The organism is Echinicola sediminis (genome assembly GCF_054777495.1).
The window spans coordinates 1-57,671 of record NZ_BAAHAP010000032.1 but is presented as its reverse complement, the minus strand read 5'-3'; the positions used below and the strand labels follow the sequence as shown (position 1 = coordinate 57,671).

The window sequence follows — 57,671 nt, the reverse complement described above, 5'->3', positions numbered from 1 at the left end:
CCTCTATGCCAGAACACCATTTCAGCAAACTGGAGGCCAGGCAGATTTCAATATGGGGCTGATGGCAGGGATGGGAGCAGAAAGCCGTCCTTTTGGAGCTTGGCAGACCCCTTATTCAGCCGCGATTAAAGTTTATGATGAAACGGGGGCCGGGGCATTGAATTACTGGCCTTACGATGAAATCCGTATTGCCAATCAAATGATCGAGGATATTACGGTGTCTGATTTCGATCAGGAATACAAAGACCAACGAATAGCAGAAATCCGTTTTTTAAGAGCGGTGATGTATTTTAAGATGGCCAAGCGGTTCGGGGGAGTTCCGTTGGTGGTGGATGTACAGGATGTGAACGCTCCTCTTGAAGACCTTTGGGTGGCTAGAAATTCAGAAAAGGAAATTTACGACTTTGTTTTGGCAGAGCTTCAGGGGGCTTCGCAGGTGTTGCCTGAAAGCTACGAGGCAGCAGATAATGGTAGGCCAACCAAATGGGCAGCAACGGCCCTAAGAAGTAGAGTGGCCTTGTATGCGGCCAGTATTGCGCGGTTTGGGACCGTTCAGTTAGATGGTTTGCTGGGAATCCCAAGCGGAGAGCAGCAACAATACTATACCATAGCCAAATCGGAAGCAGAAGCAGTGATCAATTCAGGGCAGTTTGCACTGTACAATAAATTCCCGGATGACCCGGCCCAAAACTTCCATCAGTTGTTTATCGATGAAAACAACAATCCAGAGCCTATATTCTCTGAAAGATGGGATTTTGCGCTGAACCGGGGGCATAGTTGGGATAACCTTTGTACTCCAGCAGGTTTCAATTCTTCCTGGAATTCCAACTTTAATGTATTTGTAGATCTGGTGGAGATGTTTGATTTCGTAGATGGCAGGTCAGGAGCAATTGACAGAAGCTTGTATACGGCGGACAATTCTTGGGATATTGATGACTTTTTTGGAAACAGAGATCCGCGGTTCCAGGCATCCTTCTTTATCCCGGAAACGGAATGGCAGGGAAAGCTGGCCTATTTTCATACCGGAACTTTTGCTACCATTGACGGGGAGCGGCAGTACCTTACCAGTGGGAATATTGGAGAATGGCCTGCGGCGGCAGAAAGAAGAAACCGTATCCGAACGGGTGTTTATATTAAAAAACGCGTGGACGAGTCATTTGTGGAGGTAGCCGGAGGGCAATCCAGTACAGATTTCCATTACCTGAGGTTGGCAGAAATGTATTTGAACCTGGCTGAGGCGAGTTTTTACTTAAATGAGCCGGTTGATGGACTTTTGGCCATCAATAAAATTCGTGAAAGGGCTGGAATGCCACTATTGGTTACGCTAAGTGAAGATGCTATCCGCCAGGAAAGAGCGGTGGAGTTTGCTTTGGAGGAGCACCGTTATTGGGATTTGAGAAGATGGAGAATTGCGGATGACTACTTGGATGGGCGAAGGCTACAAGGCTTTGATTATAAGTATGACTACGACACAGAGGAATACTATATTACTTTGACCAATGCGGAAGCTCAAGCAAGGGTGTTCCAAGAGAGGCACTATTACTTTGCTTTGGGTAGGGGCAAATTGGCTGAGAACCCGAATTTGGTCGAAAACCCAGGGTATTAATTGCCCCTTATTGAATTAAACAAAAAGGCCGGTTCATTTGACCGGCCTTTTTATGGATGGTACAGCAATCTTTGATCTTTGATTGTATCTTCACGAAAAATTATCATAATGAATTGAAATATGAGTAGAAGTTATTTGATTGGTTTTTGCTTGCTTTTTTTTATGGTTTCTTGCGCCAAGAAGTCCACAGAGAGCAATAGAAGTAAGGCAAAGCAGGACAAACCCAATGTCCTGTTGATTTACACGGATGATGTGGGGTATGGGGATATCGCCACCTATGGGGGGAATATCCCTACGCCCAATATTGATAAGTTGGCGGAGCAGGGCATGCTGTTTACCAATGCCTATGCTACGGCGGCTACTTGCACGCCATCGAGGTATTCCCTCTTGACCGGTGAATATGCATGGAGGGCTAAAGGCAGAGGGGTAGCTCCTGGGGATGCTTCTGCGCTGATCCGTCCAGGGGTAGAGACCTTGCCTGCAGTGATGCAGCGGGGAGGCTATCGTACCGCGGTGATCGGAAAGTGGCACTTGGGCTTGGGAGGAGATGAAGGGCCTGATTGGAATGGAACACTTAAGCCGGGGCCACTGGAAATCGGTTTTGATTATTCCTTCATCATTCCGGCAACAGGAGACCGTGTCCCTACGGTCTTTGTGGAGGATCATCACGTGGTCAATTTGGATCCCAATGATCCGATCGAGGTCAGCTATAGAAAAAAAGTAGGGGACAGGCCCACGGGAAAAGAGCATCCCGAAAAACTGAAGATGATGTGGTCCCACGGACACAACCATACGATTGTCAATGGCGTCAGCCGGATCGGTTATATGGCAGGTGGCGAGTCTGCCCTTTGGAGGGATGAGGATTTTGCCCAGACCTTTGTGGACAAGGCCGCCGATTTTATTTCAGCTACATCAGAAAAGCCGTTTTTTATGTATTTCTCCACCCATGATATCCATGTGCCGAGAATTGCCCACGAGCGTTTTCAGGGAAGCACCGGTTTTGGTCCTAGGGGAGACGTAATAGCCCAATTGGACTGGACTGTAGGAGAGCTGATGAAGCTGTTGAAGGAAAAGGGGCTGGAAGAAAATACCATGGTCATATTTTCCAGTGATAATGGTCCCGTGCTGGATGATGGATACGAGGACGATGCACGGGAAAAGTTGGGTGATCATCAACCATGGGGAAAGCTTAGCGGAGGAAAATACAGTGCCTTGGAGGCAGGTACCAGGGTGCCTTTCATTGTGAAATGGCCTGCGGCAATCAAAAAAGGAGCTATTTCACCTGCGCTTTTCAGTCAGGTGGATTTGTTGGGGTCCTTTGCGGCCCAATTGGAAGTAGCGTACAATGAACAACAGGCCATCGATACGGAAAACCAATGGAAAGCATTGATAGGAAAGGACCAAGAGGGAAGATACGGTTTGGTGCAGGAGGCCCTGTTTGGTAACTTGGCTTATGTCAGGCAGGATGGATATAAATATATCCCAGCCAATAATGGGCCTGAAATGGTGCCTTGGGGACCAAAAATCAAAACCGGTTTTTCCAAAGAGGATCAGCTGTTTGATGTCAAGGCTGACCCAACAGAAGCCAATGATGCCTCCGTTCAATTTCCACAGGTAGTGGAAGAAATGAAGACGGAGCTTGAAAAAATAGTCGGTAAATAGTTTTTCAGAACAGGTAAGATCTTCTACAGACCTGACAGGTTTTCAAAACCTGTCGGGTCTGTTTTAATTAGTAAGTCGAACGGCCAAAGCGCAAAAATAATACGGGATTGCGTCAGTTTGGTGTAAGGGTTTCTTGGAGAAATTAAGTTAATTGCCCGAATGTTTTAAATGAAAATAACGATGATACCTATTTATCAAAGACTGTGCATGCTCACAGTAATTCTTAGCTTTTTTGCCTGTCAGCCCAAAGAAGAAAAAGCTACAACCACTCCTCCAAATATCATTTATGTCTTGGCAGATGATATGGGGTTTGGAGATGTAGGGGCCAATAATCCCGAGAGTAAAATAGCGACGCCTCATTTGGATCAGATGGCGGCGGCAGGGATGCGTTTTACGGACGCCCATACTTCTTCTTCCGTATGTACACCTACCAGATACGGGATCTTGACCGGTAGGTACAACTGGCGATCCCGACTGAAGGATGGGGTGCTTTGGGGAGATTCCGAAGCCCTGATCGATTCCACCAGGGCCACCGTGGCATCCGTGTTGAGCCAGCACGGTTACCATACGGCATTTATAGGGAAGTGGCACTTGGGCTGGAATTGGGGAAAAGATGCAGCAGGAAATATTGATTTTACCCAACCGGTCACTTATAACCCAAATGACAATGGCTTTGATTATGCCTATGGGCATGTAGCTTCCTTGGATATCCCTCCTTATGTCTATGTTGAAAACGGAAAGGTAACTGCTGTGCCTACGGATTCTACCCAAAGCAAGGACAAGTATGGCTGGTGGAGAAAGGGAATGACCTCACCTGATTTTGATCATTGGGATGTGACGCCGAATTTCTTTAGAAGAGGGATTAGCTACGTAAAAGAGCGGGCTACTACCGGCGAGCCATTTTTCCTTTATCTTCCTTTACCATCACCACATACGCCTATTTTGCCCACTGAAGAGTGGCAGGGAAAGAGCGGTCTGAATCCTTATGGGGATTTTGTGATGATGGTGGATGATTATATGGGGCAGTTGTTGGCGGCGGTAAAAGAAGCCGGGATAGAGGAGAATACCATGATCGTATTTACCACGGACAATGGGGCTTCTCCGGCTTCCCAGATCGGGGAACTGATCGCCCAGGGACACTATCCAAACGGAGTGTATAGAGGGCATAAGGCGGATATCTATGAAGGAGGGCACCGGGTGCCATTTATCGTCAAGTGGCCCAAGGTAGTGACAGCAGGAAGTGTCAACGAGCAGACCATCTGTACTACCGACCTGATGGCTACCTGTGCAGATCTCGTAGGCTATCAGTTGAAAGACAATGAAGGGGAAGACAGCTACAGCTTTCTCCCTTTGCTAAGTGGAGAAAAAGTGGAAGGTGACTTTAGAGAGGCTATCGTTCACCATTCTGTAAACGGCAGTTTTGCCATTCGGAAAGGGGAATGGAAGCTGGCCATGACGGCAGGCTCGGGAGGATGGAGCTACCCCACTCCCAAGGAAGTGGAAGCCATGGGAGACAGTTTGCCTCCTGTCCAACTCTTCAAACTCAGCGAAGACCCAAGCGAACAGAAGAACTTACAAGCCGATTATCCAGAAAAGGTAGAGGAGCTTCAGGCCCTACTGACCAAATACATTAAAGAAGGAAGAAGTACCCCCGGTGTGTCCCAGGCCAATGATGGCGAAAAAGTATGGAAACAACTTTGGTGGATGCAATAAAGTGTGTTGAAAAGAAATAATCCTAAAATTGTTAAGATGAGAAGCAAGCTGTTAATCCTTAATGTTTTGTGTATGTTTTTTTTGGTCATGGGTGTTAATGGCCATGCCAAGGATTACTATGTACACCCCACCAAGGGAAGGGATACAAATTCCGGAGGGAGTCCATCGGAAGCTTTTCAAAGTCTTGATAAGATCAGGCAGTTGAAACTAAAAGCTGGTGATAGGATTTTGCTGGCTTCTGGAGAAGTATTTGAAGGAACGATCAATTTAAAAGGTATAATGGGAGCAAAAAATGCTCCCATTGTTTTTCAGTCTTTTTCATGGGATGGAAAGGGGGATTCCAAGGCAGTGATTGATGCGAATAGCCAGGATGCAGGGATAGTATTGAGGGATTGTTCTTGGATAAGTATCGTCGGATTGGAGATCAAAGCAGATGGTTTTTTGGAGGGGATGGAGCAACAAGCAAAAATGAGGTGTGGGATTTTGGTGACCAACCAAGAGTCGGAAAAGGTGGAGGGAATAGCAATCGATGATGTTTATATCCACGATGTATTTTTTGAGAATCCGGGGAAAAACCGGGGAGAAAATGAAGTCAAAACGGCAAATGGAACACAGCGTTACGGTTGGGGTATCAGGGTGATCAACAGCAATCCTGAGCGTATGATTCAAGAGGTAAAGATCAGTAATTGTAAGGTTGAAAATGTAGCCCATACGGGAATCAAGCTGACCGGCAAAAATCATAATATACAGCAAGTCACCATCAGCAACAATGAGGTGCTGCGGCCTGGTGGACCCGGCATTCAAATGTCAGGGGTTCGCTTTGTCCATGTGACCAACAATAAGGTGCACTATTCCGGGAGTCCAGATGACAGTAGAAAGTGGGGCCGGGGAAGTGGGCTCTGGACTTGGGGATCATCCCATGTAATGATAGAGCACAATCAGTTTATGCATGCCAACGGACCTGCGGACTCGGCAGGAGCACATATTGACTTTAATTGTGACAATGTGGTCATGCAATACAACTTCAGTGCTTTTAATGCCGGAGGTTTTTGTGAGATTTTGGGAAATAACTTCAACTGCTCCTACCGGTTCAATATCAGTGTAAACGATGGACATAGGGAAAAAGGGGTAGGGGGAGCTTTTCAGGAAGGGAAAGTTTTTTGGTTAAGCGGCTATCAGGGTAAAAAAGCCAGAAAGGGCCCGATTAATTCCTATTTCTATAATAATACCATTTACGTCAGTAAAGACCATACCGCTAAAATTGCCATTGAGAATAATTCCAGTGGGATTTTGATCGCCAATAATATTTTTTGTGTGGAAGGCGGAAGTAAGTACGTGTTGGGAGACCAGTACAATCCTGATGACGGAAAGGGGAATGTGAGCTTGGAAAACGTGGTTTTTGAAAACAATCTCTTCTACGACAAGAGCAATTGGCCAAAAGAAGCGATGATCTATGACCAATCTCCTATTTACGGAAATCCCCAATTCGCGAGTGCAGGAGGAGAAAAACCGTCCGACTATATCCCCCACAACGTTGAATTGGTAAAGCAAGGGGTAGAAGTGAAAAGGATAAAAGGTGATGCTTTTGGTTTGCTCAGGGGGCTGCAAATGCCTACTGATTTTCTGGGACAGGAAATAAATGGTGCCAATTTTATCGGGGCCATTAAACCTGAATAAAAAGAGGCTGCCTCATCATTATGCTTTATCAAGATCACCAAGCTTTGCTCCTGATGACCTGTTTACTTATTATGAGGTAGCCTCTTTTAGGTAATTGGAAGAAAGGGCTTAAAAAGCCCTTTCTTCCAGATGTTCGTCCAAATCGATGGCTTTTACTCCGGATTCAAGCCATGCCGGAGCGGCTTTTCCTTTCAGGTGATGGTCAAAGAACTCCATCATGCGGACACTGTAATCTTTTTTGTTTTCCAGTTTGGACAGTCCATGGTTTTCACCTTTGTACTGCACCATTACTACAGGCTTTTGCAGCCTTCTCAGTGCATTATAATATTCCAAGCCCTGGGTGAAGTCTACCGCTCCATCCTTGTCATTGTGTAACATCAGCAAGGGGGTATGCACGTTTTTAACATGGTAAATTGGACTGTTCCGTTCATAGGATTCCCAGTTTTCCCATGGCCCTCCCGTAAATCTGCCTTGGGAGGACTCAAAGATGGCCATATTGCCATTTCCGGAATTCCAATAAATGAGGTCATACATGGAAATCATATTGGTCAGGGCCGCTCCAGCGGCAGCCGCTTTGAACATATCCGTTTGGGTAATGAGAAAAGCGGTTTGATAACCTCCCCAGGAATGTCCGTGAATGCCGATATTGGAAGGGTCGATGATCCCGGTTTCAATGGCGGCTTTTACCGCAGGGAGTACACACCAAACTGCGGACATACCTGGATCATCCAAGGTATAGGTGATGTCCGGCATAAATACCGCATATCCATTGCTGGTGTATACATTGGGGTTCCAGCCTGTGCCGCTAAAATTTGGGGGGATCCAATTGTGAAGGTTGGCCGAGAGTTTTTCATAGTAATACACAATGGTTGGGTATTGCTTGCCTTCTACATAATTGGCCGGAAGTAATAAAGCACCTTGTAATTTGTCGCCCTTGTCCGAAGCGTAATCGACTAAACGCACTCCTGAAGACCAGGAATATTCCCCCATTTTGTTCGGTTCCTTGGTTAATTTTTCAGGCTTTTCCAAGCTGGCATCCCAGGCATAGTACGCCGGGGGGGTGTTGAAGGACTCTCGGGAGTAAACAAATTTCTCTGCATTTTGGGCCTTACTGAACTGGCCCACCATGGCATCTTCCCATATCAATACTTCTGGTCCCGGCTGAAGCCCGGATTTGCTTCCCTTTAAGCTGACAATACCGCTTTTTTTGGTCCATTCCCCATAAGCCCTGAAGTACTGCTTTTTGCTTAGATCTATTCCTTTTTCATCCGGATAGATTTCGTACCTGCCCTGATACCTTATTTGTGTAACTTCCCCATTCAAGGTTAAATTCACAGCTTTTTTCTTTTTATCCACCGGGATCTGCCAGATATCAAAATCGGTTTTTAGCAATACGTACTCGCTTTCCCTGTCCCAGCCTATAGGATAATTCATAGGTAGGGAGAGGTTGTGGTCATCGTCATGGTTGACAAAGGAGGCTTCTATAGTAGCCGTAAGGTTGATTTCTTTGTTAGTATCCAGGTCAAAAATATAGAAGTCCCCATCTGTGGCAAACAGGACTTTGGTACCGTCGGGTGAAGGCTTGGGTATGCTTGCCCCAGAAGGAAGGTGAAACTTTTTCTTCCAGAGTTTCTTTGCTCCAGTCCTTACGTCAATGATATAGAAATCCCTATAGTTTTTTCCTGTCAGGTTGCTCTGAAGCTCATAGGGCTTTGGGTCAGACGCCAAAGCATAATGCTGTTTGGGTAAAATTTTGAGGTCGGAAAGTGTACTGTCCTGAAGGGGGATGTGTTTTTTGTTTTCAGTGTGGTAGGCAGCCATCAGGCTTTTTCGCTTTTCACTATTTTCCAGTTTTTCCTGACGGGACTGTAGCTGCTCATCCTTCCAGTGCCAAATGGTCATATTCGGCTTGCTGGCATTATTAGGTTGTTTTTTGGGAGTACTGGTTGCCTTTTCCATTTGGGAAAGTGCTTTTTTTAGGTCTGCCATGGATTTTATGGTGGTGTCTGCCCTCAAGGATGCAATTTTCTCCGACTCGAGCGCCTTTAGGGAATCCTTGTTCACTTTTGCCTTCTCTTCGGGTTTTTTGGCCAGTTCTAGCTCATGGATACCATAAAAGAGCAGTTTGAGATCTTCAGACCAACTGGGTTTTTGATTTGGGCTAATGGTATATTGGGTGGGGAAGCTTGTGCTGTCCTTTTGGAGGTCAAATACAATTATTTCCGGTGACTTGGGGTTTTTAATGCCCAGGACAGTTCCAAGGTCTTGTTTGTACTTTTTATCTGCAACCATTTTTAATGCCGTAAAAGCATTGCCCTCCTCGGTCCAGTCAAGGGACTTATAGCTGGCCTCATCACTGTCAAGAACTTGCGTACGGTTATTGGAAACATCCCATAGATAAATGCCATTTCCTGATTTATTGGCTGCATCTACCGTATAGGCCAAATATTCACCGGGTTTGTTAAAGGAAAATTCAAGTACATTTCCAATATTTTGCTTGGTTCCTGTTTCCAGATGATAAATCAGCAAATCTGACCCTTTGCCGCTTCCACCTTCTTTTTTAAGGTTAAGGGCTAGGTGTGTACTGGCTTCATTATTAAAACTAAAGCTTTGTATCTTGTCGAAAACCTCTTTTTTGTCCTCCTTTAGGTCAATAAGGATGAGCTTATTGGACAGATTTTTAGCTTTTGATTTGTCCTTTTTATCCTTGGCATTGGGGTATTCCATAAAGGCCAGCCACCGGCTGTCTTTAGAAAAGGCCAGTCTAGGGTTGCTGGTTTCCCCTACAGGATAGGTCTTTTCTTTTGCATCGGTGTCAATGGATTTTAAGACCAGTTTGGCATTCCCTTCCACTTTTTTTGTCAGGTAGACAAACCATTTGCCATCGGGGGATAATTGGCCGCTGCCAGCCGCCAAGGCTTCCCAATCCGGTATTTCTTCCCAAGAAAGGGGTTTTGGGCTGTTTGGTGGTGTTTCAGTTTCTTTTTCTTGCTGTGCAAAGGAGTGGATACCCATTAATAAGCACAGAAAAATCAAGGAAATACGTTTGTTCATTAATTCGAATTTTTGCGGTTTATATTCTTTTATAATCAAGACCAGCTAAACTGGGACATTTGGGCGTTTGCAGCAATCAGGAGATCGTAAAATTAAAGATTTGGCCATGAAGTCAATTGATAATTTATAGGAGCGGTTCATTGCGCTGAAAATAGGCGAGAGGCCAGTGGTGGGAAGTCAAGGGAACAGACCATTGCCTGTAGAGGCTAAAAAAAGGACACAGTCCAAAATTTCCTTGGACTGTGTTAATTGTAAAAAGAAGTTAAAGCGTAGTTAGAATGCCGCTAATTCAGCAATCCTGACTCCCACCGGGCTGCCATAGGAATCATGAGCTACTAATTTTATAAAGCGTGCGTTTATAGGTGCAGGGAATACGAATTGTTGCCTTCCCTTGCTGGTGGTAGCCAAATAGTCTCCAGCATTCGTCCATGAACTGTTGTCTTCAGAGACAAATACTGTGAAATTCTTTAGCATAGCATTAGTGGCTTTTTGATTTTGAATAATAGAAACTCCCTTAATCTTCAAGGCAGTGTTCATATCAACAGTGATGTGGTGAGGAGGAGTAGGTTGGCTTCCGTACCAGCCAGAATGCCAAACGGTCGAGATGTCATTGTCAATCAAATCGTGCGCCCAACCTGAATCTTCAAAGTCATCTTCTTGAGATGAAAAGTCTATCACAGACCAATTTGATTTGTCCAAGTCATCATAAGTGATTTCATTCAAATCAATATCCGGTTTGCCGTTCACAAAATTATAGGGATAAGAGGTTTTGATGGTTCGGCCATTTTCATGTACAAATGTCATCCGTAAAGAGAAGGGATGTTCCTTGAAGTGCTCATCAATATCGCTGAGGGCCATTTTGAAGGAGACACTGTCTGCTGTTCCGGTCTGCATGATGTCTCTGGAAGCCCAGGAAATTGCATTATAATCCGCGTCATTCGGATTGGTTTTCGGATCATTGTAAACGATTGCTCCTTTTACCGGAACGGAGCTGGTGAATTTGGTCTGCACGTAAAGGTAGTCGGTGTCCGCGTAGATCCGCTGATGCTTGATTTCAAGTACAGGTGCTTCCTGATAAAATTCAAACGGTGCGTTATTGGTAAAAAGCTCGTTATACCTAAGGATTAAGGCCGAAGCTTTGGTGAACTTTATATCGTCCGGGCTTTTCCAATAGGAGCTGTTGCCATTGCCCATCATGGCGGTGAAGTTGTCCGAAACTTTCTGACGGTTATGGGGCAGGTTGAGGCCATGTCCCAGCTCATGGATGGTGCCGCCTATCCATTTATCATCCACCGTAGGGAAACCAACATCGTCTACCCATTTGTCCATATCGTAGCCTCCAGGATAGTCTCTGGTAAAGGCAAATTTGCCCAGACCATAGAAGGGCACCCCTGTGCCGTCTTCATGTTTGGGGATAAAGACCAGAAAATGCTCACTGGTTTTTTCTTCTGGATGTTCTTCAAAATAAGCTTTGATTTCCTTCACGGCTTTGTTTCCGCCTCCCGAATAGGGGTAGTAAGTGTGGTCCTCTTTGGCGTGAATGACCTTTACATCTACGTACCCTGGAATACTGTCATGTTCTGCCAAACCGAAAGTCCGGTTTCCGAAGCCATGAGAAAGAAGCTGCTGGGCATAGTAGTCCTGCATGTGTTTCAATGCCCCTGACAATCTCCTTTCATACTCCAAATGGGGGGCCATGTCATTTGGAAGGAAATAAATGACATTGAGTTTTTTTTGATGGGGAAGGGAGAGCTTCTTTTGATAAACATCAAGGCTCTCTGATCCGGCTAGATCTGCCTCATCGCATGAATTCAGTAGGGTAATGGCTGAAAGGCATAGCCCGGCCACCCTAGAAAAATGCATCTTTTTCTTGAACATAATAATTTTGTTTTTAAGGTTAGTCAGGAGTAATATTAACTAAGAAAATAATAAAATGAATATATTTCTAATGGGATATTATAAAATAATCTTTCATTATTTATAAGTTTATTTTCTGGACTTTCCAAATTCTTTGGTTCTTGCTGAAATGAGGCGGTGTTTTTTTAAGTAAGTGAGTTTTACTGTCTTTTTCTTACCAGGTTGGCTGGAACTTTCTTTTATGAAAAAATAAAACTTGGTGTTTTTGTTTTAGGCCAAAAGGTCTATATTTATAAAAGCGAGTATAAATATGATATAAGGTTTTTAGCAAAAGGGTATGGAAAAGGATTATTGCAAGGGAGATGCTGAACTATGGAAGGAGATAGTAAAAGATGGCAGAAAGGGCTTTGCTCATATTTATGATACCTATTCCAATGATTTGTTTAAGTACGGTTTCAAGTTTACTCAGGATGAGGATTTAATTCAAGATGTTATTCATGATGTTTTCGTACACATATGGAGTGTGAAAGACGGGGTCAATATCCAAAAGTCCATCAAATTTTATCTTTTCTCCACCTTCAGAAGAGAGATTATCAAAAAGGTAAATGCCCGGTATAAGAGGGATTCGCTAGAAGAGTATCATGCGAAGTTTTTGTGGGAGGAATCTTTTGAGGAACTGCTACAGAGGAACAGGATCATAGCAGAATCAAGTCTGAAAATTACCGAGGCTTTGGAAAAGTTGCCTTTACGGCAGAAAGAAGCCATTTATCTTCGGGTAATTGAAGAGCTGGATTATGGGGAAATTTCAGAATTGATGGGGGTACAGGTGCCTTCCATTTATAATCTGATTTTTAAGGGGATTCGGACATTGAAAAGTAGTCTCGATATAAGAAAACTGGCGTTTGTGCTTTGTTGTTTGACTCCCTTTTCCAGGTTTTTTTGAATTATTTTTTGGTGATCACATCAAAATCACCCTTCTATAGCGTGTGGCTGGCTGTGTTTTATTAGGGACTTATGTCTGCTTCAATTTCAGATGATCCATTTAGATTCTATTTATTGACTGTTTTTTATTCGGAATATTATATTGTTTCATTTTTATTTTGTGTAATGGCTGTTGCTCATAGTATGTTAGTTCGATTTATTAGGTTGAAGGGGTGGGTAAATAAAATATAAAATTTTTTTGTTTTGAGCGATGAGATTTTAGGCCTTTTGTACTCTTTAGGTCAGTTGATCAAAAGAAATGAAATACTATACTAAAATAGAAGATTTATTGTTTGACCCTTCTTTTAAGGAGTGGGTGCAAAAGGGAGAGCCAAAAGAAAATCTGAAGTGGACAGATTGGGTGGAGAGCAGTGATTTTAACGGGCAGTTGTACCAGCAGGCAAAGGCAGTGATTAAAGCCTTGGACCATCAGGGAGATTCATGGGAGGATGTCAAACAAAAAGGATTGTTCGGTCGAATTGAGCAAAGTATTCAAGGCAAGACAAAAAAAGAATTGCCTTTTCAAACACGTGAAAAGGGGGGATGGGACTACTCTTGGTTGAGGGTAGCGGCTGTTCTACTATTAGTATTTATGGCATCTCTATCATTTTTGAAAATCCAGACCAACGATGAGCCTGAAAAAGTGGTAAGAGATAAAAAGATAATCGTTAAATCAAATCCGGCGGGTCAAAAATCAAAGTTGTTTTTACCTGATGGCAGCACGGTGTTTTTGAATGCGGCCAGCCAAATTTCCTATTTGGAGAATTTTGGAAAGGAAAATAGGAATATCACTTTGATAGGCGAAGCTTTTTTTGAGGTGGCACATGATACCCTTTTGCCTTTTAGGGTGCAGTCCGGTGAGATGGTGACCGAGGCGGTAGGGACTTCCTTTAATATCAATGCCTATCCTGAAAATGGACCAAGTGTGCAGTTGGCCACAGGGAAGGTCAGGGTCTACCGGGTAGAGGATGAAGAGAAAGATATTTTTTTGGAGCCTGGGGAAGCAGCGGTTTTGCAAAAAGCAGGAATTAACAGAAGTAAATTTGATCCATTCGCTGCTTTGGGGTGGAAAAAGGGCGTGTTGAGTTTTACCAATATTAGATTTTCAGCGCTGAAGCTATTGTTGGAGCGTTGGTATGCTGTCGAAATAAACATGGAAAACCATCCTCAAAGAGATGAGAAAATATCCGGAGAATTTGACAATGCCTCCTTGAAAAATGTATTGGAAAGCCTTGGCTATACTTTGGGGTTTGACTATTCAATAGACCATAAAAAAATAACCGTAAAATTTAAAGAAAATGCCGATGATTAAAACCTGACAAAAGAGGCCAATGAAAGTTCATTGGCCCGATTTGGTAAATAGCCAAGTTTCTCAGGCTTTAGGCTATTTGCTGATGTTTTACAGTCCGATATTAACTACAAAACACTCAAAATTATGAAAAAAACATTACATGCACTGTGTATGATAGGAAAATACTACCTATACGGCTTTGTGCTTCAGGTGCTTTTTTTGAACCTGCTGATGGCAGGTCCTTCCAAGGCCCAAGAGTCACTGGATATCAGTAAGGTCTCACTAAGTCTTGAGTTGAAGGAGGTTTCTTTGAAAGAAGCCTTTGATCAAATCAAAGCCAAGACCCAGTTTAAGTTTATTTATAAGGATGACTTGGTAAGAAACCTTCCTCCGGTAAGCCTGAGTGCCCATAACCAGACTTTGGAGGAGGTTCTCCTAAGCTTGGCAAAAAGCCATCAACTGGCTTTCAAGCAGGTGGACAACACACTCAGCGTAAAGGAAAATAAACAAAAGAAGGTCGTGTCGCCCATTAGGATACAGATCAAGGTAGGTGGCAAGGTCACTGCCCCGGACGGAATGCCTATTCCAGGGGTAACCGTGGTGGAGAAAGGTACCGTAAACGGCACTGTGACGGACCTTGATGGGATGTATTCCATCTCTGTTGAAGACAATGCAGCACTGGTATTTTCATTTGTAGGATACCAGAGCAAAACGGTTCCTGTCAATAACCTTTCAGAACTCAATGTGAGTTTGGATGAAGATGTAGGAGACTTGGAAGAAGTGGTAGTAGTCGGCTACGGTACACAAAAGAAGTCCAATCTAACCGCAGCTGTGGAAATGGTTGATCCAAAGGTGCTGGAAAACAGGCCGGTGAGGACTGTGGCGGAGATGCTGGAAGGCTCAGTGCCTGGTCTTAATATTCGCCTAAATTCAGGCGCACCTGACGCCACAGCCAGTTTAAACATCCGGGGTTTTACCGGTTTGGGTACTTCACAATCCCCTTTGGTTCTGGTAGATGGAGTAGAACAGGATATCAATACCTTGAATCCGAATGATGTAGAGTCTATTTCCGTGCTAAAAGACGCCGCAGCCTCGGCTATTTATGGTTCTCGTGCCCCTTATGGGGTTATTGTGATTACGACCAAAAAGGGGAAGAAGGGCAGTCCCATGCAAGTGGACTATTCGACCAATGTGCAGATTAATAGTCCTTTTATGCTACCCCGCACTCAAAATGCATTGGACTTTGCCTTGGATATGAATGATGCTTTTTACAATTCACAGCAGGTGACGGGCTTTTACCCTCAAGTGACCATCGACAATATCAGAAGGCATATAGCAGGAGAAATCCCCAATAATAGCAGGATTGGCGAAAGGGATGGGGGAAATGCAGAAGACGATATGCGTTGGGAAGCTCATAACTATGCCCATAGCAATACCGACTATGTAGGAGCGGCCTTTAAGGATCATTCTGTCAATTCCACGCATAACTTGACGATCAAGGGTGGGGATCAGAGCACGACTTATTATTTGGGTTTGGGCTATAATTCTAAGGAAGGAGTTTACAATACCGACTTGGACAAGTTTTCCAGGTACAATGCCATGCTGAAAGTGGATACTGATATCAATAAATGGATCAATGTAGGCTTGAATGTGCGGTATTCAAATATTAAAACCACCCGTCCAAATTTTAGGGGGGCAGCCGGTACGACGGGCTCTGACGGTAATTTATGGAATCAGATCAGTTATTTTCCCAATGTCCCTATCAAGAATCCTGACGGCAATTACCACTGGTTAAGTGCTTTTACTGTATTTGATGGCTTGCAAGGGAATTTTGAAAGCAATGAAGATGAGCTTTGGATGACGCCCAACCTGGTGATCAAGCCGATGAAGGGAATGACCATTCGTGGCCAGTATTCCAGAAACATCACTTATAACAATGACCGATCGACCACATTTGAAGTGATGGTGGATCAAGGGGACGGTACGTTCAGGAGATCTGCCCGTTCTGCGGCCTATAATGAACTGGACAGAAGGGAAGCGAACCGACATTACTATCAGGCGGATTTCAATGTGGAGTATAAGAAGGACATCCAAGATCACCATATGCTTTTCCTGTTGGGAGCGCAACAGGAGTATAACAAATTCAACGCGATCAACACCAGCAGAAGGGATTTGTACAGCAAGGAGTTTCCTGTGCTGAGCAATGCTTACGGGGACAGTTTCTCTATGACGGAACGTCTTTTCCAATGGGCGACAAGAGGTGTCTACATGCGCGCAAGCTACAATTACCAAAGCAAGTATTTGTTGGACTTCAATGGACGATACGATGGCTCTTCACGTTTTGCAGAGGAAAACAGGTGGGCCTTTTTCCCCTCCGTGTCCGCAGGTTATAATGTGGCCATGGAAGACTTTTGGCCTGTTAAAGACATTGTCAATGTTTTCAAACTGACAGGTTCTTGGGGGAAGTTGGGTAACCAGCGCTTGGATGTAAATGGAAATGGGGGAACCAATGATAACGAGGATTTGTACACGTACCAGCCTGTTTTTGGTACCAGTCCCACCACCAGGTCGATATTGGAAGGTGGTCGACAGCCTTATGTGGTATCTCCACCACTGGCACGGTCCGACAGAACTTGGGAAAAGCCTCAATCCATTGGGTTTGGAGTAGAAGCTGGGCTTTTTCAAAGCAAGTTGAAAGTGGAATACCATTGGTACCAAAGAACCACCTATGATGCTTTGGGTGTAGCAGAACAGCTTCCAGTGGTTCTGGGGACAGCCGTGCCCAGTGCAAATAACGCGGTGACAGAAACCAGAGGTTGGGAACTCTCCCTGGACTGGGAGGATGAGGCTTTTAATATTGCCGGTGCTCCATTACGCTATGGAATCAGAGGGGTATTATCAGATTATATAGGATATGTTGTGGAATACGGTCCAGGTAATGAAGCTGGATTGAGAGGGGGAACCTGGACACCTGGAGAAGTCTTTGGACAAGTATATGGGCAAAGGTTTGAAGGCATCGCACAAAATAATGAAAACCTTACCAACTGGGTGGCCAATGGCAACGGGTTTTATTTTCCCGGAGACGTGTTTTATAAAGACCTTGATGGAGACGGAATTATCGGAAACGGTTCTGGAGGCTACTGGTTTGCCCAAGGAGACAGAGAACTGTTGGGCTATAACTACCCAAGATACAAATATGGCGTGTTCCTCAGGGCTGGTTGGAAAAGCTGGAACCTGTCCGTGTTCCTGGATGGGGTAGGCCAAGAGACCCGCTACGTCAACAACGACAGGGCCATGGGCCATGCTTCAACTACCGGTTGGTCTTCCAGAACGGCTTATGACTTGCATAATGAGCTGGGCTATTGGTCAGTGGACAATCCTGATGCGTTCTTCCCTAGGATATATCAAAACGGAAAGAATGTCAACATGGTAAATGACCATTATGCCTTTGACCTTTCCAACCTTAGGATCAAGAACATCAATTTAAGTTATGGCTTTAACCCGGAACTTATCCAACGGATTGGATTGAAAAGGGCTTCCATAAATGCTTCGGTTGAGAACTTAGGATTTATTTATAACAACTCCTGGCTTAAGCTGGATCCCACGCTTATTCGAAGCGGGGTAAGCGGGTACCCTACTTCACAAACGGTTTCTTTTGGCCTTAATGTCGGATTTTAATCATGCACCCTAAAAAGATGGAGAAGATGAAAAAGTTGAATATATACTTTATGTTGCTGGCCTTGTGTACTATCATGGCGGCATGTGATGATGATTTTCTGAACTTACAACCACTGGATAGTTTCAGTGAAGAAGGTTTTTTTAATAGTTCCAGTGACTTAAAGAGCTACGTCAATGCGTTTTATGATAACAATATGCTCTTGAGGACTGTGGGGAACAACAGAGTTCTTGGTGCAGAAAACGGAACAGATAATTTGGTGGATGCGGATCCTGCTGGTAGAATAAATACTCGAGGGGTTTCGGGTGCGGCCCCGGGCTCTGTAGGCTGGAACGGGCATTATAATTTTATCCGTAGGGCAAACTATTTTCTGGAAAATACCTATAAAGTGCCAAGGGATATACTGTCTCGACAATATACCGGTGAGGTGTTTTTTACCAGGGCAACGATTTATTTTAACCTGTTGAGTGACTATGGAGGGGTGCCCATTATTACAAAGTCGCTTAACATTGACAGTGAGGAACTTTATCGGTCCAGAGATAATAGGGTAGCCGTGGCAAGGCAGATCATGACTGATCTGGATTCTGCGATCGCAAACCTTTCCTGGAAATCCGCTGCAGGCGACGGGAGGATCAACAAGGAATCAGCATTATTGTTGAAAACCCGGGTAGGGCTTTTTGAAGGCAGCTGGGAGCGTTACCATGGAGCAGAGGGCACTGTATTTGCTGCGGAAGGCAGTGATGGTACAGAATTTTTGCAGGCAGCGGTGGAGGCCGGGGAAGCATTGATTGCTTATCAGGGAGGTAATATTTACCAAGGTGATTTGGTGGAGTTATTCCAGCATAAAAGTTATCAAGGGGTTTCTGGGGCATTTTTCTATCGTGTATTCAGTCAAGAGGCTTCCTTGACGCATAATGTCTACGGGAATTTTAACGAAGGTACGGGCATGGGCATTACCAAACAGCTGGTGGATGCCTTTTTAATGGCCGACGGGCTGCCTGCTGAACTTTCCAGTTTGCCTTATGATGATAGCAGTTTGAGGTCCTTGGGCCAAAACAAGGATCCTCGATTGTCCCAGACGATTTGGACCAGGCCTGTAAATGATGAGGAGAAAGGCATTCGTTTCTACGATGTATTTGATGTGGCTAATGATCCATCAGGGGGATCCCAACACGCCTATAAAACCAGTTATCCAGGAATTATCCAAAATCAACAGAGACAGCCTTCTCCAACAGGTTATCGGCCATGGAAGGGGGTGTTGTTTGATGTGACGGAGTGGAGAAATGGGGAAACGTCTGATTTAATCATGAGATATGCAGAAGCTTTGCTCAACTATGCGGAGGCCAAGGCTATTTTGGGGAATATAAGTCAGGATGACCTGGACAAAAGTGTCAATTTGATCAGGCAAAGGGCTGGTATGCCCAACATGGATCTTGCTGCCATCAATGCCTGGCCGATTTCCTATTCGGTCAAGGATGGGTTTAATCCCGAGGAAGCCAATATAGTCAACGAAATAAGGAGGGAAAGACGGATTGAGCTGGCTTTGGAAGGATTTCGATGGGACGATCTTAGAAGGTGGGCCATGCTTGAAGAAGTGTTCAATGGGTTCAAGCCTTTAGGTGCCCATGCCCAGGAATTTATAGCTTACTGGAATAATGAAAACGGACTGATAGAGGAAGAAGGTTTTCAGTGGGTAAGTATCCCGGATGTAGCCATTGTAGAAGGCAATAATTATGGATTGGATCAGACTGGGACTTATTTCAATCCTTTCTTTAATCATGCTGACTTTGGTAATGCTGGAGCGGGAGGTTTTGTGGAGTCTACCAGGGATTACTTGTCTCCGATCGGAACAGAAGAAATAGAAATTTACCAAACCAAAGGAGGGGTGACCCTCGAGCAAAATCCAGGTTGGTTTTAAGTGAAATTTAAACTACAGAAAAGATGAAAAAATATATTATAATATTTGTCGCCCTATTGGTAGGAGGATTGATCTCCTGCGACCCTAGAATAGATATGGATATGGCGCAGTGGGGAGACCAGGCATTTATCCAGAATGTACAGATTTTTCAACATGAACTAAGGGACGATTTCCACCTTGCAGAATATTACAGTGACGACCAAGAAACTACTGGGGTCAGAAGGGTTATTGTCAGTGGAACTTCACTGGAAATAGACAATGAAAATTTTATCGCGACCATTACGGTGCCGTCATTGGACGCGTTGACCGAAGCAGGTTTTTTGATCACGCACAGAAGTCAGTTGGTAGAACCATTGAACGGGGCTCCCAAAGGTGGTGTTATTTCAGACCTTTCTTTTGGTAGCTTTGTTTACAGGTTGCATTCCGCAGATGGGACCACGCACGATTGGACCATCAATATTATTGACTGATAGAAATAGATCTGTAGACTAATAGCAGCAAATCAGGTAGGACCATTAAAAATGGATCCTACCTGATTTCAAATTTATATATCGGAGCATTATGAAATTTAAGTCAATTTCAGTAGCCATTTTATTGGTGCTGATAGTAGGATGTGCTACGGCACAGAAGGAAGTGGTTTTGTCTACAAAGACACAGCCCGTAAGTGTTGAAAACATCTTTAAGACAGAAGGTTATTATAACTGGGGAGGTTCGATTGTCAAAGGGGAGGATGATCAGTACCATATGTTTTATTCAAGGTGGCCCAAAAGTACAAGATTCTCAGGTTGGTTGGTCTATTCTGAAATAGCACATGCCGTCTCAGATCATCCTTCGGGGCCTTGGACGTATAAAGAGACTGTGTTGCAAGGGAGGGGCAAAGGACACTGGGATGCTATTACCGCACATAACCCTAAGATCAAGCATTTCGAGGGGAAATATTACCTGTATTATATAGGAACTAATCTAGGAAACCGCGCGGATTATACGGAAGGGGATTTGATGGAAACCAGCTTAAAAGGCTCCAGTCACCCAAATTGGGGTATACTTAGGCCCAATATGCGAACAGGGGTTGCAGTGTCTAATTCATTGGAAGGGCCTTGGGTAAGGCAAGACCAAGCGCTTATAGAGCCTTCTGGACCAATTACTACATTGGCCGTAAATCCGGCCATTGACAGAGGAAAAGATGGAAGATACTATTTGATAATAAAAGGGGACAAGCCCAATCAGACCAAATTTATCAGGAATCAGGCCATAGCCATCAGTGATAGGCCGGACGGGGATTTTGTAATTCAGCCTAAGCCTGTTATCGGTGATTTGGATACCGAAGATATGTCCTTGTGGTATGATGAGCAAAGGGAAAAGTATTACGGGATTTTTCATGCCCATACTTTTTTAGGCTTGGTTAGCTCTGTGGATGGTCTACATTGGGGAAAAGCCCATGATTATGAAGTGATGAAAAAGGCCATTCCACAAAGCAACGGAGGGGTGATCAAACCGGATAGGATGGAGAGGCCATTTGTTTATGAGGAAAATGGTGATGTCATAGTATTGGGAATGGCAGTGAAGAAGGGTGATGACTCCTATATAGTGACCATTCCTTTAACAAAATGATTTCGGCAGTTCTGATGATAGGTTTAGAAAAATAACAAGAATAAATATGACAGGAAAGTTTATTGGATTATTACTTATGTTCTTGGTGTGTAAGATGGGAATGGCCCAAAAAGTTACATTTGCGGACTGTTGGGAATATGTGGGGATAGCTATTGATGAGCCAGGATATACGGTTTGGGGAACCTCTCCGGTGATGGATAAAGAAGGAAAATTACATCTTTTCGTGGCCAGATGGAAGGGGAATACAGTGGAACCAGGTTGGCGATCAGGAAGTGAGATCGCCCACTATGTAGGAGAGGGGCCAGAAGGGCCATTTGTTTATTCGGATGTGGCTATTGCAGGAACCGGCTTGGATACCTGGGATCGATTTGGTGCTCATAATCCAGCTATACACTTTATGGATGGAAAATATGTGTTATTATATATCGCCAATGATAACCCCAGCAGTCCACTACATCCTTCCAATCAAAAAATAGGAATGGCCATTTCAGATAGCCCTTATGGTCCTTGGAGAAAAGTCAACAAAGACGGATTGATACTGGATGTGCCTAAAAATCCGGATTATTGGAACTATCAAGCAAGTAATGGGGTGAATAACCCAGCCCTTTTAAAGCATCCCAATGGGGGGTATTTTTTATATTTTAAATCCGAAAAAGCCAGAATGGGGCTCGCTTTGTCGGAAAACCTGGAAGGTCCTTATGTTCAGCTCCCGTATCCCGTTACCTCTAACAGCACAAGCATAGAAGATGGCTATGCTTTTAGGTATGAGGGGAAGTTCGCTCTTTTGACCACAGATAATCATGGAATGATTGAAGAAGGTGGTGGCTTGCTATGGTTATCAGAAGACGGAATTACTTTCAGTGAGTATGAAAAGGGCTTTCACCGTGCCAATGCCTATATTCCTTTTGATATGTCGAAGGCAGCAGTACACTACGGCCCAAAAAACCGACCTTATGCAAAGTTTGAAAGACCTCAATTGCTTATGGTAGAGGGCAAGCCCCAATATCTTTATTTGCCTTCAGGCACAAATGTGTTTGGGGAAGATTATACGGTAAGTTATATCCTTAAATTCAAAGATTAAAATGCTTAATAGAGTTATGACAGTTCTGGTTTTGGCTTCAATCGCTTTGACCAATGGCTTTGCCCAAAGTAGACCAACCCTACCCCTTCCCTCTCCCGCTCAGCTGGCCTGGCAAGAGTCCGAGCTTGTGGCTGTGTTTCATTATGACCTTCATGTCTTTGACGGTCAGAAATATGTGCAGGCCAGAAACCGAATCACCCCGGTCCCAGATTATAATATTTTCAATCCGGCACAACTGGACACTGATCAATGGATAAAAGCAGCAAAGGACATGGGAGCGAAAATAGCCATACTGACGGCTACCCATGAGACAGGATTTGCTCTTTACCAAAGTGATGTGAACCCCTATTGCCTAAAAGCAGTGCAATGGCGGGATGGTGAAGGGGATGTGGTCAAGGATTTTGTGGAATCCTGTAGAAAATATGACATCCAACCGGGGATTTATATCGGTATCCGCTGGAATTCTTTTTATGGTATCCATGATTTTAAAGTCAACGGGGAAGGCCAATTTGCCCAAAACCGGCAAGCTCATTATAATAAAATGTGCGAGGGTATGGTGGAAGAACTGACCTCGCGCTACGGGGACCTGGCCATTATCTGGTTTGACGGAGGGGCTTACGGGCCTGCTGAAGGCGGCCCGGACGTGCAGGGTATCGTAGAAAGCAACCAGCCCGGTGCCATTTTTTATCATAACCATGACCGCGCCGATATCCGTTGGGGAGGAAGTGAGTCAGGAACTGTTCCTTACCCTTCATGGGGTACCTTTCCTTTTAAGGCTACCAGGGCGGGGGAAAGTGCCCGCGCTATCATTAGCGCCAATAACTTCCAGCTGTTAAAAACCGGGGATCCCAATGGGACCTATTACATGCCCGCCATGAGTGATGCCCCATTGAGGGGGTATAATGGAAGGCATGAATGGTTCTGGGAACCGGGAGATGAAGCCCATGTATATCCTTTGGAGAAATTGATGCACATGTACGAAAACAGCGTTGGGCACAACAGTACCCTGATTTTGGGGATTACGCCGGATGATAGGGGATTGGTACCTGAAGTGGATGCCAGCCGCATGAAAGCGTTTGGGGAGGAAGTGAGGAGAAGGTATGCAGAACCAATTGCTAGCCTATCCGGGACAGGAAACAAACTGGGGTTGAAGTTGAAAAACCAGCCAACGGTCCATCAGGTAGTGGTGGAGGAGGATATTCGTTTTGGGGAGCGGGTGCGTGAGTTTGTCCTGGAAGGAAAAGTAAATGGCAAATGGACTCAACTTTACAAGGGGAGTGCTATAGGGCATAAGCATATCGCTATTTTTGAAGGTAGGGAAGTTGCTGAAATAAGGCTGGTGATCACGCATTCGATTGGGGAACCCAAAATTCGTGGATTTAAAGTGTTTGGCTAATGGGCCCAACAAGGAGCAGACGGATGTTCGAAAAAAGTTTTTGACGAGTTAAACAATAATTATTTCTGTTGATATGAAGATTTTACTACAAAGGGGCTTTGTGGCCTCCCTGGTTTTAATGTTTTTTGGATTTCAGTCCCTTGCACAGCAAGACTCCAAACCCAATGTGATATTTATCATGGCGGATGATATGGGCTATGGGGATCCGCAGTGTTATAACGCTGATTCCAAAATCCCCACACCCAATATGAACCGTCTGGCCAAAGAGGGGATGGTATTTACCGACGCCCACTCGGCATCCTCTGTATGTACGCCTTCGCGCTACAGTTTTATTACAGGGAAATATGCCTGGAGGTCGGAGCTTAAACGGGAAGTACTTTGGTCTACCTATAATGATCCTTTGATAGACAAATCCGAAGAGACCATTGCAGACATGTTTCATTCCCAAGGCTATGCTACGGCAGCGGTAGGGAAGTGGCACCTGGGGATCAACTTTTTGAAGAATCAGGGGTATGGATTCGTAGAAGCCAAAGACTGGCATGAAAAAGGGATAAAAGGCAGCAGGGAGGTGAACTTTATGGCTCCCTCCTATGGAGGTCCCAATGACCTTGGTTTTGATTACTTCTTCGGGTCAGGAGCGGGGCATAATATGGAACCGCATGTGTTTATTGAAAACCGTTATACTTATGGTCTGCCAAAAGTATGGCGGGAGAAAGGGCAGTCCACCAAGGAGGGGATTTCTGCCAGTGAAGTCCATGAAGGCTGGATGATAGAAGGCTGGGACGATACCAAGATCGGGCCTTCGCTGACCGAAAAGTCTTTACAGTTTATTGAGGAAAATGCCCGGCTTGGCAAACCTTTTTTCCTGTATTTTCCGACTGTGGCCCCGCATCGTCCCTGTACGCCGGCTGATTTTGCCAAGGGGAAAAGTCAGGCCGGGGAAAGAGGGGATATGGTTTATGAATTTGACTGGACAGTGGGGCAGGTGATGGAGAAGCTGGATGAGTTGGGTATAGCGGATAATACCTTATTGATCATCTCCAGTGACAATGGCGGTACCGCTACCAGTGATGATGGCAATGATTATGGCCACAAATCCTGTGGGGACCTGAACGGATATAAGGCATCGCTTTTGGAGGGAGGGCACAGGGTGCCTTTTATTGTAAGGTGGCCGCGTGTGGTTGGCTCCAATACCAGCAGCGATGAGTTGGTCAGCATCATGGATATCTATGCAACGGCGGCTGAAGTTCTGGGACTAGAAGAGCCCAAGGGGGACGGAGAGAGTTTTTTGTCCTTATTAAACGGAGATTCCGATAGGTCTTCCAGAACACAAATGGTACATCATACCTATTCCGGCCAATATGCCCTGCGGTCGGGCAAATGGAAATTTATTCCCCATCGGTCTCCAAAAGATGGTGCTTGGAGCTTTTCACTTTATGACCTGTCAGCCGATCGCTTTGAGCAAAATAACCTGGCCGATCGCTATCCCGATAAGGTGAGGGAATTTAAGGAAAGCCTGGAAAAGTTGATCAGTATGTAATGGAACTTGGTCGTTTGAAGTTAGGGCCCTTGGTAGAGCGGCCATGACCAATTAAGGCAGCAATTAGGAAAAGACTTTCTTTTGGGATTTTTTATTTATTAGTGCTTTTGCACTAATTATTTTATATATTGCTGATGTTATCATATAATAGGGTTTAATTAGGGTTTTATGCTTGAAATCCCCGGAATGATCATTTCGGGGATTTTTGATGGTAAGTCACCTGGTTCTTTTGGGGGGATTTAGCTTTTACCTGAAAGATTTGGGGGCTATCTGAATAGAGGGCTTGTTGAAAAGAAACTTTAAATTATACTAACAATTTGTTCATGAGAAAAAAAATAGGGGTTTCATTTCTGCTTTTGTTTGGGATAGTAGGCAGTATTCTGGCCCAAAACAGGCAGGAGGAAGTCCGGTATACGGAAAATTCTTTTTATGACGGGACTTCCGTTTTGGTGCCAGATAAAGTGTCCGATAAGGAGCTGGTGGACTTGGCGTCGAAGGTCAGACCGTCGGCTCGTCAGTTGCGATGGCAGCAATATGAGATGTTAGGATTTGTGCATTTTAACCTCAATACTTTTACTGGAATGCAGTGGGGGTCAGGAGTAGAAGACTTAACGGTTTTTAATCCTGAGGAGCTGGATGCCAAACAGTGGGTGGAAACCTTTAAAAGTGCGGGAATTAAGTCGGTAATCCTAGTTTGTAAGCACCATGACGGATTAACACTGTGGCCCAGTCAATTTAGAGAGAGAACCATCGCCAAAACTCCTTGGAGGGATGGGCAAGGGGATCTGGTACGCGAATTTATGGATGCCTGCAGAGAGGAAGGTATCCGTACCTGTATTTATTATTCGCCATGGGACAAACAGGATCCTTATGGTACACCCACTTATAATGATCTAATGGTCAATGAACTGACGGAGCTGTTGACCAATTATGGGAATATTGATTTGGTTTGGTTTGATGGAGCAGGCTTGGATGAAAAGACCAGTGGGGTAAAGATGGAGATAGATTGGCCAAGGGTATATGCATTGATCAGGGAGTTGCAGCCACAGGCCTTGATTTCAGGAGCTGCCCCGGATATCCGATGGGTGGGAAACGAAGCAGGAAGAGGGCGATTCACAGAGTGGAGTGTTCAGGGGGTAGATCTCATGGAAGCTGATTTTTCCGGTGCAGATGCCGGAACGGCTCTTACCGCCAAAAAGCTTGGGGATATTTCCGAATTGTCGCGGTTTAAGCAGTTGGCTTGGTATCCTGCCCGTGGGGGACTTCCTGTAAGGGTACAGTGGTTTTGGGCTCCAAACCAACAGAGCCGTTCATTGGAGTATATGATCAACTCCTATTTTGAAACCGTGGGGCAGAACAGTAATGTGCTGATCAATCTTTCTCCTGATCAAAGGGGGCTTATCCCGGAGGAGGATGTGCGTTTGATGAAGCAGTTTGGGAAATATTTAGAGCGAATGTATGCCAAAAACCACGCCGAGGGAGCTGTAGCCAAGGCTACAGAGGTTCGGGAAGGTGGCTTTGCGGCCAATTACCTCTTTGATGATGACCTAAGAACCTGTTGGCTGGCTCCAGAAGGGCAGGAAAGTGGAGTGATCAGGGTAGACCTATATGGCAAACAAACTTTCAATGTGATTAAGCTTTCTGAAAACATAGCCGATTATGGACAGCGTGTGGAGCGTTTTGAGGTAGATGCCTGGAAAGAAGATAAATGGCAGAAAATAGGAGAGGCCAGCACGATTGGTCTGCGTCGATTATTAGTGGTTCCTATCACCACTACGAATAAGATAAGAATTCGTATTACCGATAGTAGAACGAGCCCAAGTTTGGCCAGCCTCGAGCTGTATACCGCTCCTGAAATTAAAAAAGGCCCCAAGATAGAACGGGATGAGAGAGGAAAGGTAAAAATATTTAACGAAGGAAAGAAGGTTCAATATACCTTGGACGGAAGTGATCCTCTGTTAGGGGAAAAGCATGAATATAATGGGCCATTTTCCCTACCGCATGGTGGGGAAGTCCGGGCTGCTTTTGTAGGGGATGAATCGGGCGAGTTTTTTCAGCATAGCCAAGAAGTGTTCAGCATTTTGCCTCTAGGTTGGAAGGTTAAGGGGGCAAAAGATGGAAAAAGGATGATTGATGGAGATGAGCATACCTGGGTGGATATAGCATTATTGCCATCAGGAGAAGCTGATTTGGAGATATTGTTGCCAGAGGTGAAAAATGTGTCAGGTTTTGGGTATCTGCCCCCTCAGGGAGCATCTAATGAGCCTGGAAGGGTTTCTCTCTATGAATTTTATCTCATGACTGAAGAAGGCAAATGGAAGAAAGTAAGCGAAGGAAATTTTGGAAATGTGGATAATAATCCTGTGGAAAGAAGAGTGGATTTTGGAGCATCTTATCTTACTGAAAAAGTAAAAATGGTGATTAAGCAGACCAGCCGTCAAGACAAAGTGGCCCGGGTGGCTGAGTTTAAGCTTTATTAATAGCGGAAGCTTTTCATCTCCTTTGAAAAATGAGCGTTTCTGAGGATTGGGAAATCCTGCTCAGAAAACGTTAAAGTTCTTTATGATAACGGAAATAATAATAAATCAATGAAAAAATATTCCTTTAGTGTTCTGGTACTCGGGCTGGCTTTAATCAGCTTTTCCTGCAAAGCTCAAACCGACAAGCAGCCCAATATTGTATTTATTTTGGCGGATGATTTAGGTTACGGCGATCTGACTATATATCATCCCGAATCCAAGATCAGCACCCCGCATTTGGACAGGTTGGCTACTGGTGGGGCCAGGTTTACGGATGCGCATTCAGGATCTGCCGTCTGTACCCCTACGCGTTACGGTATTTTGACCGGTCGCTATGCTTGGCGCAGCAAATTAAAGGATGGCGTGCTCTGGCCCTGGGAAAGTGCTTTGATTGAAGAGGATAGATTGACCATGGGCGATATGCTGAAATCTGTTGGGTATACTACCGCTGCAATAGGGAAGTGGCACCTGGGCATGACCTGGCCTACCAAGGACGGTACCGTGGTGCCGGACTCCATAAGAAGCGGTGAATGGGCAATGGGAGGAGAGAAAAGGCTTGGGTTTGGCCATAAAGTGGATTATGAACAGCCCATTCAGCATGGGCCGATTACCAGGGGCTTTGATTATTACTTTGGGGATGATGTGCCCAATTACCCTCCCTATGCCTTTATAGAAAATGATAAGGTGGTAAAAGAACCGACGATCATGAAACCTTCGGCGGTCTATGGCAATCCGGGGATTTTTCAGGAAGGCTGGGACTTGACTGCCGTAATGCCGGCCATACAGCAAAGAAGTGTAGCGTATATCAGGAACACAGAAGAGAAGTTTAAGCGTCGTCAGGACAAGCCTTTCTTTTTGTACCTGGCCCTGACGGCTCCCCATACCCCAATTGCGCCCTCCGAAGAATTTATAGGGAAGAGCAATGCCGGAAGGTATGGCGATTATGTGATGCAGGTGGACCACTTGGTGGGAGAGGTAGTGAAGACTTTGGAAGAAGAAGGCATGCTGGACAATACGCTGATCGTTTTTTCTAGTGATAATGGCTCACCGGCGAGGGATGGTAGCAATATGGCAGGGGCTACCCGGTCAGTAGTGGAAAAGTACGGTCACCAGCCCAGTGGTAGGTTTCGGGGCATTAAGGCCAGCATCTATGAAGGTGGTCACCGTGTTCCCTTGATTGTACATTGGCCTAAGGTGGTGAAACCGGCTGTTTCGGAACAGACGGTTTGTTTGACGGATTTTATGGCCACTTTTGCGGGGATAGTGGGCTATCGTCTGCCTCAAAATGCGGGAGAGGATAGTTATGATCTACAGCAGGTATTGGCCGGAAAGGAAACAAAAGATCCTGTAAGGGAGGCGACTGTCCACCATTCGGGCAATGGGCAGTTTGCCATCCGAAGGGGCAAGTGGAAACTGGTTCTGGGCGGTGGCTCGGGAGGTTGGACCAAACCAAGAAATGATGCGGAGGCGGAAGAAATGGGATTGCCCATGGTGCAGCTGTTTGACCTGGAAAATGATCCGGCAGAAGAAAATAACCTGGAGGCGGCGCATCCGGAGCTGGTTCATGACCTGACTGCATTATTGGAGAAGTATAAGGAAGCAGGCCGAAGCAGGCCTTGAAGATAGTTGGATCAAGAAGTTAGTGATAAGGATAGATAAAAGCTTCATTAATCTAGGAAAAAGACCATTTACAAAAGTAATGGTCTTTTTTTTAGCTGTAATTAGGTCGTATGTACTAAAGTAAATACTTTTATGGTGCATATGGCCTACCTGCTCTTGGGTGGGTCGGTGCTTTAGTAACTTAATTATAATAACGTATGAGAAATTTTGACAAGAAGTTGATTTCAAGTGCCGGAATAAAAGGGAAAGCGCCTGCGCTTTTCAAAAAGGTTTTATTCCTAGCCTTGATTTTATTGTTGGGTTCCTATTATGGGGATCAAGCCATGGCACAAGGTGGTGTGCAAATTTCCGGGACCGTCAGTGCCGAGGAAGATGGGATGGGACTCCCAGGGGTAAACGTTTTGGTCAAGGGGGCCGGTCAAGGAACCGTGACTGATATTGACGGGAACTATTCCCTTAAAGTACCCAATGAAGACGCGGTTTTGGTCTTTCGTTACATTGGTTTTGCAAGCCAAGAGATTACCGTAGGAAGCAAGCGCACCATAGATGTAAGTCTATCCTCGGAAATTGCCGGCTTGGACGAAGTGGTGGTAGTGGGATACGGTACCCAGAAGAGGGGTAACCTGACCGGAGCTGTGGGAATGACCGATAGCAAAGTCCTGGAAAACCGACCGATTACAAACTTGACAGATGGTCTTCAGGGGGTGGTGCCTGGGCTAAATATTGCTTCAAACAGTGGCTCGCCAGGAAGTAACCCCAGCTTCAATATCCGTGGCGCGACCAGTATCAATGGAGGTTCGCCTTTAGTATTGGTGGATGGGGCCCAGATGGATATCAACAATATCAACCCGCAGGACATTGAGAGTGTTACCGTGCTTAAGGATGCGGCTTCAGCAGCGATTTATGGTGCAAGAGCTGCATTTGGGGTAGTTTTGATTACCACTAAGAAAGGGTCCAAAAGCTCAAAACCAAAGATTCAGTATTCTGGAAATGTCTTTGCGGCAAGGCCTACCATTCTTCCTGACAAAACAGACTCTTATCGCTATGCATTGTTTGTCAATAGTATGCGTGAGAGTACCAATGCATCCACTGTTTTCAATGAGGAGCATTTGGGATTGATCAAGGATCGGGTAGATGGAGTGATTACGGATGATTATACCCTAAAGCCTTCTGGTACCGCGTATTATGAACATGCCAATACGGATTGGGCAGACCTGGTTTTTGCGAATGCGGCTCCTGGTCAAAACCATAACCTCAGCATTACAGGAGGTTCTGAGAATTCAGCCTACAGGGCTTCCGTAGCTTATGCTCGCCAGGATGGAATTGTCAAAATCGGAAATGATTTCTACGAAAGATTTAATTTCAATTCAAACATTAGCACAGACCTTAACAAGTGGTTGACCACTAAGTTTCAGGTTAACTTTTCCAGGGCTGAGCAGGATGTGCATAATCTTCCTGGTGGAGGTTTTGGGCCTTCCATTTTCCACGTGGTTTGGAGAGCGAGACCTACTTGGACTCCTTACTATAACCTGGATGGAGTGGATTACGCCACATTCCACCGCCTGAACCCTGTAGCTACCATTGAAGATGGTGGGCGCAACAATTTGGTCAATTATAATTTGAACACAAAGGCTGGCGTGGAAATGAAGTTTGGAGACTTCCAAGTGTTCTCTAACTTCACATTTAACCCCAAGTTTAGACAAAGGGTGAGGAACAATAGACAGTTTTATTCCATCCAACCTTGGAACAACCTAACGGTTTCACCTGAAGCGGAACCTTCCTATATCGAGCGCACCAATTTTGTGGACAACTATTATGCTTTTGATATCTATGGAAAATACGCCAAAGATTGGAGCAGTGGGCACAGCATAGAGGCTACTGTAGGTTTTAACCAGGAAAAAGCGACATACACTTCTAATCAAAGTTATAATACCAACCTGATTTCTGATGATGTGCTATCTACTTCAGCGACACTGGGAGATCCAAGAATCGTTGATAGTTACTCAGATTGGGCTATAAGGGGTGCTTTTTATAGAATCAATTATACTTATCAAGGGAAATATTTACTGGAGTTGAATGGTCGTTATGACGGGTCTTCCAGATTCAATAAAAATGATCGCTTTGGATTCTTCCCGTCTGTATCGGCCGGATGGAGAGTAACCGATGAAGAATTTATGAAAGATCTTACTTGGTTGAATCTTTTAAAATTACGGGCTTCTTATGGTCAATTAGGAAACCAAGTTTCAGGCTTTACTTATCCTTTTACTGGATATAATACTATTTCAACTTCTAGTATGTACTGGGTAATGGATGGCAGTCGACCTGTAGGTGTAGCCCCTCAAGATCCACGAGCTTCAGATAGAACGTGGGAAAAGGTAAGTTCTACCAATATTGGTTTGGATATGATTTTCCTTCAAGGAAGATTGAACGTGACCTTAGATGCCTTCCAAAGAGACACAAAAGGTATGTTGGTTGCAGGAGCCGCCCTACCAGGGATTTTTGGAGCGAATCCTCCTCAAAAAAATGCCGCAGACCTAAGGGTCAAAGGCTGGGAAGCAACTGTAGGTTGGAATGATGAGATCAATAGTGAACTTAGCTATAATTTGAATGTGGTCGTTTCAGATTCCAAAGGTGAGATCACCCGATACGAAAATCCCACCAAGTCTTTTTCGGGAGGCTATTATGTGGGACAGACACTGGGTGAGATATGGGGATATGAAACGGTGGGCATTTTCCAAAACCAAGAGGAAATTGATAATGCTGCTGATCACGCTCAGCTCGGTGGAGGTAACCTGATTGCTCCAGGAGATGTGCATTATGCTGACCTCAACAATGATGGTTCCATCAACGGAGGTGCGGGTACAGTCGATGATTCCGGAGATAGGAGAATCATCGGTAATGCTTCTCCAAGGTATTTGTATGGTATTAGAGGAGGCTTGAATTACAAGAATTTCGATTTCAGCATTTTCTTCCAGGGGATTGGTCAAAGAGATTTCTGGTTGGACGGTCCTTTGATGTTTGGAAGTACAGGAGGCTATGGTAATGTCATTGTTTTGGATAATGTCTATAATGAGACTTGGAGCGATGGCTCAGACGGTCTTCCAGAAAATAGGGATGCGTATTATTTCCGTCCAAGCCAAGGGCAAGTGACCAACAGAAACACCCATGTTCAGACCAGGTACCTTCAAGATGCCAGCTATTTGAGGCTTAAAAACTTGACCATTGGCTATAGTTTGCCTTCTGACATGCTGGAAAGGGTTAATATCGGTGGCTTGAGAGTATATGCCTCTGGAGAGAACCTGTTGACCTTTACGAAGCTCAATGAGAATTTTGATCCTGAAGTGCTTGACCCAAATCAAGATAACCTTGGGAGTGCAAGCTTTAGCAACGGAGGAGACCAGTCTGGTAAACTCTATCCATTGTCCACTAGAATTTCCTTTGGGCTAAGTCTTAGTTTCTAATCAACCCTCAAAAAGACAAAGACATGAAAAAAACAGCAATATATCTACTGGCCTGTCTTGCATTTGCGACAGGGTGTAATGACGAATTTTTAGATACTTTTCCAGAAACGCAGATCAATGATGATACTTTCTGGAAAAGTGCTTCAGACCTTCAGGTCTATAACAACCAGCTTTACTCCTCTTATTTTGCCACGAAAGGCTTCAGAGGAGGGTTTAATGCGGGGATTCTGACTGATGATAATTTAAGTGATAATTCCTTTGTTCAGTCTCCGGGAGATGTTCGTTTGGGAATTCACACTGCCAATACACCGGGCCGGGAGAACTGGGACTGGGAATTGGTAAGGGATATCAACCAGATGTTGGAAAATAGTGCAGCTTCCGATATTGAAGAGGTGGCTAAAAACCCCTATATCGCTGAGGCCAGGTTGTTGAGGGCATTGGATTATTATGACAAGCTAAAGCTCTACGGAAAACTTCCTGTTATTGACCGTGTGCTTACCGATACTGATCCATTATTATATGAGGTACAATCCAGCCGTGATGAAGTGATGGCTTTCATCAAGTCAGATTTGGACTTTGCAGTACAATGGATGGCAAACACGGCAGAAAGCAACCGCTTTACCCAAGACATTGCCAATGCTTACAGGGCGCGTATCATGCTGCATGAGGGTACTTTCAGAAAGTATCACGGACTAGGAAGTGAGCAAGTTTATTTGGAAGCCGCTGCTGAGTCTGCTGAAGCACTGATGAATTCAGGGAACTATAGTATCAATGTTAGTGGTGATTACAATGCCTTGTTTGCCAATATGGATTTGGCGGGCAATGATGAAATCATCTTTTACAGAGATTATGATGATGCTTTACAGATTTATCACAATGCCTCAAATGTGTTGACCCATACTGAGGGGACCGAATTTGGAGGTACAAAGAGTTTGATCAATGATTATCTATGTGTAGATGGCCTGTCGATTGAAGAGAGTCCACTGTACCAAGGTGATGCTACCATTGAAGAGGAATTTGCCAATAGGGACAGGCGGTTAGCGGGGACTTTCGCGCAGCCAGAAACCTATTTTGTGGATGGCCGATTGTACCTTAATTCAGATCCCCTGGGATTAAGCTCCAATGAATCTTCTCCTTCAGGGTATCAAGTGGCCAAGTTCTATAATGAGGAGCAGGATAGAACGGCTCCTTGGGACAGGGCCTTTATGGATGCACCGCTCATCCGTTATGCAGAAGTGTTGTTGATCTATGCCGAAGCCAAAGCAGAGCTGGGAACCATTACCCAGGGCGATGTGGATATGACCATCAACCAGCTTAGGGCCAAGGCTGGTGTGGCTGACTTGGTGTTGGATCAAGGAAGTATTATTGCGGATGTAAGAAGAGAAAGAAGGGTGGAGCTGGCTTTTGAAGGCTTCCGATATGACGATCTGATGCGTTGGAGAGAAGGTGCTAAGTTGACAGCGCCTGTATTGGGAATAAGGTTTAATGCAACAGACATCGCCGATTATGACGCATTTGAAATTGGCTCAGACGTCAAGTTGAATGGTGAAGGTTATATCATTTCTGATCAGACTTACCTGTTTGACGAGAGCAAGAACTATTATTTCCCTGTACCGGTAAATCAGCTTTCGCTGAATCCAAATTTGGAGCAAACGGACGGATGGGAATAAGAGGATAATTTTCATATTTATTTTTTGACCAAGCCGGCAAACCTAGGGTCTGAAGCATTCAGCCATTGGTTTGTCGGCTTTTTGTTTTAGGCGGGGCTTTGCATTGCCCAATTCCCTTTACTGCTGGCTTTTTTTCTTTTACCATTGCAGATGGTTTTTCTCGCATTGGGCTGATGGAGTTTTGCGGGGCACCTCAAAGAATTTTACTTATAAAAACTTCTTTTTAAAATTCTTTCAAGCACCTGCGCTTTTGTAATTGTTTGTAGAGTGTGTGTCTTTTTTATGGTAAAATAAATAGTCTAATAATCATATTTTTATAAAATATGATTAATGTGTGTTTCTGTTAATTTAAAATATTATAATCAGCTTATTTTCAGTCATTTAATTATTTAATGGTTTGGTATTAAAGTGTTCTATAATTGGACTTTAATGTGATAAATATGTAAATTATATCATGTTAAACCAAAATAAATGGAACGTATGAAAAAAGTTTTACTTCTAGGTTTTACGTTCGTTTTGTCCATCGCTTTGGCGTTTGCGCAGAGCCGCGTAATCACCGGACAGGTGACTTCCTCTGAAGATCGGGAGCCAATACCTGGGGTGAACATTGTAGTGAAGGGAACCACTGTTGGTACAGTAACGGATATTGAGGGAAGGTATTCCGTGGAAGTGCCGGGAGGGTCGACCGTGTTGGTCTATAGCTTTGTAGGTTTTGATTCCAGGGAGGTCAGTGTGGGGACCATGTCCACCATTAACATAGAACTGGGCCCCAATGCCAAAATTTTGGAAGAAGTGGTTGTGGTGGGATACGGTACGCAGTCCTCCAAGTTATCCATGCAAAGTATCGCCTCTTTGGATAATGCTTCTTTTGACCGGATGCCCATATTTACCGCGCAGGAGGCCCTGCAAGGACAGGCAGCCGGGGTGCAGCTTACGGGTACTTCCGGAGTGGGCGGTGCACAGCAAAACATCCGGATCAGGGGAGTAGCTTCCATTACCGCTGGAGGCTCGCCCTTATTTGTGGTAGATGGAGTGCCGCTCAATGATGGTAGCAGTGCTGAGTATTCCAATGACATCGGGGCAGTTGCCTTAAATCCATTGATGGAGCTCAACCCAAGTGAGATACAGTCCATCAATGTGCTCAAGGATGCCTCAGCAGTGGCCATTTATGGATCACGTGGGGCCAATGGGGTGATTTTGATTGAAACTAAAAAAGGAGCCGCCGGGCAGTCCCGAATTAATGTGGATTATTATTATGGCATCCAGGAAGCATCAACCGAAAGGCGCTATATGTCCCTGGACCAGTACAATGAATATGCATCAGTGATTACCGAGACGCCCATTGGTGATTTTCCCCAAGAAGGGTTCGACTGGCCTGATGCGGTGATTGAACAGGGCAGTGTTTCAAATTTGAACATTAGTGCCTCGGGAGGTTCGGATAATACCACCTATTATTTGTCCGGAACCTATTTCCGTCAGGACACTTATGCCTTAGGAAACGAATTGGATCGGTTAAACGGACGGCTCAATATGGAGCATAAATTTTCCGGTAGGGCCAAAATAGGGGCTAATATCGGTCTGGCCAAAACCTATAATGACAGGGTTTATTCGGACAACAGTACCTTTGCCCCATTGACTTCTTCGTACCTGCACCTGCCTTGGACCCTTCCTTTTGACGAAGAGGGTAATTATACCGTGCTGGGTTTTGTTCCCAATATTCTGGCAATAGAAGACCTCAGTACCACGGATTATGTGACCAGAAGGACTACCGGTAATATCTTTTTCGAACTGGAAATCCTGCCTGAATTGACTTTCAAGACGGATTTCGGTATAGACCAGATCCAGACGGAAGAAACCATCAGGGATCCTGATATTGTATCCCCTTCCGGTTATGGTTACAAAAGGATCATACAGGACAACAAGTGGTTGACCACCAATACCCTGAATTATGAGCGGTATTTGGGAGATGCCCATTATGTCAGTGGCTTGTTGGGCTATAGTTTTGAGCAGGCTGATTTTAACTCCATCACCGTGGAGGGAAGTGGTTTTGTAAGTGATGCCCTTCCAAATGTGGCTTCTGCTGCCACTCCTACCCAAACCAGCTCCACCGGTACCGGCTGGAGGTTGGAGTCCTTTTTTGCGAGGGCCAACTACCGATTTATGGACAAGTACCTGTTTGAAGGAAGCGTAAGACAGGATGGGTCTTCCCGTTTTGGTATGGACAACAGGTACGGTATTTTCTGGGCACTGTCCGGTGGATGGGTCTTGTCGGAAGAATCATTTTTGAGTGAAGTACCCTTCATCGATTTTCTGAAAATCAATGTGAGTTACGGGATTTCCGGGAATGATAGGATTGAAAACTTTGCCTCCTTGGGCCTTTACTCCGCTGCCACGGATTCGGATAGGGGCATAGATGGAAACTATGGAGGGAATCCAGGGATTTATCCCAGCCAGCCGGCCAACCCCAATTTGGGATGGGAGGAATCCGACCAACTGGATATCACCCTCAATGCAGCCTTGTTTAATAACCGGCTGGATATAGAGACTTCCTATTGGGTGAAAAATACCGATGGGTTGTTGTTGAGCGTTCCGATTCCCTACACCACGGGTTATGGTTCCCTCACTCAAAACGTGGGTGAAATGAGAAACAAGGGAGTGGATTTGGCGATAAAGTCGGTCAATGTTCAAGGTGCCGATTTTGAATGGAGGAGTACCTTGAATATGGGATTCCTGGACAATGAAATCCTGTCCCTGCCCGGAGCTTCTTTGGATGAGGATGGAAGGCCCTTTGTGGCCGGATCATCGAGCCAAAGGGCGATCGTCGGTCATTCGGCCAACACCTTTTATTTGGTGAGGTATGTGGGGATTGACCCTGAAAGCGGGGAGGCACAATGGCTGACCAGGGATGGGGAAGTGACCAATACCTATAGCTCAAGTAACCGCGTGATTGTCGGATCGGCCATCCCGGATTTAACGGGGGGCTTGACCAATACCTTTTCTTGGAAGGGGCTGGAGCTGTCCGCGCTGTTTACCTTTGTAAAGGGGAATTATATCATGTTTGATGACCTGCGGTTTACTTTTAACCCCAATAATATTGAATTTTTCAACTTGGACCCCAGGTTGTTGAATTATTGGACCGAAGACAATCGGAATTCCTTTGCTCCTAGGGTAAATGGAGATACCCAGTCCACCTTTGCCCAGCGTTCTACGCAGCATTTGCGGAAAGGAGATCACATTAGGTTTAGGAACCTTTCTTTGACCTATAATTTCCCTCAAACGCTTCTAGAACGCACGAAAGTGGTGAGGAATGCAAGGGTATATCTGATTATGCAGAACCTGGCCACTTTTTCCAGACTGGAGGATGGCCTCGAGCCTGAAATCAGTGGAGATGGAGCGGATAATCAAATTCAGGGAGAATCCTTCTTTACCCCGCCTCAGGCAAGGTCCTTTACATTTGGTGTTTCCTTGGGCTTCTAAACCGACACAGTCATGAAAAATAATACAATAAAGATATTCGTATTAGGTCTGTTTACCATAGGAAGCTTTTCCTGTAACGACCTGGATATAGATCCACAGCAATCGCTTTCTACCGAACTGGCTTTTTCGGATAAGCAAGCTGTGGAAGGTTCCCTTCTAGGGGTTTATTCCACCGTACAGCAGTACGATGTGTATGGTTCGCTTCCACAAATCATAGGAGATTATCAGGCGGACAATGTGGATTTTATTGGTTCATTTCCTACCCTACAGGATATCCGGTTGTTCTCCACTCAGGCGGACAACTCTTCTGTCCGGGATTTGTGGAGGTACCATTATTCCTCCATCTTGGCGGCCAATGCGGTGATCGCCTTTACACCGGGATCTCCCGACCCCAACCTGATGCAAGCCGAGAAGGATCAGTTTGTGGCTGAAGCAAAATTCCTGAGAGCACTGTTGATGTTCCAAATGGTGAATTTATTCAGTCATCCCCTTCAGGTAGGAGGAGCTTCCACACCGGGGATTCCTTTGGTGGTGGACCCTTTTGAAGGTGGAATCATTGAATATTCGAGAGCCACTTTAGGGGAGGTCCATTCCCAGATCCAGCAGGATCTCGAAGAGGCGATACCGGCCCTTCCGGAGGAATATGGTACGGCCTCTGCCACCCGCGGTAGGGCAACCAAGGGCGCTGCCAGGGCATTGCTGTCAAGGCTTCACCTTTATCGGGGAGAATGGCAGCAGGCTGCCACTTATGCAGAGCAGGTGTGGAACAGTAGCGTTTATACCTTGGCTCCTGACCATGCCTTCTGGGGAGAAATTAGTTCTGAGTTGGTTTTTGTGATCCTAAATTCTGCCATAGATAACGGCAGGACCGGTTCCGGTGGATGGGGGGAATACTATAACCCGGCTGAAATCGACGGAAGGGGAGATTGTCCTTTCTCCTCCTATTTACTGGATGCCTATGAAGAGGAATTGTTAGCCGACAGGCGGTTTACCCAGCTTAACCAGGTGGGGGATAATGGCAGAACCTACACGACGAAGTTTCCAGACCCGGTTACCCACACAGATGATTCACCTGTGATCAGGATTACTGAGGTAGGACTGAATTATGCCGAGGCTTTGGCTCAGCTGAATGGGGTAAACGCTACCTCTTTAGGTATCATCAACCAGCTGAGACAGCGTGCAGGTTTACTGCCGGTTACCGCTTTGAATTTCCCCACCCAGCAATCTTTTATCACGTTTATTTTGAACGAAAGGAGAAAAGAGCTGGCTTTTGAGGGACACCGAAGAATGGACCTTTTGCGTTATCAACTGCCTTTAAGACCAGTAGGAGATGATAATTATGAGGCGTCTCGGCCAGGAATGGATAAGACCATTTTGCCTATTCCCCAACGGGAAATCGATATTAATCCTGGTCTCAGCCAAAATGATGGATATTAGGCCAGATTAATGAGCTAATGGGAAAAAAAGAAAAGCAGAAGGCATGCCTTCTGCTTTTCTTAATTAGCAATGTTTGGTAGTGATTATTTGACCATTTTACTTTTTAAAGGCACTTGGATGTTAAAGGAGCTGCCGTCCTTTTTAGCATTGGGGCCTTCTACAGCACAGGCAGCATAGAGTACTTGTGGTAGGCCGTTTTCATCGATCAAGAGCTGGGGGCGCTCCAGTCTCTTTACCTCTACCGTGGATCCGTCTTTTAGGTTTAGCTTCAGCGGCATGAACATACCTTGCTCGAGCTGGGACCATTGTTCGCCGTCTTTAGAAGACATCATGGCCAATCCAGGGGTGTCTCTGGTGATTTTTCCGGTAAAATCTTTAAAGACAGCAAAGAAGGTTTGGCTGTTTTCGTGGTACCAGACATAAGGATCTTCCGCGGAAGCCAATTGGCCATTTTCATCTTTTACATCAAAGACGAATTTATCTTTGGGGTAAAAAGGGCCAGCAGGACTGTCTCCGATAGCCACACCATGTACGCCCCGCCAGTGAGGCGAATAGACATTCCCTTTGAAAAACAGCAGGTATTTTCCGTCCTTGGGCCGGAATACCACTGAGGGATTTACCACAATAAGGTTGTCGGGAAGCGCTTCAGTTCCTTCCGGTGAAGGATTAAGTACATGGTTGGGTTTTACCCTGGTTCTAGGGCTCAACAAGGGACTGTCATATCGGGTGATATTACCCTTCAGCAGGTCCTCGATGCTGTCAAAAGTGGTCACTCCGAGCTGTTGGTTTTGTTGGATAAGGTCCCTTCTGCCCAGTTCTGCGCCAGGAGAACCGGAGGGCTGTTTTCCCGGGTAGCGGCTTCCCGTATGGTAAAGGTAATATTTGCCCTCAAAGATTTTGATATGGGGATTGTGGACCGATTGGGCATCCCAGGCTTCTGGATGCCCTTCCTGTGCACGGCCTCTCAACACAACTTTTACAAATTCAAAGCCATGATCCGGATAATCCGAAACCGCATAGGCGATTTCGGAATCGATCAGCCAACCGACAGAAAACTTTTCATGATCCTCTCCTGCCGGCCATCTCGAATAGAACATGTGGTATCGTCCGTCTTCACCTTTGACCACACTTCCTCCCCAGACGAAATACCCGTCTTGGTTGAGCGCGGAGGGGCCTTTTAAAATAGGGCTCGGACCTTCCTGGACCAGGGAGACATCTACCTGGCCGGGGGTAATATGCAATTGGGCCTTGGTGCAGGAAAGGGTTAGCACCAAGGCTAAAATGGATAATGGAATTTTCAGTTTCATTGTATTGATCGTATTAAATGGAAAGTTATAAAAAATAGGTCTAATGACCTAGTGTGATTGGTCTTTAAAATTTTTTGATCCTATCGTCAGGGAATGATATGGTGCTGATCATGCAAAGGTAATGAAGGGGGATGTCCTTATTTTTCAGTTTATGATCATTACCAAGGTGTTTTGAAGGCGGGTAAATGGATTTTTTATGAAAAGAGAGCTTTGTTATGGTGTTTTTTATGTTTAAAAAAAAAACGATTGTTTGAATTTTAATGTATTACTTATTAAGTTGTAGAGACTATTGATAATTTTCGATCAGGCGGCGAGCTATAGCCCCTGCATCTAAAATAAAGTGAGCCCAAAGGGCTTTTTTTTTAACCATCGGTAGGTCTTTTGGCCTACTCTCCGTGGTTTAGCGTGTTAAATACGAGACTAACCTTTAAACTATAAACTATGAAATTAAAGTTTTATCTATTGGCCTTAGGGCTAATTTGTCTGTCGATAACAAGTTTCGGCGGACAGCAATCAGATTTCGAAAAGATCATAGATCAGGTCTATGATGATTTTCAAAGTGATATTTCAGACGCTGCCTTGGATGATAAGGTAGGGAGTTTGCTGAGTAGCTTGGATACCGCTGGATATTGGCCAGATATTGACTATACTTCCACCAGCCAAACGGGATGGAAGCCGGCAAACCATTTTTCCAACTTAAGTCAGATGGCCAAAGCTTATTCTCGCTCCAGTAGCGGTTATTACGGGGATAGTTTGTTGAGGGAACGGATCATAAAGGCTTCTGAATATTGGCTGAATTTGGATCCTCAGCCGAGCAGTACCAATTGGTTTTACAGAACCATCACCATTCCTAACGCGGTGGGGAGGATGCTGGTTTGTTTAAGGAAGTCTCCTGCAGGGATTTCAGCTGCCTTGGAGAATGAGTTGATCAATTTAATGACCAAAGGCGTTTCGCTTTATAATTCCCCTTCAAAAAATGGGTCTAACCGAACGGATGTGGGACAGCACTATATCATCCGGGGCTGCTTGACCGAAAATCAATCCTTACTACAGAATGCCGTTGACTTTATAGGAGAGTCAATTGTAGTCGCTAATGGAGAAGGGATTCAGGCGGATGGATCCTTTGCCGCGCATGGCCAGCAGCTCTATATTTACGGATATGGACTGGAGTTTATTAAGGGAATTAGAAATATTGCCATTTACGTGACCGGAACTTCCTATGAACTAGCTCCGGAAAAAGTAGCCATTTTTTCCAACTTTGTAAGGAATGGATTTATCAAAACTGCCAGGGGAAGATATGTGGATTTCAACGTTTTCGGAAGAGGGGTTACCAGGCCCAATACTGGAAGGGCCATCTTTTCATATATCAACAAAGTAAAGCTTTTCGACCTTCCTGCTTATACTTCATTTTATGATACTGTAATCAGCCGAATGAACGGGAGTGAACCTCCCTCTTTTGGGGTTCAGCCGGAGCATTTCAATTATTGGAACACAGATTATGCCGTGCATCACCGGCCTGGATATATGTTTGGCTTAAGAACCGTTTCTACCAGAACAATGAAATCTGAAATGGGAAATGGAGAGAATTTAAAAGGTACCTATTTGACGGAGGGCGTTACCTATATCGCGGTAAATGGGGACGAGTATTATAATATTTTTCCTGCCTGGGAATGGAATAAACTACCGGGGACGACGGTTCCGGAAATTACGAATTATCCCACCCGGTCATCTTGGGGGACTAATCCTGGCAAGTCCACTTTTGTCGGCGGGGTTTCCGACGGAGTGTATGGTGCCAACGTGTTTGCGATGAACGATTATAATACCCAAGCCAAGAAAGGCTGGTTTTTCTTTGATAATGAAGTTGTGTGCCTTGGAGCGGGTATTACTTCTTCGGCTAGTGAAAAGATCAATACTACCATGAATCAGTCTTTACTGGATGGGGAGGTGATGGTGTCAGAAAATGGAACCACACAATCCTTATCAGAGGGATTCCATGATTATAGCAATGGTTTGGATTGGGTATGGCATGATTCCGTAGCTTACGTTTTTCCCCAAGGAGGCAATATCCGCTTAAGCAATGACGTGCAGACCGGTAATTCATATGATATCAACCATAGTTATTATTCAAGTGCTGACCCGATAAGCAAGGAGGTGTTTAAGTTATGGATTGATCATGGTGTGTCGCCAGCGAATGACAGCTATGAATACATCGTAGTGCCGGGGATAAGCAATGCGGCAGAAATGTCCAATTATAATCCCAACAACATTGCCGTTTTGGCGAATACAGATTCCGTTCAGGTAGTAAAGCATGCCACCCTGGATATTTGGCAGATGATCTATTATAAAGCAGGAACTTTTGAAGCGGAAGGGGTAAAAGTGAAAGTGGATAAGCCTGTGGTATTACAGCTCAAGGGTGTATCCTCCGGGCAAGTGGAAATCTTTGCTGCTGAACCGACTCAAAGTTCCGGTGCAACTGTGCGCATCGGTTTGGAAGTCAATGGGTTTGATGGTATGAAAATGTTGGATTTGGAATTCCCTTCCGGATTGATGGCAGGAAGTACCGTGTCAGGTACTGTGGATAATAATTCACCTGAATATGTGGAGGTGGAGTTTCCTACAGGTTCTGTTGCCATAGCTGATGCTTATGTGAGAGGAGGAGCCTATGAAGGGGACAACTTCCCTACCGGAACATTGGTAGTGAAAAAGGGCAATGGCTCTTATGACCGGGAGTCTTATGTTAAATTTGATATCACCGATCTTCCGGAAAGGACGGATAGTGTATGGGTAAGATTGTATGTGAAACATGCCAATACGACGGTCACCGATACGAGTTGGGAGTTTTATAAGGTGGATGATAATTCATGGACAGAAACGGGAATTACCTACCTCAATAAACCGGCAGCGGGGGATAAATTGGGCGAGATGCAAGGTGTGGCAGCGGGGAATTATATTCAGTTGGACATTTCAGATGCCGTATTGGCAGCGAAATCCGAAGGGAATGGTGCCTTCTCCTTAAAAATAATTTCCACAGTACATGGAGGCAATACAGATGCCCAGTTTGCCTCTCGGGAAGAAACAGATATTTACAAAAAGCCTCAGCTAATCGTGCATGAAGCTATTGAAATTCCCCAGACCGCTGCTTTTGAAGCCATAGCGGATGCTTATGTAAGGGGAGGGACATATGATGGAGATAATTTCTCCACTGGAAATTTGGTGGTCAAAAAGGGGAATGGCTCTTACGACCGGGAGTCTTATCTTAAATTTGATATCACTGATCTTCCAGAGAGGACGGATAGTGTATGGGTAAGATTGTATGTGAAACATGCCAATACGACGGTCACCGATACGAGTTGGGAGTTTTATAAGGTGAATGATAATTCATGGACAGAAACGGGAATTACCTACCTCAATAAACCGGCAGCGGGGGATAAATTGGGCGAGATGCAAGGTGTGGCTGCGGGGAATTATATTCAGTTGGACATTTCAGATGCTGTATTGGAGGCCAAATCTGAAGGGGATGCTGTCTTCTCCTTAAAAATAATTTCCACGGTACATGGAGGCAATACAGATGCCCAGTTTGCCTCTAGAGAGGAAGGGGAAATAACTATTAGGCCCCAGTTAATTGCCCAACAGGCTCCTGAGGCCGATGTTCCGTTGGGTGCAGAAGCTGTGGCTGATGCCTATGTGCGTGGGGGACAATATGAGCATGACAATTACCCCACTGAAGACTTGTTTGTTAAAAAGGGCAATGGATCGTATGACCGGGAGGCCTATGTGAAATTCGATCTTCGGGAGTTACCTGCTGATCTGGATAGTGTCCAGTTAAGGATGTATGTCTTGGGCGCTAATACTGATATAGGGAACACTTCATGGGAGATTTTTGCCGTGAACGACAGTACTTGGTCAGAAACAGTCATTACTTATGCCAGCAGGCCTACGGGAGGCAGCAAAATAGGTGAAGTCCCGGGAGTCGGGGCAGGGTCATATATTTATCAAACCATTTCAGATTCGGTTTTAAATGAAATAGCTACGGGGAATTGGTTATCCTTAAGGTTGAGCTCAACGGTACTGGGAGGTGAAACAGATGCCCGGTTTGCTCCAAGAGAAGATGAAAATGAGGAGTTCAGGCCACAATTGATTCCCTATGTTTCAGCATTAGAGGAAGAAGAAAACCCACTGGAGTATGAACCCACCGATGATGCTTTTGTCAGAGGGGGGACTTATTCAACTAACAATTATTCCTCATCGAGTCTACAGGTTAAAAAGGATGGCCCCAGCTATTTAAGAGAGGCATTTTTGAAATTTGATATCGGTCAACTGCCTGAAAGTATGGATAGCGTGGTCTTAAAGTTATATGTAAAACATGCCAATACGACGGTTACAGATACCAATTGGGAGTTTTATCAGGTGGGGGATAGTACCTGGTCAGAAAGCACCATAACTTATGCTTCCAAGCCGGCTGTTGGGGACAAAATAGGTGAAATTCCAGGAGCCGTAGCGGGAAGTGTTGTTTATTTGCCGATTACCAATGAAGTGTTGGATGCGCGAGAAGTGGGGAACTGGTTTTCGATAAGGATTAACTCGACGGTTACAGGAAGTACCACTGACGCCCAATTTGCCTCCAAGGAGGATAGCGACAGTGATTATAGACCTAAGCTTTTGGTTTTTGAAGAGGAGAATTCAGAATCGATGACCGAGGATACAGGTAAAACCCCCAAAGGATTGGAGGGGAAAGATTTGCCCAATCCTAAAGTGTTGCTGTATCCTAACCCATTGGCAGGGATGGCCACTATCAAGACAGATCAGTCCTTTCACACGCTGATCATACAGAATCACAGGGGAGAAGTGGTGTTGGAAACAACTGGATTGGATACCAATGAGTACCAACTGGATCTTAGTGGCTATAGAAATGGAATGTACTACTTGAAAGTAATAGGGGATGGTTTTGTTGAAATTAAAAAAGCCATCAAAAGACGGTAATAGGTAATGGTTTTTTTAACCAGTACTTTAAGAGCAAAAAGGGGTGAAATTTTTCACTCCTTTTTGTTTTAAATGGGGATAGTAGAGGATCTTTAGTTGGTCTTTATGGGAAACACCAGAAGGGGCACTTTATTGTGGCTTCTCCTGATCTTATTTTTGCCAATCCTATGAGGATATTTACATAACGATGGTTTTTTTCGTTGAGGCGCAGTTTTTTTATTTTTTCGTTTTATATATTGATAGTTGTTTAGAATTATTTACGGTTTTTGTGCGGTTTAGTGGTGTTTTTGTTCCGTGAGGGGGTGGGATGTTTTTTTAGTAAAGATTTGTAATCAATCATTCTTTTAGGCAATAGACATTTATGGGAAGTTCCAAGGTATTCGAAATTGAAGAACAAGGGAGGAGGGTATTGGTCCAGAAGGAGGGGTATCCCCACTACTTTGATAAGGATGATAAGCTGCTTTGGAATAAGTTTAGGGAAGGAGACGAAAGTGCTTTTGTTCAAATCTACAAAGAGAGTTTTGAAAGTTTATGCCATTTTGGGGTACAGTTCGCCCCCCTTAATTTGGTAGAGGATTGTATTCAGGATATGTTTATTGATTTGAGGCACAAAAGGGAAAAGCTGCCTGAAATTAAAAATTCAATAAGGCTCTTTTTATTCCAAGCACTAAAAAGAAGGCTCTTTAATGTTTTGAAGAAGAAAAAACAAAACTTAACATTTGAAGATATAGAAAAATTGAATTTTGAAATTATTCCGCCACATGAATCGCTCCTGATCCTTCACCAATCACAGAAAGAGAAATTAGATAAGCTGGAGAAGGCCTTGAAAGGACTAAATGAAAAACAGCGGGAAGTAGCTTATTATTATTTTTATAAAGGGATGAGTTATGAGGAAGTTCAAAAAATGATGGGCTATGATCATGTAAAATCTGCAAGAAACATGATTTACCGGATCATAGCCCAACTCAAAAAAGTATTTATCCTCACGATGATTTTTTTGGGATAGATCTTCTTATATCAACTGATTTTTTTGGCCTATGTGATCTATAGTGACTGAAAGGCTAAGCCATTTTGATCCGGTTATCTTTGTTTGATGAATTGTATATGGATTTTAGGCAAGGTTTTTCAAGGTGGCCAAAGATCCGATATTTTAATATAGCGTCATTTTTTTCTATCTGACTATCAGGAATTTTGCACGGAGTACAAATGAAACAAAATACTTCACTGAAATCCTTCTAAAGGCCTTTGGAGCATTCGTTTTTGGGGCATTTGATGGAGGCGATAAGAAAATGAGTTAGCTCGCAGGTGTAATTATGGATGATCGTATTTCTATTAGGGTGTTTTTAATTGGTTGTTTTTCAGTTGTTTGAATTGTTTTTGAATATTTTTTTTAAAAAATATGATGTCATTTCTGATGAATTCTTGTCTAGAGGGAAAGACAAGAAAAATTGAAAAAGCTTAAATACGACATAGCGTATTTTTTATCCAACAAATATTTTGTGAACTGGGTAAAGAATCCCACAGAGGAAAGCGAATTGTTTTGGAAGGAGTGGTTGAGAAAGCATCCTGAGAGTCATGACCAGTACAATATGGCCAGAGGGATAATTGAGCGCATCAATTATAAGAGTGAGCCTGGTATAGGGAACAGGAAAGAGGAAATACTGGACGAGATTCTCAGAGAGAAAACCAGTCCGTATTATAAGCTGGGCAAAGAAAGGAGAGTTCCCGTTGAAAGGTTCCTTCCAACAATGTATAAACTGGTGGCGGCTTCTGTAGTGTTGGTATTGATGGCAACTTTCCTCTACTCGTCATTTTCTGTTTCTGATTCTGGAAGCTGTTCCCCCAAAGTAGCGTTCATTACCAAAAGTAATCCCAGGGGACAGAAGACCAGTTTTTATCTTCCGGACAAAACCAAGGTGACCCTCAATTCGGCCAGTAGCTTAAGTTATTCTACGGACTTCAAAGGGAAAATCAGGGAAGTGTTTTTAGAAGGGGAGGCATATTTTGATGTCAGCCATGATTCTTTACGATCATTTTTGGTCCGCTCAGGAGAAGTCATCACCCAAGTTCATGGTACGGCTTTCAATGTCAGCGCTTACCCTGCGGAACAGGTGAGCGTGGCCTTGGAAAGGGGACTGGTTTCGGTTTATCCGAGTCAGGTCACCGAACCTACTATTCCCTTTTACCTAAAACCGGGAGAAATGCTGGCGGTACGTCAGCGCTTTGAAAAGTCCAAGAAATCAAATTTTGATTATGGGAAGGAGTTTGGGTGGAAAGACGGCCAATTGGTGTTCAACAAGACCGATCTCAATGAGCTGGTTGCCATGCTGGAGCGCTGGTACGATGTAAACATATCGGTGACAGGAGAGGTGAATGACAGCTGGAGAGTGAGCGGGGTGTTTATTAACGAGAGTCTGGAGAATGTCCTTAAAGGGATCAGCTACGCAAGAAATATCCAATATGAGCTCAATAATGATCAGGTGATCATCAAGCTATAAACGATTAAATCCAATCTATAACCAAAAAAAAAAGTGCTATGAGGAAAAATGTACCTAAGTTCTGCAAACGTTTGCGGACGTGCTTGGTTTTGGCGGGGACTTTTCTGGTAGGGTCAGTTTTTGCAGGTTCAGGTTCAGACAAGGAGCAAGGAAGCTTGGACATGAACAAGGTGAAACTGAGTCTGCATGAAAAAGACAGTCCTTTGAAAAAAGTTTTCCAGACGATTGAATCCAAAACGGACTTTAATTTTTTTTATGACGAGAAGATCATTGATGTAGGGAAGAAAGTTTCGGTGGAAAGAAGCGAGACCACTTTGACCGATATCCTTTTGGAGCTTTCGGCACAGGGTAAGGTAAAGTTTCTTCAGGTAAATAATGTCATCAATGTCAATAACAACAGTAAGGGACCTGCAGTGGAAGTTTCCGTGGTCGATAGGACTGTCAAGGGAAAAGTCACACCGCAGGATGACCCCTTAGGCTTGCCGGGGGTAACCGTAAGGCTGAAGGGGAGTGAGCTGGTGAAGATTACAGATATTGATGGCAACTTTGAGATCTCTGTTCCCGACGATCAAGCCGTCCTGATTTTTAGCTTTGTAGGATATGAGACCATTGAGGTGCCTGTAGGCCAGCAGTCGGTCATCAATGTGGTGATGGAGGAAGATACCCAAGGCTTGGATGAAGTGGTGATTGTAGGCTTTGGTACCCAGAAAAAGGAAAGTGTGGTGGGGGCAATGACTTCAGTAAAACCATCAGAGCTGAAAATCCCATCCAGTAACCTGACCACCTCATTGGCAGGTAGGGTGGCCGGTTTGGTTTCTTATCAGACCAGTGGAGAGCCCGGTGCCGATAATGCCCAGTTTTTTGTAAGGGGAGTAGCTTCTTTTAATAACCAAAATGGTCCATTGATCCTTATAGACGGGGTGGAGCTTACCGTGGACGATTTGGCCAGGTTACAACCTGATGATATTGAGAGTTTTTCTGTTTTGAAGGATCCGACCACTACGGCAATTTATGGTGCCAGGGGAGCAAACGGGATCATACTCGTGACTACCAAGACCGGGGAAGAAGGCCCAGCGGTAGTCAACCTTAGAATGGAAACCTCTTTCAGTCAGCCCACAGGACTTGTGGACCTTGCTGATCCGGTCACCCACATGCGTTTACAGAACGAGGCCAACAGGACACGAGGGGACTTTGCTACATTTACCGAGGAACAGATCGCAGGAACTATCAGAGGGGGAAATCCCAATATTTATCCTGCCACCGACTGGTACAAGACTTTATTTAGGGATTATGCCAATACCACTAGGGTGAATTTGAACGTGCGTGGGGGAGGAAAAAAAGTAAGGTATTATGTAGCGGGCTCCTTTAATAAGGACAACGGCCTGATGAAAGCGGACAAGTCCAATAATTTTACCAATGGCATCGATCTGAAGAAATACCTTTTGCGCTCCAACGTGAACATTGATCTTCATAAAAACACGGAAATGATCGTACGTTTGCACTCGACCATCGATGATTACCGTGGACCGCTTCAGGGAGGGAATGCCATTTACAATGCTGCAGTAAGGACAAGTCCAACGCGTTTTCCGGCGGTTTACGAGCCTGATCCAAGCCTGGAGGGAGTGCCACATATCCTTTTCGGGAATGGTTTGCCTCCAAGGGGGCAATCAGCATCCGGAGGGGACGACAGCTCTGTTCCTGTATGGTTTAATCCCTATGCAGAATTACAGCGTGGTTACAGGGATACAAGACGCCAATTGTCCCTGGTTCAGCTGGAATTCAAGCAAAAGTTGGATGCTTTTACCCCAGGCTTGAGCGCAAGAATATTGGGTAATGTGAATACTACTTCTTTCTTCGAAAACAAACGAGGGTATTCCCCTTACTTCTATAGACTTTCCACTTTTGACCCTTTTACGGAAGAATACAAACTGGTCAGAACAGCTTTGGGGTCCGGGAACGAATCCTTGGAGCTTTTGCCGGGAGAACGTACCAACAACTCTGTTCTGTACATGGAATCGGCCCTGCATTATAACCGGTCATTTGAGAAACATACTGTTGGAGGTTTGGTCGTAATGATTGCCCGTGACTATTTGGATGGCAACGCCAACTCTGTACAGCTGTCGCTTCCAAGTAGAAACTTAGGGATCTCCGGAAGGTACAATTACGATTATGACAACAGGTATTTCGCAGAGTTTAATTTTGGATACAATGGTTCTGAAAGATTTGCCAGAAACAACCGCTATGGGTTCTTCCCTTCCTTTGGCTTGGGCTGGTTGATTTCAAATGAGCAGTTTTTTAGCGATATGTCTCCGACGATCAGTAGGTTAAAACTTAGAGGCTCTTATGGTTTTGTAGGAAATGATAGGATCGGCGATACCAGAAATGACCGCTTTTTCTACCTGTCGGAAGTAAACATAAGCAGTGGTGGTGCCGGAGCAACTTTTGGAAAAGAACTTAATCAGTTCATCCCCGGGGTGTCGATCAACCGCTATGCCAATCCAATGGTGACCTGGGAGAAATCTGAAAAAGCCAATTTAGGTTTGGAATTGAATCTATACGATGATGCTGTTCAGTTTAGGGTAGATGCCTTTAAAGAGAAAAGAACCAGCATATTACAAAACAGGGCAGATATACCTTCTACCCTTGGACTGCAGGCAGCTTTGAAGACCAATGTAGGAGAAGTCCTCTCCAAGGGAATAGATGCATCCATTGATATCAACCATTATTTTACCAACGACTTTTGGGTGATAGGAAGAGGGACCTTTACCTATTCGGACAATGAGTTTTTGGTTTATGAAGAACCCAATTTTAGTGAAGTAGGGGCTCCGTGGCGATCAAGAATCGGCAATAATGTATCGGTAAGACAGGGCTATATTGCCGAGCGACTTTTTGTAGATGATGAGGAAGCGGTAAACTCTCCGACCCAGTTTGGAACCCCCGGAGTAGATTATGGAGGAGGAGACATCAAGTACAAAGACCTCAATAAGGACGGGGTGATAACCGAATTGGACCAGGCACCGATCGGGAAGCCTGAAATTCCAAAAATTACCTATGGGTTCGGTTTTTCTGCAGGCTACAAACGGTTTGATATCAACGTGTTCTTTCAGGGGCTTGACGGGGTGTCATTTTTCATCGATCCGATCACTACCGGACCATTCATCAATTCAGTACAATCCGCAGGGCTAAGTTCTTCAGCTTCAGGGGTGCTGAGTGAAAACGGAATGCTCCAGGCCTATGCGGACAGCCATTGGTCCGAAGAAAACAGGGATATCTATGCATTATGGCCACGGCTATCTACCAATGTGATTTCAAATAATGTCCAAACAAGTACCTGGTGGTTAAGGAATGGTTCTTTTTTGAGGCTTAAGCAGCTTGAACTGGGTTATAACCTGCTTAAAAAACCTAAGAACAAGTTGGGAATGACCAATCTCAGGGTTTATGCCACAGGTACCAACCTGTTTACCTGGAGCATGTTTGACCTGTGGGATCCAGAGCTGAAAGGTAACGGGTTGAATTATCCGCTGCAGCGCGTGGTGAATTTAGGGGTTCATATTGGATTTTAATCAAGAGAAGAAAGAAATGAAAAATAGAATTATAAAATACATAGCAAGTATAAGCCTGTTTTTCTCTGTTACAGGATGTGGAGATTACCTGGATGTGGTACCTGACAATATTGCCGTAATAGAGGATGCTTTCGAAACAAGGGAGAATGCCTTAAGGTTTTTGGCCACACTATATGGCTATTTGCCGCCCTATGCCGGCACTTCCAATCCGGCTTTGGCCGCAGGGGATGAGGTTTCGGTAAATGACAATGTTTCCAGAAACTGGGCAAGCAGGAGAATATCCCGGGGAGGTCAAAACGTTATTTCGCCTGATTTGGGTTATTGGGGAAATAGAGGTACGGTTAAAAACCTGTTCATTGCCTTGAGGGATTGTAATATTTTCCTGGAGAACCTGGACAAGCCCTTTGACCTTACAGAGGATGAAAGAAGACGGTGGGAAGCGGAAGCCAAATTTTTAAAAGCCTATTTTCACTTTTATTTACTGCGGATGTATGGCCCCATTCCCATCATCAGGGAGAATATAGAGGTCAGCAGTGGGGTAGAAGCTGTAAGGGTAAAAAGAGAGCCTGTAGATGATGTGGCTAACTATATCGTAGAGCTTTTGGATGAAGCAATAGCAGGCCTCCCCTTGATAATTCAAGATACTGGATTGGAATTGGGGAGGGTGACATCCCCCATTGCGGCGTCCATAAAGGCCAGGGTTTTGGTAATGACTGCAAGTCCCCTGTTCAACGGGAATAATGATTATGGCAGTTTCAAAGACAAAGACGGCACCCAGTTGATCAGCAGTACATACGACGAAGGTAAGTGGACAAAGGCAGCTGAGGCCTGTAAGGAGGCCATTGACCTTGCCCATGAAGCGGGGCATGTTTTGTACAAGTTTGATCAGGGGGGAGCAGCATGGTCAGATTCCACCATCACCAAACTTAGTATCAGAGGAAGTATGACAGAAAGATGGAACGAAGAGATTATTTGGGGCGCTTCCAACAGCCAGGTTTCGGGTGGCTTTCAAAGTTGGGCACAGGCAAAAATTGCTCCCGGCCTTACCGCAGAAAACAGGGAAAGCACCCAATCGTGGTGGTCACCTCCTTTAAGAATTGCCGAGATGTTTTATTCTCAAAACGGAGTGCCAATTGATGAAGATAAAAATTATGATTATGCCAACCGGTATAAAGTGGCGGAGGCAGATGCGGCACATAGGCATTATGTAAAAGTAGGTTTCGAAACGGCAAAGTTGAATTTGAACAGGGAACCAAGATTCTATGCTTCATTGGGCTTTGATGGCGGTGTATGGTTTGGCCATGGGGTAAAAGACGATGATAATGCCTTGATAGTGGAAGGGAAAAAAGGAGAAAAGGCAGGAAGACAGGATGCCAATAGATGGTCCCAAAGTGGGTATTGGGCCAAAAAAATGGTCTATTATGAAAATGTGCAGCGAACTTCCGGTTCCGGATATACAGCCAGGTCATATCCCTTCCCCATCGTCCGTTTAGCAGATCTTTACTTGATGTATGCCGAGGCACTAAATGAATCCAGCGGCCCTGCCATGTCTTATGAATGGGTGGATAAAGTACGGGAACGGGCAGGACTGGAAGGTGTCTTGCAATCTTGGCAGGACCATTCCACCGATCCGAACAAACCGACGACTAAAGAAGGAATGCGGGAAATTATTCAGGACGAGCGGATGATAGAGCTGGTTTTTGAAGGAGTTAGGTTTTGGGACTTGAGAAGGTGGAAGCGGGCACCGGAGTTTTTGAACAGTGACATTAAGGCCTGGAATATAGAAGGGGAAACTACAGACACTTACTATAATGTGATTACAGTGGGTACCTACAAATTTTTGAACAGGGATTATTTCTGGCCGATAGCAGAAGAAGACCTGATAGCCAACTCCAACCTGGTGCAGAACCCTGGCTGGTAACCGATCAATTATGGACCTAAAAATGACTGAAATGAAAAATATAAAAGCATATCATATCCTACTGTGTTTTGGACTGGCGTTTTCTTCCTGTGAGGAAGAAGACAGGGGACCTTTGATAGGTGATTCGATTCCTCCCGGGACCATTACCGAAGTGGTGGTGACCAATCTCCCCGGGGGGGCTAAAATAGCGTATGAGATACCAAAAGATGAAGATGCGCTTATGATCGAGGCTACTTATCATTTGGATAATGGGAAAGAAGTGACCGCTAAATCTTCCATATTCAAAAACTATGTGACGGTAGAAGGTCTCAGGGAGGTAAAGCCCCAGGAGGTTGATCTCGTCGTCGTGGACAGAAGCAATAATAAATCGGCACCTGTTTCGGTAAGTATTACTCCGGAAACTGCCCCGATAGACAAACTTTACTCCAGCTTCCAATTGAGCGAGGACTTTGGAGGAGTAAGGTTACGGTACAACAATGAGGAAAAAGTTGCAGCAGAAATATTACTATATGCTTCGGATGAAAGCGGAAACCTTATTTACAGTCAATCTGCCTTTATCAGCGATGATCAAAGGAACTATCATACTTTCAGGGGCTTTCCTCCTTCGGCAATGAACTTCGGAGTGGCCGCAATAGACAGGTGGGATAATAAAACCGAGACGTTTGAAAAGGAAATCACACCGCTGGAGGAAGTTTTTCTTAGCATAGAAAACTTTGGAGATGTGTTTCTGGACGGCGACGAGCGGGATGCTTTTGGATGGATCAAGTCCAATATGTGGAATGGATCAATAGATGGTTCGGGTTTTCATACTGCCCAGGGTAATCCCGGTGCCATTGTGCCCCCCTATTCCGAAGGATACCATATGTTTACCATGGACCTCGGGGTAAAAGCTAAGTTGAGCAGGTTTAAGTTTTGGCAAAGAAGGGGAGGATGGGAGTTTACCCATGGCAATCCAAGGCATTTTGATGTGTGGGGAATTGATGAAATTCCTGCGGATAATGGGACTTCATTTGATGGCTGGGCAAAACTGGTGGAAGATGGTGAAGTGCTGAAACCATCCGGAGGACCTTTGGGAAGTAACAGTGCAGAAGATCAAGCCCAGGCAGCAAGAGGAGAAGAGTTTGAATTCCCCATAGATGCACCTGCTGTTCGGTATATCAGGTTCGTCAATAAAGAATCCTGGTCTACGGGCAAATTTATGCACATCATGGAATTGAATTTTTGGGGACAAATCGTAGAATGATTATGAAAAGAATAGAAAAATTTAAGTTCACAATATGGTCTTGTTTCTGCATGACTATCCTTTTGATCTTGTCCTGCGAAACTACCAAAGAAACCTATAACGAATTTGTTTTGGAAGGAGAGACGGTGTATGTCGGGAAGGCGGATTCGGTATTGATAGGGGAAGGCTATAACAAACTTCGTTTTTGGGTGGCCATCAATGCTGACCCCAAAATTTCAAAAGGAATCCTGAAAACCAATGATGAGACTGTCTTTCATGAATTTGAGGTCAGCCGCAGCAAAAGCGGAAAGGATACAATTTCCTTTGATCTTGATCTGGATGAAGGGGAGTATACCTTTGGACTGTTTCTGATGGATGAAAATGAAAATCAGTCTGTCAGGGTGGAGGTGCCGGCCAGGGTGTATGGAGAGAAATACAAGTCCGGTCTGATCAATAGGGGAATAGCCAAAATAGAGGCTTATGCGGACAAAGCCCTTATACATTGGGCTTCAGCTTCTGAAAGTATTTTGGAAACCAGGTTGACCTATGAGGACGTGGAGGGAAACATGCAGGAATTGGCAATTCCCAATGAAGTAACACAGACTACCTTGGAAGATTATAAAAGGGGAGGGATGTTGTCATTGAAAAGTACCTACCGTCCCACTATAACTGCCATTGAAGATTTTGAGGCCAATCCGACCCAGTCCTCTTTTCCTGATGAGTTCATGTTGGACAAATCAAAGATAGCTGCTTTGCGTTTACCAGGAGATGCATCGGGCGGTTGCTATGGCTCCTCCTATGAAAGGTTGTTTGATGGTTCGGTAAGCACGGGTTACTGGCACAGCTGCGATGACCCGGCAGACAAATACCCTTGGGTAATGAGTTTTGATTTGGGGTCTGCCCAAGCTGTTTCCAGGTTCGGACTGGATGAGCGGCCAGAATGCTGTGGAGAGCGTAGTCCTGGAAATTACCAGATCTGGGCGACCAATGATCTGGCGAATGCAACGACTACTGATATAGACGATATCTCCCTGGAAGAGTGGGAAGAAGAAGCCGCTGCAAAGGGATGGGTCAAGCTGCTTGATGTAAATGGAAATACCCAAAAGTCCTTTAAGCAAAGTATCCAGGAAAATGGATCAAAATATCGTTATGTGCGAATAGTGGGGATTTCTTCCATCGGTGGAGGCAGTGAAGCCAATTTCAACGAGTTCACTTTTTGGGGAAAATAACTGACGGGCAAAAGGATTAAAACAAATCGACCAAGTAGGAGCCAGCTCCAGCTTGGTCGATTTATTTGATGCAAGCTTTAGTATTTTTCCAGATCAAAACGGTCTGGATGCTGCTCATTATATTCTTTACCTTGGCTTAATCCCAAGAAAACCGGGTCCATCAAGGTTTGTATCCATTGGTTAACCTTTTTGTAAAAGGGTTTGGATTTTTTGGGATCTGTTAATGGGTTGGTCTCTCCGATATCCGCGGAGACATTGAAAAGCAACTCCTGTTTTCCGTCCACGTTTACCAGCTTATAATCACCTTTACGGAGTGCGTAGGCCTTCCGGTTATGATTTCTCCAATAAAGTTCTTTGTGAGGCGCCTTCCTTTTATTGCCCGTAAGATAAGGGACTAAGTTCTTGCCATCGAGTTCATTTTTTGGTTTGATATCTGCCAGTGCAGCCGCTGTGGCAAAGATATCCAAAGAAATGACAGGGTGCTCATAGGTTTGACCAGCGGGAATGGTACCGGGCCATTGTACAGCAAAAGGTACCCGAATCCCTCCTTCCCAAAGCCAGCCTTTCTCTCCCCGCAAGGGGCCGTTGTCAGAACCGTTATGAGGCTCAGGGCCACCATTGTCAGATAGGAAAAATACCAGCGTGTTATCATTGATGTCGAGCTCTTCCAGTTTGTCCAGTACTTGTCCCACACCGTCATCCATGGCACTTACCATGGCAGCGTAGGTTTTTCTTTTTTTGTCCTTGATGTGATCAAAGCGGGAGAGGTATTTTTCCGTGGCCTCAAGGGGCGTGTGCGGGGCGTTGTAGGCCAGGTAAATGAAAAAGGGATCGTCTTTGGAGCGCTCGATAAACTCTGCTGCCTCCCTTGACAGCGCATCGGTCAGGTATTCATTGAGCTCAACCCTTGAATTGTTTTTCAACAACTTGGTGCTGTATGCGGCGTATTGGGAATTTACCTCTGAAATGTCATTTAAGGTAAGCTTCTCCGGTAAATAATGGTGGCCTCCGGTCAGAAAACCATAAAACTCAGTGAATCCCCTTTCCAAGGGTCTTTGTGTTTTATGGGCGCCAAGGTGCCATTTTCCCAATGCCATGCTTTTATAACCTCCTCTTTCCAGAGCAGATGCCATGGTTTCTTCACTCAAAGGAAGGCCTTGGTTGGGATCGTTCGGAGCAAACAGGGGATTGCGGCTAAAGCCGAATCGCCCCTGATACCTTCCGGTGATCAGGCCGGCACGACTGGGACCACAAACCGCAAAGCTTACATAGCCATTGGTGAACTTGGTGCCATTTTGGGCTATGCGGTCTATGTTTGGCGTAGGAATGTCCTTGGAGCCATTGAAGCCGACATCGGAATAGCCAAGGTCATCGGCGAGGATAATTATGATATTAGGTTTTTTGCCGGTTTGCTGGGCCAGGCAATTGAAGGCAAGGGTGACACTAAGTAGCAGCGAAAATAGGGGAAATGGTCTTAGGTTGATTAATCTCATTTTATTTCAATTTCTTTTGATTTTCCAAATTAATAAAAATTAAACGAAAGAATGTAGGGCGGGGGATGAAAGGCGGATTTCTCTTTTTAAAAGTATACGATTATCTGTAATTACACCAGTAAATTTATTTCTCACGGATTCCACAGAATTACACGGAATTAAAAATCTTTTCTGTGGGATTCTGTGCATTCTGTGAGAGATGGTTTGCTAA

At 44.7% G+C, this 57,671-nt stretch carries 30 protein-coding genes (1 of these 30 running past the window's edge); 26 read left to right on the top strand and 4 right to left on the bottom strand.

Annotated elements, in window-relative coordinates:
- The 4 genes from ACYVAA_RS10465 to ACYVAA_RS10450 form a co-directional block, all read left to right on the top strand.
- Nucleotides 1-1,606 carry the 3' portion of a RagB/SusD family nutrient uptake outer membrane protein gene (locus tag ACYVAA_RS10465; RefSeq protein WP_460541302.1) on the top strand. It extends 149 nt beyond the left edge of the window, so the window shows 1,606 of its 1,755 coding nt (coding positions 150-1,755); its start codon lies beyond the left edge, outside the window; the stop codon is at nt 1,604-1,606.
- 120 nt (nt 1,607-1,726) lie between these two features.
- Complete coding sequence (locus ACYVAA_RS10460) at nt 1,727-3,268, top strand: sulfatase family protein (RefSeq protein ID WP_460541300.1); 1,542 nt, start codon at nt 1,727-1,729, stop codon at nt 3,266-3,268.
- 207 nt (nt 3,269-3,475) lie between these two features.
- Complete coding sequence (locus ACYVAA_RS10455) at nt 3,476-4,981, top strand: sulfatase family protein (protein WP_460541298.1); 1,506 nt, start codon at nt 3,476-3,478, stop codon at nt 4,979-4,981.
- 36 nt (nt 4,982-5,017) lie between these two features.
- Nucleotides 5,018-6,658, top strand: a complete 1,641-nt coding sequence (locus tag ACYVAA_RS10450) for a right-handed parallel beta-helix repeat-containing protein (RefSeq protein ID WP_460541296.1) — start codon at nt 5,018-5,020, stop codon at nt 6,656-6,658.
- Between the two features lie 108 nt (nt 6,659-6,766).
- Here the strand turns inward: ACYVAA_RS10450 and ACYVAA_RS10445 are convergent, their stop codons facing one another.
- Both ACYVAA_RS10445 and ACYVAA_RS10440 read right to left on the bottom strand, forming a co-directional pair.
- Nucleotides 6,767-9,712 (bottom strand): S9 family peptidase, encoded by a 2,946-nt coding sequence (locus tag ACYVAA_RS10445; RefSeq protein ID WP_460541294.1) that lies wholly within the window; start codon nt 9,710-9,712, stop codon nt 6,767-6,769.
- A 273-nt stretch (nt 9,713-9,985) separates the two neighbouring features.
- Nucleotides 9,986-11,590: a discoidin domain-containing protein gene (locus ACYVAA_RS10440; protein WP_460541292.1), complete on the bottom strand. Its 1,605-nt coding sequence runs from the start codon at nt 11,588-11,590 to the stop codon at nt 9,986-9,988.
- 316 nt (nt 11,591-11,906) lie between these two features.
- Between ACYVAA_RS10440 and ACYVAA_RS10435 the strand changes: the two genes are divergently transcribed.
- The 15 genes from ACYVAA_RS10435 to ACYVAA_RS10365 all read left to right on the top strand — a co-directional run bounded on the left by ACYVAA_RS10435 (nt 11,907) and on the right by ACYVAA_RS10365 (nt 39,247).
- On the top strand, nt 11,907-12,512 hold the full coding sequence (locus ACYVAA_RS10435; RefSeq protein ID WP_460541290.1) for an RNA polymerase sigma factor: 606 nt from the start codon (nt 11,907-11,909) through the stop codon (nt 12,510-12,512).
- A gap of 297 nt (nt 12,513-12,809) precedes the next feature.
- Nucleotides 12,810-13,862 (top strand): FecR family protein, encoded by a 1,053-nt coding sequence (locus ACYVAA_RS10430; protein WP_460541288.1) that lies wholly within the window; start codon nt 12,810-12,812, stop codon nt 13,860-13,862.
- A 123-nt stretch (nt 13,863-13,985) separates the two neighbouring features.
- Nucleotides 13,986-17,519, top strand: a complete 3,534-nt coding sequence (locus tag ACYVAA_RS10425; protein WP_460541286.1) for a SusC/RagA family TonB-linked outer membrane protein — start codon at nt 13,986-13,988, stop codon at nt 17,517-17,519.
- Nucleotides 17,520-17,545: 26 nt separating this feature from the next.
- Nucleotides 17,546-19,435 (top strand): RagB/SusD family nutrient uptake outer membrane protein, encoded by a 1,890-nt coding sequence (locus tag ACYVAA_RS10420; protein ID WP_460541284.1) that lies wholly within the window; start codon nt 17,546-17,548, stop codon nt 19,433-19,435.
- A 23-nt stretch (nt 19,436-19,458) separates the two neighbouring features.
- Nucleotides 19,459-19,905, top strand: coding sequence for a hypothetical protein (locus ACYVAA_RS10415; RefSeq protein WP_460541282.1), 447 nt, complete (start codon nt 19,459-19,461; stop codon nt 19,903-19,905).
- A gap of 91 nt (nt 19,906-19,996) precedes the next feature.
- Nucleotides 19,997-21,046: a glycoside hydrolase family protein gene (locus tag ACYVAA_RS10410; RefSeq protein ID WP_460541280.1), complete on the top strand. Its 1,050-nt coding sequence runs from the start codon at nt 19,997-19,999 to the stop codon at nt 21,044-21,046.
- Nucleotides 21,047-21,092: 46 nt separating this feature from the next.
- Nucleotides 21,093-22,127, top strand: a complete 1,035-nt coding sequence (locus tag ACYVAA_RS10405) for a glycoside hydrolase family protein (RefSeq protein WP_460541278.1) — start codon at nt 21,093-21,095, stop codon at nt 22,125-22,127.
- A 1-nt stretch (nt 22,128) separates the two neighbouring features.
- Nucleotides 22,129-23,523, top strand: coding sequence for an alpha-L-fucosidase (locus ACYVAA_RS10400; protein WP_460541276.1), 1,395 nt, complete (start codon nt 22,129-22,131; stop codon nt 23,521-23,523).
- Between the two features lie 73 nt (nt 23,524-23,596).
- Nucleotides 23,597-25,063 carry a sulfatase family protein gene (locus ACYVAA_RS10395; RefSeq protein WP_460541274.1) on the top strand — a complete coding sequence of 489 codons (1,467 nt, stop codon included), beginning with the start codon at nt 23,597-23,599 and terminating at the stop codon, nt 25,061-25,063.
- A 323-nt stretch (nt 25,064-25,386) separates the two neighbouring features.
- Nucleotides 25,387-27,543 carry an alpha-L-fucosidase gene (locus tag ACYVAA_RS10390; protein WP_460541272.1) on the top strand — a complete coding sequence of 719 codons (2,157 nt, stop codon included), beginning with the start codon at nt 25,387-25,389 and terminating at the stop codon, nt 27,541-27,543.
- A 108-nt stretch (nt 27,544-27,651) separates the two neighbouring features.
- The gene (locus ACYVAA_RS10385; RefSeq protein ID WP_460541270.1) at nt 27,652-29,202 is read left to right on the top strand and encodes a sulfatase family protein; all 1,551 of its coding nucleotides are present in this window, start codon (nt 27,652-27,654) and stop codon (nt 29,200-29,202) included.
- A gap of 197 nt (nt 29,203-29,399) precedes the next feature.
- Nucleotides 29,400-32,663 carry a SusC/RagA family TonB-linked outer membrane protein gene (locus ACYVAA_RS10380; protein ID WP_460541268.1) on the top strand — a complete coding sequence of 1,088 codons (3,264 nt, stop codon included), beginning with the start codon at nt 29,400-29,402 and terminating at the stop codon, nt 32,661-32,663.
- A 23-nt stretch (nt 32,664-32,686) separates the two neighbouring features.
- Nucleotides 32,687-34,333, top strand: a complete 1,647-nt coding sequence (locus tag ACYVAA_RS10375) for a RagB/SusD family nutrient uptake outer membrane protein (RefSeq protein ID WP_460541266.1) — start codon at nt 32,687-32,689, stop codon at nt 34,331-34,333.
- A gap of 480 nt (nt 34,334-34,813) precedes the next feature.
- Nucleotides 34,814-37,810: a SusC/RagA family TonB-linked outer membrane protein gene (locus ACYVAA_RS10370; RefSeq protein ID WP_460541263.1), complete on the top strand. Its 2,997-nt coding sequence runs from the start codon at nt 34,814-34,816 to the stop codon at nt 37,808-37,810.
- A 12-nt stretch (nt 37,811-37,822) separates the two neighbouring features.
- Nucleotides 37,823-39,247 (top strand): RagB/SusD family nutrient uptake outer membrane protein, encoded by a 1,425-nt coding sequence (locus ACYVAA_RS10365; protein ID WP_460541260.1) that lies wholly within the window; start codon nt 37,823-37,825, stop codon nt 39,245-39,247.
- An 83-nt stretch (nt 39,248-39,330) separates the two neighbouring features.
- On the opposite strand, the gene ACYVAA_RS10360 is transcribed toward ACYVAA_RS10365, so the two are convergent.
- On the bottom strand, nt 39,331-40,554 hold the full coding sequence (locus ACYVAA_RS10360) for a glycoside hydrolase family protein (protein WP_460541258.1): 1,224 nt from the start codon (nt 40,552-40,554) through the stop codon (nt 39,331-39,333).
- A 441-nt stretch (nt 40,555-40,995) separates the two neighbouring features.
- Here ACYVAA_RS10360 and ACYVAA_RS10355 point away from each other — a divergent pair, with 441 nt between their 5' ends.
- The 7 genes from ACYVAA_RS10355 (at nt 40,996) to ACYVAA_RS10325 (ending at nt 55,967) form a co-directional block, all read left to right on the top strand.
- Nucleotides 40,996-45,534, top strand: a complete 4,539-nt coding sequence (locus tag ACYVAA_RS10355; protein ID WP_460541256.1) for a CBM96 family carbohydrate-binding protein — start codon at nt 40,996-40,998, stop codon at nt 45,532-45,534.
- A gap of 361 nt (nt 45,535-45,895) precedes the next feature.
- Complete coding sequence (locus ACYVAA_RS10350; protein ID WP_460541254.1) at nt 45,896-46,540, top strand: RNA polymerase sigma factor; 645 nt, start codon at nt 45,896-45,898, stop codon at nt 46,538-46,540.
- Nucleotides 46,541-46,982: 442 nt separating this feature from the next.
- Nucleotides 46,983-48,032, top strand: coding sequence for a FecR family protein (locus ACYVAA_RS10345; protein WP_460541251.1), 1,050 nt, complete (start codon nt 46,983-46,985; stop codon nt 48,030-48,032).
- A gap of 38 nt (nt 48,033-48,070) precedes the next feature.
- Entirely contained in the window at nt 48,071-51,595 is a 3,525-nt protein-coding gene (locus tag ACYVAA_RS10340) for a SusC/RagA family TonB-linked outer membrane protein (RefSeq protein ID WP_460541249.1), read from the top strand.
- A 16-nt stretch (nt 51,596-51,611) separates the two neighbouring features.
- Nucleotides 51,612-53,516 carry a RagB/SusD family nutrient uptake outer membrane protein gene (locus ACYVAA_RS10335; RefSeq protein ID WP_460541247.1) on the top strand — a complete coding sequence of 635 codons (1,905 nt, stop codon included), beginning with the start codon at nt 51,612-51,614 and terminating at the stop codon, nt 53,514-53,516.
- A 31-nt stretch (nt 53,517-53,547) separates the two neighbouring features.
- Nucleotides 53,548-54,759 (top strand): DUF5000 domain-containing lipoprotein, encoded by a 1,212-nt coding sequence (locus ACYVAA_RS10330; protein WP_460541245.1) that lies wholly within the window; start codon nt 53,548-53,550, stop codon nt 54,757-54,759.
- Nucleotides 54,760-54,761: 2 nt separating this feature from the next.
- Nucleotides 54,762-55,967: a DUF4998 domain-containing protein gene (locus ACYVAA_RS10325; protein ID WP_460541243.1), complete on the top strand. Its 1,206-nt coding sequence runs from the start codon at nt 54,762-54,764 to the stop codon at nt 55,965-55,967.
- Between the two features lie 77 nt (nt 55,968-56,044).
- Here ACYVAA_RS10325 and ACYVAA_RS10320 read toward each other — a convergent pair whose 3' ends face one another.
- Nucleotides 56,045-57,460: a sulfatase family protein gene (locus ACYVAA_RS10320; RefSeq protein ID WP_460541241.1), complete on the bottom strand. Its 1,416-nt coding sequence runs from the start codon at nt 57,458-57,460 to the stop codon at nt 56,045-56,047.
- Between the last annotated feature and the right edge of the window lie 211 nt (nt 57,461-57,671).

Bases quoted from the DNA above. Each gene is read 5' to 3' on its own strand.
- ACYVAA_RS10460 (WP_460541300.1), top strand. From the start codon at position 1,727: ATGAGTAGAAGTTATTTGATTGGTTTTTGCTTGCTTTTTTTTATGGTT.
- ACYVAA_RS10455 (WP_460541298.1), top strand. From the start codon at position 3,476: ATGCTCACAGTAATTCTTAGCTTTTTTGCCTGTCAGCCCAAAGAAGAA.
- ACYVAA_RS10450 (WP_460541296.1), top strand. From the start codon at position 5,018: ATGAGAAGCAAGCTGTTAATCCTTAATGTTTTGTGTATGTTTTTTTTG.
- ACYVAA_RS10445 (WP_460541294.1), bottom strand. From the start codon at position 9,712: ATGAACAAACGTATTTCCTTGATTTTTCTGTGCTTATTAATGGGTATC.
- ACYVAA_RS10440 (WP_460541292.1), bottom strand. From the start codon at position 11,590: ATGTTCAAGAAAAAGATGCATTTTTCTAGGGTGGCCGGGCTATGCCTT.
- ACYVAA_RS10435 (WP_460541290.1), top strand. From the start codon at position 11,907: ATGGAAAAGGATTATTGCAAGGGAGATGCTGAACTATGGAAGGAGATA.
- ACYVAA_RS10430 (WP_460541288.1), top strand. From the start codon at position 12,810: ATGAAATACTATACTAAAATAGAAGATTTATTGTTTGACCCTTCTTTT.
- ACYVAA_RS10425 (WP_460541286.1), top strand. From the start codon at position 13,986: ATGAAAAAAACATTACATGCACTGTGTATGATAGGAAAATACTACCTA.
- ACYVAA_RS10420 (WP_460541284.1), top strand. From the start codon at position 17,546: ATGAAAAAGTTGAATATATACTTTATGTTGCTGGCCTTGTGTACTATC.
- ACYVAA_RS10415 (WP_460541282.1), top strand. From the start codon at position 19,459: ATGAAAAAATATATTATAATATTTGTCGCCCTATTGGTAGGAGGATTG.
- ACYVAA_RS10410 (WP_460541280.1), top strand. From the start codon at position 19,997: ATGAAATTTAAGTCAATTTCAGTAGCCATTTTATTGGTGCTGATAGTA.
- ACYVAA_RS10405 (WP_460541278.1), top strand. From the start codon at position 21,093: ATGACAGGAAAGTTTATTGGATTATTACTTATGTTCTTGGTGTGTAAG.
- ACYVAA_RS10400 (WP_460541276.1), top strand. From the start codon at position 22,129: ATGCTTAATAGAGTTATGACAGTTCTGGTTTTGGCTTCAATCGCTTTG.
- ACYVAA_RS10395 (WP_460541274.1), top strand. From the start codon at position 23,597: ATGAAGATTTTACTACAAAGGGGCTTTGTGGCCTCCCTGGTTTTAATG.
- ACYVAA_RS10390 (WP_460541272.1), top strand. From the start codon at position 25,387: ATGAGAAAAAAAATAGGGGTTTCATTTCTGCTTTTGTTTGGGATAGTA.
- ACYVAA_RS10385 (WP_460541270.1), top strand. From the start codon at position 27,652: ATGAAAAAATATTCCTTTAGTGTTCTGGTACTCGGGCTGGCTTTAATC.
- ACYVAA_RS10380 (WP_460541268.1), top strand. From the start codon at position 29,400: ATGAGAAATTTTGACAAGAAGTTGATTTCAAGTGCCGGAATAAAAGGG.
- ACYVAA_RS10375 (WP_460541266.1), top strand. From the start codon at position 32,687: ATGAAAAAAACAGCAATATATCTACTGGCCTGTCTTGCATTTGCGACA.
- ACYVAA_RS10370 (WP_460541263.1), top strand. From the start codon at position 34,814: ATGAAAAAAGTTTTACTTCTAGGTTTTACGTTCGTTTTGTCCATCGCT.
- ACYVAA_RS10365 (WP_460541260.1), top strand. From the start codon at position 37,823: ATGAAAAATAATACAATAAAGATATTCGTATTAGGTCTGTTTACCATA.
- ACYVAA_RS10360 (WP_460541258.1), bottom strand. From the start codon at position 40,554: ATGAAACTGAAAATTCCATTATCCATTTTAGCCTTGGTGCTAACCCTT.
- ACYVAA_RS10355 (WP_460541256.1), top strand. From the start codon at position 40,996: ATGAAATTAAAGTTTTATCTATTGGCCTTAGGGCTAATTTGTCTGTCG.
- ACYVAA_RS10350 (WP_460541254.1), top strand. From the start codon at position 45,896: ATGGGAAGTTCCAAGGTATTCGAAATTGAAGAACAAGGGAGGAGGGTA.
- ACYVAA_RS10340 (WP_460541249.1), top strand. From the start codon at position 48,071: ATGAGGAAAAATGTACCTAAGTTCTGCAAACGTTTGCGGACGTGCTTG.
- ACYVAA_RS10335 (WP_460541247.1), top strand. From the start codon at position 51,612: ATGAAAAATAGAATTATAAAATACATAGCAAGTATAAGCCTGTTTTTC.
- ACYVAA_RS10330 (WP_460541245.1), top strand. From the start codon at position 53,548: ATGAAAAATATAAAAGCATATCATATCCTACTGTGTTTTGGACTGGCG.
- ACYVAA_RS10325 (WP_460541243.1), top strand. From the start codon at position 54,762: ATGAAAAGAATAGAAAAATTTAAGTTCACAATATGGTCTTGTTTCTGC.
- ACYVAA_RS10320 (WP_460541241.1), bottom strand. From the start codon at position 57,460: ATGAGATTAATCAACCTAAGACCATTTCCCCTATTTTCGCTGCTACTT.